General features: G+C 69.7%; 56 protein-coding genes, 2 tRNA genes and 1 riboswitch (2 of these 59 cut by a window edge). Of the genes, 28 read left to right on the top strand and 30 right to left on the bottom strand.

Features of this window, described 5'->3' with window-relative positions; all coding sequences use genetic code 11:
- The 3 genes from ITJ57_RS06900 to ITJ57_RS06890 all read right to left on the bottom strand — a co-directional run.
- Positions 1-14 carry the start of a cold-shock protein gene (locus ITJ57_RS06900; protein ID WP_056007727.1) on the bottom strand. It extends 190 nt beyond the left edge of the window, so 14 of the gene's 204 nt are visible here — the first part of the coding sequence; it begins with the start codon at positions 12-14; its stop codon lies off the left edge, out of view.
- A 285-nt stretch (positions 15-299) separates the two neighbouring features.
- Complete coding sequence (locus ITJ57_RS06895; RefSeq protein WP_194669406.1) at positions 300-872, bottom strand: LytR C-terminal domain-containing protein; 573 nt, start codon at positions 870-872, stop codon at positions 300-302.
- A 21-nt stretch (positions 873-893) separates the two neighbouring features.
- Positions 894-1,196 carry a DUF3263 domain-containing protein gene (locus ITJ57_RS06890; protein WP_194669405.1) on the bottom strand — a complete coding sequence of 101 codons (303 nt, stop codon included), beginning with the start codon at positions 1,194-1,196 and terminating at the stop codon, positions 894-896.
- 223 nt (positions 1,197-1,419) lie between these two features.
- Between ITJ57_RS06890 and msrB the strand changes: the two genes are divergently transcribed.
- Together msrB and ITJ57_RS06880 are read left to right on the top strand one after the other, a co-directional pair.
- A complete protein-coding gene (gene msrB / locus ITJ57_RS06885) occupies positions 1,420-1,839 on the top strand; it encodes a peptide-methionine (R)-S-oxide reductase MsrB (RefSeq protein WP_194669404.1) in 420 nt (139 codons plus the stop codon).
- Complete coding sequence (locus ITJ57_RS06880; RefSeq protein WP_194669403.1) at positions 1,836-2,384, top strand: nitroreductase family protein; 549 nt, start codon at positions 1,836-1,838, stop codon at positions 2,382-2,384. Before msrB ends, ITJ57_RS06880 begins: the two co-directional genes overlap by 4 nt.
- A gap of 10 nt (positions 2,385-2,394) precedes the next feature.
- Here ITJ57_RS06880 and ITJ57_RS06875 read toward each other — a convergent pair whose 3' ends face one another.
- The 3 genes from ITJ57_RS06875 to ITJ57_RS06865 all read right to left on the bottom strand — a co-directional run bounded on the left by ITJ57_RS06875 (position 2,395) and on the right by ITJ57_RS06865 (position 4,487).
- The gene (locus ITJ57_RS06875) at positions 2,395-3,348 is read right to left on the bottom strand and encodes a DMT family transporter (protein WP_370582240.1); all 954 of its coding nucleotides are present in this window, start codon (positions 3,346-3,348) and stop codon (positions 2,395-2,397) included.
- Between the two features lie 57 nt (positions 3,349-3,405).
- Positions 3,406-3,481: transfer RNA gene (locus ITJ57_RS06870), tRNA-Thr, on the bottom strand.
- A gap of 46 nt (positions 3,482-3,527) precedes the next feature.
- The gene (locus tag ITJ57_RS06865) at positions 3,528-4,487 is read right to left on the bottom strand and encodes a thioredoxin domain-containing protein (protein WP_056778565.1); all 960 of its coding nucleotides are present in this window, start codon (positions 4,485-4,487) and stop codon (positions 3,528-3,530) included.
- A 256-nt stretch (positions 4,488-4,743) separates the two neighbouring features.
- Between ITJ57_RS06865 and ITJ57_RS06860 the strand changes: the two genes are divergently transcribed.
- Both ITJ57_RS06860 and ITJ57_RS06855 read left to right on the top strand, forming a co-directional pair.
- Complete coding sequence (locus ITJ57_RS06860) at positions 4,744-5,853, top strand: ABC transporter ATP-binding protein (protein WP_056007742.1); 1,110 nt, start codon at positions 4,744-4,746, stop codon at positions 5,851-5,853.
- Positions 5,854-5,958: 105 nt separating this feature from the next.
- Entirely contained in the window at positions 5,959-7,239 is a 1,281-nt protein-coding gene (locus ITJ57_RS06855; protein ID WP_056007745.1) for a DUF4032 domain-containing protein, read from the top strand.
- 96 nt (positions 7,240-7,335) lie between these two features.
- Here the strand turns inward: ITJ57_RS06855 and rlmB are convergent, their stop codons facing one another.
- Both rlmB and cysS read right to left on the bottom strand, forming a co-directional pair.
- Positions 7,336-8,346 carry a 23S rRNA (guanosine(2251)-2'-O)-methyltransferase RlmB gene (gene rlmB / locus ITJ57_RS06850; protein WP_056007749.1) on the bottom strand — a complete coding sequence of 337 codons (1,011 nt, stop codon included), beginning with the start codon at positions 8,344-8,346 and terminating at the stop codon, positions 7,336-7,338.
- Positions 8,336-9,790, bottom strand: coding sequence for a cysteine--tRNA ligase (gene cysS, locus ITJ57_RS06845; RefSeq protein ID WP_194669402.1), 1,455 nt, complete (start codon positions 9,788-9,790; stop codon positions 8,336-8,338). Before cysS ends, rlmB begins: the two co-directional genes overlap by 11 nt.
- Before the next feature lie 40 nt (positions 9,791-9,830).
- Here cysS and ITJ57_RS06840 point away from each other — a divergent pair, with 40 nt between their 5' ends.
- Positions 9,831-10,949 carry a winged helix DNA-binding domain-containing protein gene (locus ITJ57_RS06840; protein WP_194669401.1) on the top strand — a complete coding sequence of 373 codons (1,119 nt, stop codon included), beginning with the start codon at positions 9,831-9,833 and terminating at the stop codon, positions 10,947-10,949.
- Positions 10,950-10,978: 29 nt separating this feature from the next.
- Here the strand turns inward: ITJ57_RS06840 and ispD are convergent, their stop codons facing one another.
- Both ispD and ITJ57_RS06830 read right to left on the bottom strand, forming a co-directional pair.
- Positions 10,979-12,253, bottom strand: coding sequence for a 2-C-methyl-D-erythritol 4-phosphate cytidylyltransferase (ispD, locus tag ITJ57_RS06835; protein ID WP_194669400.1), 1,275 nt, complete (start codon positions 12,251-12,253; stop codon positions 10,979-10,981).
- A gap of 46 nt (positions 12,254-12,299) precedes the next feature.
- Positions 12,300-12,782, bottom strand: a complete 483-nt coding sequence (locus ITJ57_RS06830) for a CarD family transcriptional regulator (protein WP_194669399.1) — start codon at positions 12,780-12,782, stop codon at positions 12,300-12,302.
- Positions 12,783-12,991: 209 nt separating this feature from the next.
- Between ITJ57_RS06830 and ITJ57_RS06825 the strand changes: the two genes are divergently transcribed.
- Positions 12,992-13,537 (top strand): hypothetical protein, encoded by a 546-nt coding sequence (locus ITJ57_RS06825; RefSeq protein ID WP_194669398.1) that lies wholly within the window; start codon positions 12,992-12,994, stop codon positions 13,535-13,537.
- A gap of 75 nt (positions 13,538-13,612) precedes the next feature.
- On the opposite strand, the gene ITJ57_RS06820 is transcribed toward ITJ57_RS06825, so the two are convergent.
- Positions 13,613-14,296 (bottom strand): response regulator transcription factor, encoded by a 684-nt coding sequence (locus ITJ57_RS06820; protein WP_056007768.1) that lies wholly within the window; start codon positions 14,294-14,296, stop codon positions 13,613-13,615.
- The gene (locus tag ITJ57_RS06815) at positions 14,293-15,459 is read right to left on the bottom strand and encodes a cell wall metabolism sensor histidine kinase WalK (RefSeq protein ID WP_056007771.1); all 1,167 of its coding nucleotides are present in this window, start codon (positions 15,457-15,459) and stop codon (positions 14,293-14,295) included. Before ITJ57_RS06815 ends, ITJ57_RS06820 begins: the two co-directional genes overlap by 4 nt.
- Positions 15,460-15,625: 166 nt before the next feature.
- Here ITJ57_RS06815 and phoU point away from each other — a divergent pair, with 166 nt between their 5' ends.
- Positions 15,626-16,294, top strand: a complete 669-nt coding sequence (phoU, locus tag ITJ57_RS06810) for a phosphate signaling complex protein PhoU (RefSeq protein ID WP_056007773.1) — start codon at positions 15,626-15,628, stop codon at positions 16,292-16,294.
- A 76-nt stretch (positions 16,295-16,370) separates the two neighbouring features.
- On the opposite strand, the gene ITJ57_RS06805 is transcribed toward phoU, so the two are convergent.
- The 3 genes from ITJ57_RS06805 to ITJ57_RS06795 form a co-directional block, all read right to left on the bottom strand.
- Positions 16,371-17,786, bottom strand: a complete 1,416-nt coding sequence (locus ITJ57_RS06805) for a chaplin family protein (protein ID WP_194669397.1) — start codon at positions 17,784-17,786, stop codon at positions 16,371-16,373.
- Between the two features lie 110 nt (positions 17,787-17,896).
- A complete protein-coding gene (locus tag ITJ57_RS06800; RefSeq protein ID WP_194669396.1) occupies positions 17,897-18,775 on the bottom strand; it encodes a hypothetical protein in 879 nt (292 codons plus the stop codon).
- A 162-nt stretch (positions 18,776-18,937) separates the two neighbouring features.
- Complete coding sequence (locus ITJ57_RS06795; protein WP_194669395.1) at positions 18,938-19,687, bottom strand: phosphoglyceromutase; 750 nt, start codon at positions 19,685-19,687, stop codon at positions 18,938-18,940.
- A 72-nt stretch (positions 19,688-19,759) separates the two neighbouring features.
- Between ITJ57_RS06795 and ITJ57_RS06790 the strand changes: the two genes are divergently transcribed.
- A complete protein-coding gene (locus ITJ57_RS06790) occupies positions 19,760-20,584 on the top strand; it encodes a class I SAM-dependent methyltransferase (protein WP_194669394.1) in 825 nt (274 codons plus the stop codon).
- 35 nt (positions 20,585-20,619) lie between these two features.
- Here the strand turns inward: ITJ57_RS06790 and ITJ57_RS06785 are convergent, their stop codons facing one another.
- From ITJ57_RS06785 to ITJ57_RS06770, 4 genes are all read right to left on the bottom strand, one after another.
- A complete protein-coding gene (locus ITJ57_RS06785) occupies positions 20,620-21,741 on the bottom strand; it encodes an FUSC family protein (protein ID WP_370582238.1) in 1,122 nt (373 codons plus the stop codon).
- Positions 21,742-21,749: 8 nt separating this feature from the next.
- A complete protein-coding gene (locus tag ITJ57_RS06780) occupies positions 21,750-22,916 on the bottom strand; it encodes a folate-binding protein YgfZ (protein WP_370582237.1) in 1,167 nt (388 codons plus the stop codon).
- Between the two features lies 1 nt (position 22,917).
- Entirely contained in the window at positions 22,918-23,616 is a 699-nt protein-coding gene (locus ITJ57_RS06775) for an FABP family protein (RefSeq protein ID WP_194669393.1), read from the bottom strand.
- A 132-nt stretch (positions 23,617-23,748) separates the two neighbouring features.
- Positions 23,749-24,039, bottom strand: a complete 291-nt coding sequence (locus tag ITJ57_RS06770; protein WP_194669392.1) for a hypothetical protein — start codon at positions 24,037-24,039, stop codon at positions 23,749-23,751.
- A 109-nt stretch (positions 24,040-24,148) separates the two neighbouring features.
- Between ITJ57_RS06770 and ITJ57_RS06765 the strand changes: the two genes are divergently transcribed.
- The 8 genes from ITJ57_RS06765 (at position 24,149) to pstB (ending at position 33,250) form a co-directional block, all read left to right on the top strand.
- Entirely contained in the window at positions 24,149-24,838 is a 690-nt protein-coding gene (locus tag ITJ57_RS06765) for a response regulator transcription factor (protein ID WP_194669391.1), read from the top strand.
- Entirely contained in the window at positions 24,810-25,715 is a 906-nt protein-coding gene (gene mshD, locus ITJ57_RS06760) for a mycothiol synthase (protein WP_194669390.1), read from the top strand. Before ITJ57_RS06765 ends, mshD begins: the two co-directional genes overlap by 29 nt.
- A gap of 91 nt (positions 25,716-25,806) precedes the next feature.
- On the top strand, positions 25,807-28,002 hold the full coding sequence (locus tag ITJ57_RS06755) for an RNA degradosome polyphosphate kinase (RefSeq protein WP_194669389.1): 2,196 nt from the start codon (positions 25,807-25,809) through the stop codon (positions 28,000-28,002).
- A 52-nt stretch (positions 28,003-28,054) separates the two neighbouring features.
- Positions 28,055-28,993 (top strand): NUDIX domain-containing protein, encoded by a 939-nt coding sequence (locus tag ITJ57_RS06750; protein ID WP_194669388.1) that lies wholly within the window; start codon positions 28,055-28,057, stop codon positions 28,991-28,993.
- Positions 28,994-29,192: 199 nt separating this feature from the next.
- Positions 29,193-30,284 carry a phosphate ABC transporter substrate-binding protein PstS gene (gene pstS / locus ITJ57_RS06745; protein WP_370582236.1) on the top strand — a complete coding sequence of 364 codons (1,092 nt, stop codon included), beginning with the start codon at positions 29,193-29,195 and terminating at the stop codon, positions 30,282-30,284.
- Between the two features lie 121 nt (positions 30,285-30,405).
- Positions 30,406-31,350, top strand: a complete 945-nt coding sequence (gene pstC / locus ITJ57_RS06740; protein WP_194669386.1) for a phosphate ABC transporter permease subunit PstC — start codon at positions 30,406-30,408, stop codon at positions 31,348-31,350.
- The gene (pstA, locus tag ITJ57_RS06735) at positions 31,350-32,450 is read left to right on the top strand and encodes a phosphate ABC transporter permease PstA (protein ID WP_194669385.1); all 1,101 of its coding nucleotides are present in this window, start codon (positions 31,350-31,352) and stop codon (positions 32,448-32,450) included. Before pstC ends, pstA begins: the two co-directional genes overlap by 1 nt.
- 20 nt (positions 32,451-32,470) lie before the next feature.
- Complete coding sequence (gene pstB / locus ITJ57_RS06730; RefSeq protein ID WP_056007815.1) at positions 32,471-33,250, top strand: phosphate ABC transporter ATP-binding protein PstB; 780 nt, start codon at positions 32,471-32,473, stop codon at positions 33,248-33,250.
- Between the two features lie 103 nt (positions 33,251-33,353).
- On the opposite strand, the gene ITJ57_RS06725 is transcribed toward pstB, so the two are convergent.
- From ITJ57_RS06725 to ITJ57_RS06715, 3 genes are all read right to left on the bottom strand, one after another.
- The gene (locus tag ITJ57_RS06725; RefSeq protein ID WP_194669384.1) at positions 33,354-34,208 is read right to left on the bottom strand and encodes an anti-sigma factor domain-containing protein; all 855 of its coding nucleotides are present in this window, start codon (positions 34,206-34,208) and stop codon (positions 33,354-33,356) included.
- The gene (gene sigK, locus ITJ57_RS06720; RefSeq protein ID WP_194669383.1) at positions 34,205-34,876 is read right to left on the bottom strand and encodes an ECF RNA polymerase sigma factor SigK; all 672 of its coding nucleotides are present in this window, start codon (positions 34,874-34,876) and stop codon (positions 34,205-34,207) included. Before sigK ends, ITJ57_RS06725 begins: the two co-directional genes overlap by 4 nt.
- Before the next feature lie 263 nt (positions 34,877-35,139).
- The gene (locus tag ITJ57_RS06715) at positions 35,140-35,769 is read right to left on the bottom strand and encodes a DNA-directed RNA polymerase subunit beta (RefSeq protein WP_194669382.1); all 630 of its coding nucleotides are present in this window, start codon (positions 35,767-35,769) and stop codon (positions 35,140-35,142) included.
- 131 nt (positions 35,770-35,900) lie between these two features.
- Here ITJ57_RS06715 and ITJ57_RS06710 point away from each other — a divergent pair.
- Both ITJ57_RS06710 and ITJ57_RS06705 read left to right on the top strand, forming a co-directional pair.
- A tRNA-Lys gene (locus tag ITJ57_RS06710) sits at positions 35,901-35,976 on the top strand.
- A gap of 59 nt (positions 35,977-36,035) precedes the next feature.
- Entirely contained in the window at positions 36,036-37,001 is a 966-nt protein-coding gene (locus tag ITJ57_RS06705; protein ID WP_194669381.1) for a pyridoxal-phosphate dependent enzyme, read from the top strand.
- Positions 37,002-37,014: 13 nt separating this feature from the next.
- Here ITJ57_RS06705 and ITJ57_RS06700 read toward each other — a convergent pair whose 3' ends face one another.
- Both ITJ57_RS06700 and ITJ57_RS06695 read right to left on the bottom strand, forming a co-directional pair.
- On the bottom strand, positions 37,015-37,818 hold the full coding sequence (locus ITJ57_RS06700) for a hypothetical protein (RefSeq protein WP_194669380.1): 804 nt from the start codon (positions 37,816-37,818) through the stop codon (positions 37,015-37,017).
- Between the two features lie 4 nt (positions 37,819-37,822).
- Positions 37,823-38,434, bottom strand: a complete 612-nt coding sequence (locus ITJ57_RS06695; RefSeq protein ID WP_194669379.1) for a TetR/AcrR family transcriptional regulator — start codon at positions 38,432-38,434, stop codon at positions 37,823-37,825.
- A 106-nt stretch (positions 38,435-38,540) separates the two neighbouring features.
- Between ITJ57_RS06695 and ITJ57_RS06690 the strand changes: the two genes are divergently transcribed.
- Positions 38,541-40,037 carry an MFS transporter gene (locus ITJ57_RS06690; RefSeq protein WP_228506526.1) on the top strand — a complete coding sequence of 499 codons (1,497 nt, stop codon included), beginning with the start codon at positions 38,541-38,543 and terminating at the stop codon, positions 40,035-40,037.
- 81 nt (positions 40,038-40,118) lie between these two features.
- Here ITJ57_RS06690 and ITJ57_RS06685 read toward each other — a convergent pair whose 3' ends face one another.
- The gene (locus tag ITJ57_RS06685; RefSeq protein ID WP_194669377.1) at positions 40,119-40,475 is read right to left on the bottom strand and encodes a DUF2200 domain-containing protein; all 357 of its coding nucleotides are present in this window, start codon (positions 40,473-40,475) and stop codon (positions 40,119-40,121) included.
- 136 nt (positions 40,476-40,611) lie between these two features.
- Here ITJ57_RS06685 and ITJ57_RS06680 point away from each other — a divergent pair, with 136 nt between their 5' ends.
- Complete coding sequence (locus tag ITJ57_RS06680; RefSeq protein WP_194669376.1) at positions 40,612-41,700, top strand: CPBP family intramembrane glutamic endopeptidase; 1,089 nt, start codon at positions 40,612-40,614, stop codon at positions 41,698-41,700.
- On the opposite strand, the gene ITJ57_RS06675 is transcribed toward ITJ57_RS06680, so the two are convergent.
- Positions 41,642-42,157: a YbaK/EbsC family protein gene (locus ITJ57_RS06675; RefSeq protein WP_194669375.1), complete on the bottom strand. Its 516-nt coding sequence runs from the start codon at positions 42,155-42,157 to the stop codon at positions 41,642-41,644. The two genes, ITJ57_RS06680 and ITJ57_RS06675, sit on opposite strands and share 59 nt — an antisense overlap.
- Positions 42,158-42,229: 72 nt before the next feature.
- Positions 42,230-43,042, bottom strand: a complete 813-nt coding sequence (locus ITJ57_RS06670; protein WP_194669374.1) for a DeoR/GlpR family DNA-binding transcription regulator — start codon at positions 43,040-43,042, stop codon at positions 42,230-42,232.
- Positions 43,043-43,125: 83 nt separating this feature from the next.
- On the opposite strand from ITJ57_RS06670, the gene galT reads away from it, so the two are divergent.
- Entirely contained in the window at positions 43,126-44,277 is a 1,152-nt protein-coding gene (galT, locus tag ITJ57_RS06665) for a galactose-1-phosphate uridylyltransferase (protein ID WP_194669373.1), read from the top strand.
- Positions 44,274-45,434, top strand: a complete 1,161-nt coding sequence (gene galK, locus ITJ57_RS06660; RefSeq protein WP_194669372.1) for a galactokinase — start codon at positions 44,274-44,276, stop codon at positions 45,432-45,434. The genes galT and galK overlap by 4 nt, the downstream gene beginning before the upstream one ends.
- A 68-nt stretch (positions 45,435-45,502) precedes the next feature.
- Here the strand turns inward: galK and ITJ57_RS06655 are convergent, their stop codons facing one another.
- Positions 45,503-46,381: a bifunctional methylenetetrahydrofolate dehydrogenase/methenyltetrahydrofolate cyclohydrolase gene (locus ITJ57_RS06655; protein ID WP_194669371.1), complete on the bottom strand. Its 879-nt coding sequence runs from the start codon at positions 46,379-46,381 to the stop codon at positions 45,503-45,505.
- Between the two features lie 11 nt (positions 46,382-46,392).
- Positions 46,393-47,664 carry a serine hydroxymethyltransferase gene (glyA, locus tag ITJ57_RS06650; protein ID WP_194669370.1) on the bottom strand — a complete coding sequence of 424 codons (1,272 nt, stop codon included), beginning with the start codon at positions 47,662-47,664 and terminating at the stop codon, positions 46,393-46,395.
- A 42-nt stretch (positions 47,665-47,706) separates the two neighbouring features.
- Positions 47,707-47,824, bottom strand: a riboswitch (ZMP/ZTP riboswitch).
- 166 nt (positions 47,825-47,990) lie between these two features.
- Between glyA and ITJ57_RS06645 the strand changes: the two genes are divergently transcribed.
- Together ITJ57_RS06645 and ITJ57_RS06640 are read left to right on the top strand one after the other, a co-directional pair.
- The gene (locus ITJ57_RS06645) at positions 47,991-49,508 is read left to right on the top strand and encodes a family 20 glycosylhydrolase (RefSeq protein WP_194669369.1); all 1,518 of its coding nucleotides are present in this window, start codon (positions 47,991-47,993) and stop codon (positions 49,506-49,508) included.
- A gap of 402 nt (positions 49,509-49,910) precedes the next feature.
- Entirely contained in the window at positions 49,911-52,187 is a 2,277-nt protein-coding gene (locus ITJ57_RS06640; RefSeq protein ID WP_194669368.1) for a sigma-70 family RNA polymerase sigma factor, read from the top strand.
- Between the two features lie 16 nt (positions 52,188-52,203).
- Here the strand turns inward: ITJ57_RS06640 and ITJ57_RS06635 are convergent, their stop codons facing one another.
- Positions 52,204-53,430 carry an MFS transporter gene (locus ITJ57_RS06635; protein WP_194669367.1) on the bottom strand — a complete coding sequence of 409 codons (1,227 nt, stop codon included), beginning with the start codon at positions 53,428-53,430 and terminating at the stop codon, positions 52,204-52,206.
- 184 nt (positions 53,431-53,614) lie between these two features.
- On the opposite strand from ITJ57_RS06635, the gene ITJ57_RS06630 reads away from it, so the two are divergent.
- The 4 genes in view from ITJ57_RS06630 to nagA are tightly spaced (at most 40 nt apart) and all read left to right on the top strand, a layout consistent with a single transcriptional unit that may run on beyond the window.
- Positions 53,615-54,007 (top strand): MerR family transcriptional regulator, encoded by a 393-nt coding sequence (locus ITJ57_RS06630; RefSeq protein WP_194669366.1) that lies wholly within the window; start codon positions 53,615-53,617, stop codon positions 54,005-54,007.
- Between the two features lie 27 nt (positions 54,008-54,034).
- A complete protein-coding gene (gene purU / locus ITJ57_RS06625; protein WP_194669365.1) occupies positions 54,035-54,931 on the top strand; it encodes a formyltetrahydrofolate deformylase in 897 nt (298 codons plus the stop codon).
- Between the two features lie 40 nt (positions 54,932-54,971).
- Positions 54,972-55,328: a YrdB family protein gene (locus tag ITJ57_RS06620; RefSeq protein WP_370582234.1), complete on the top strand. Its 357-nt coding sequence runs from the start codon at positions 54,972-54,974 to the stop codon at positions 55,326-55,328.
- A protein-coding gene (nagA, locus tag ITJ57_RS06615; RefSeq protein WP_194669363.1) for an N-acetylglucosamine-6-phosphate deacetylase crosses the window boundary here: on the top strand, positions 55,325-55,572 show its beginning. 907 nt of this gene lie beyond the right edge of the window; 248 of the gene's 1,155 nt are visible here — the first part of the coding sequence; its start codon is at positions 55,325-55,327; its stop codon lies beyond the right edge, outside the window. The genes ITJ57_RS06620 and nagA overlap by 4 nt, the downstream gene beginning before the upstream one ends.

The raw sequence follows: 55,572 nt of genomic DNA, 5'->3' as shown, positions 1-55,572 counted from the left end.
GTTCCGTTCGCCATTTCATACTCCCATTGCTGCGTGCTCACAGGCGTCGGCTGCTGCCGAACCCGGACCTGCCGTCCGGAGTCGGGACCCCGGCGGCCACCCTGCGCCAAAACGGACTCAGGGGCGAGTCGAGACGGGACGGGATGAGCGGCCAATTCCAGATACTAATCCGGGGCGGTGTCCCGGATCACCCCGAAATCGACAATCGTCGCGGAGTATTACGACAACTCAACATGGAGGAAACACCCCGGAAACACAGCCCGGTCCGGGGAGCTTGCGCGGCCCGGTCGACGCTGCGTTCAGGCGGCCGGCTGGTAGTCGGCGCCGACCACGACGACGATACGGAGGACGGGCGCCTCGCCCTCCTCGACCGGGATCGCGTACTGGTCCGTGATCTGGATCGGGATGCCGCCGAGCGCGTTCGCGATGGCGCGTGCCACGCCCTCCTGCGAGGGGTCCTGGTAGTAGACGCCACTCGCCGTGACGTCCTCGGTACTCGCGTCGCTCGTCGGGATCTGTTGGGTGAACCCGGCGGCCGCGATCGCGGCCGCCGCCGAGGCGGCCAGACCCTCGGTCGGCGTCCCGTTCAAGACGAGGATGCTGGCTGCGGGATCGACCACGGGAGGCACCTCGGTCGGCGTCGGCGTGGGCGTCGCCGTCGCACTCGGGCTGGGCGCCCCGCCGAAGAAGTCGATGCGGTCGTTCAACCCGAACAGGGCGAAGGTGCCGATGCCGACGAGGACCAACGTCGCCACGACGGCGACCAGGAAGGCGATCCAGCCACGCCCCTTCGGCGCCGGTGCACGGTGCGCACCGACGCGCTTGAGGTCCGGGACCTCGTCGAAGCGGTCGGGCGGGAAGGATTCAGCCATGGTGTGTTCTCCGTGGGCTGCTCAGCCGTCGGCACGCGGAGCCGAAGCTCCTCGAGCCGAGAGTCGGGCGTCGCGGGTGCGCTGCAGCCGCTTGATCAGCATGGGGTCGTGGGCGAGAGCGGACGGCGAGTCGATGAGCACGCCGAGCAGTTGATAGTAGCGGGTCGGCGAGAGCGCGAAGCGGTCGCGGATGGCGGCCTCCTTCGCCCCGACGTGGCGCATCCAATGGGACTCGAACTCGAGGATCTCGCGTTCGCGCTCAGTGAGGCCTGGGGCGGGGGCCGACGCGTCGCCGCCGTCGGGCGTGTGCGATGCAGGCTGCATGCTCGATCCCCCTCCTGATCGGTACCGTGCCGTGTGTCCGGGAGGGCTCCGCCCGGACGATTCCTCAGTCTATTCAGCGGAGCGGCACCGAGTCGCATCCGCTCCGGCGAGGAGGCACGTTCACCGGGAAGGATCAGCGGCTCCCCAGTGTTGAGTTGCAAGTCGGAGGCCGCAGGTACGACGCGGCCCCGCGCGTAGGATGACCGAGAACGAATGGAGCAGCATGACGTACGACGTGTCGAAGACCGACGAGCAGTGGCGCGAGGAACTCACGCCCGAGCAGTACCAGGTCCTCCGCGGAGCGGCGACCGAGCGAGCCTGGACGGGTGAGCTCCTCGACGAGTCGCGCGCCGGCCTGTACACCTGTGCCGCCTGCAACGCCGAACTCTTCAAGAGCGGGACGAAGTTCGACTCCGGCTGTGGCTGGCCGAGCTTCTACGAGTCCGTGAACCCCGATGCGGTCCAGCTGATCGAAGACCGCACCCTCGGCATGGTCCGCACCGAGGTGCGTTGCGCCTCCTGCGGATCGCACCTGGGGCACGTCTTCGACGACGGCTTCGGGACCCCTACCGGAGACCGCTACTGCATGAACTCCATCGCGCTCAACTTCGCAGCAGCCGGCACCGCTGAGCCGACGGAGTGACGGAGCCCGTCGAGAGCCCGGTCCTCGCAGCCGTCGCCGGACGGCGTTCGTGGTCGAAGGTCACCGACGTCGCCCCGAGCGACGAGGAGCTGCTGGAGATCCTCGCCGCCGCCGGCCGCGTGGCCGATCACGGAGCCCTGCGCCCCTGGCGGGTCATCGCCCTCCGGGGTGACGACCGGGTGAAGCTGGGCCGGGCGCTCGCGAAGGCGGACGGCGACTCGAAGCCCTCGACGAAGCCGCTTCGCGCTCCCCTTTTGCTTGCGGTCGTCGTGAGCGTGAAGAAGTCGAAGGTCGCCGCCTGGGAGCAGGAGGCCGTGGCCTCGGGTGTCGCTCACATGATCAGCCTGCTCCTCGACGACGCCGGATGGGGCGTGTTCTGGCGGACCGGCGGCGCGACGCGCACGAAGGCCGTCCGGAAGGCGCACCGCCTGCAGAAGGGCGAGGAGCTCCTCGGGTGGCTCTACGTCGGCGGCAAGCCGGGGAACGGCCGGACCGGACGCAGGAAGACGATCAACGCCAAGGCGCACTTCAGCCGGATGCCCTGATCCGCTCGGCTCAAGCGCCGGCCCGAGCGGCGGGTCGACGGCGGAACCGAGCCGACGCGATCGCCACCGCTACGAACGCGAGCAGGGTGCCGACGACGGTGGACACGTGGACGCCCCCGTCGTCGGTCGGCAGGAAGACGTCGAGGGCGAGCGCGCTCAGCGTCTGGCCGGCGACCGTCCCGAGCCCGAGGATGAGCACACCGGTGTGCTGCACGAGGAACGCCGCCACGGCGATGAAGACGCAGCCGATCGGTCCGCCGAGGTAGAGCCACCACTCCCCCGGCAACGCTCCTGGCGGTGCGACGAACAGCGCGTGCAGCACCGCGGCCACGACGAGCACGACGGTTCCGACGATGAAGTTGATGAACGTCGCGGCGAGCGTGCTCTGCGCTCGCATCTTCACCCGCCCGTTGACTGCCTGCTGCCAGCCGATCCCGATCCCGGCGAGCAGCGGCAGGACGAGCAGACCGAGCGGGATGCTCCCGCCGAGCTCGCCCGAGACCGCGACGCCGACGGCGACGAGGGCGACGACCGCCCCGAGGACGCGCTGCACGGTGAACCCGACGACGCCCCCGGGCCCGAAGCCGATGCGGTCGAGCACGAGGCCGCTCGCGGTCTGGCCGGCGACGACCGCCACGGTGAACAGGGCCACCCCGAGCGCTGCCGCGGTGAGCCCCTGCGACAGCACGAGGAACGCGCCTGCGCACCCGCCGAGGACCGTCCACCATGGCATCTCGCGACGACGCACCGCCGTCGCGACGGTCGACAGGCCTCTCCGCCCCGTTCGGGAGACGGCCAGCCCGATGCTCAAGATGATCAGCCCACCACCGAAGGAGATCGCGGCAGCGGTGAAGCCGTCGCCGAGCCGCGCGCCGAGCTCGCCGTTCAAGCGCGCCTGGACGGCGATGAACGCGCCACTGACCACGGCGATCAGGAGGGCGAGCGATGCTGGGATGCGGTTCACGAACGGTTCCTTTCACACGGAACCGCCCGCCAGCAGGGCTGACGGGCGGTTCTCCGTTGGAGCCGACGACGGGACTTGAACCCGTAACCTACGCTTTACAAGAGCGTTGCGCTACCAATTGCGCCACGTCGGCCGACAGGGGCGGACCCCGGTCTCGACCATCCTACGATGGCGGCGGATCAGCCGTTGGTCGCGGGCGACTCGCTCGGGCTCGGCGACGGGGTGTCGGTCGAGTAGCTCTCGCTGGACACGGCGAGCACGAACGCGGCGAACTGCTCGGCGTCGGTGAGCGAACCGGTGTACTGCTTGCCGTTCACCAGGATGGTGGGCGTCCCCTCGACCTTCGCGACGTCGGTGCCGGGCAGCGGGCCACTCCGGGCGCGGTCGGTCGAGTCCTTCACCCAGGACTTGTAGGTGCCGTCGTCGATGCAGGCGTTGATCTTCTTCTCACCACCGGAGATGACACCCTTCGCGATGGACTTCAGCTCCTTGTCGGTCAGGCCTTCGGTGTTCTCCTTGGGCTGGTTCTCGAACAGCGCGGTGTTGAAGGAGAAGAAGTCGTTCGGCGAGTACTGCGCGACACAGGCCGCAGCGTTCGAGGCGCGCAGCGAGTACTGCGTCCCGAGCGACAGGTTGCTCAGCGTGGCGAGCGGGTGCACCGTGTAGGTCGCCGCTCCGGCCTCGAGCCATCCCTTGACCTGTTCAGCGTTCGTGGTCTCGAACTGACCGCAGTAGGGGCACAGGAAGTCCTGGTACACGGAGATCTCGACGCCCTCGGCCGTCGGGGTCTCCGTGGCGGCCGGCGTCTCGGCCGGTGCAGGCTCGGCCGCGTCGGTGGCGGTCGGCGTGGGAGTGGGGGCGTCAGCGGGTGCGCCGACCAACTGTAGACCGGCGCCGACGGTGAACCCGTCGTTCTGCGCAGCCGTCGGGACGGGGCCGGCCGGCTTGATCGACGTCACGATGATGATCGCCACGGCGGCGACGATCGCGAGCGCACCGAGCACGATACCGCCCTGCAGCAGCACGCGGTTGCGGCGGTCGCGCCGCTTCTGCTGCTCGCGCAGCACACGTGCCTTCTCGCGGGCCGCGTCGCGGCGTTCGTTCTTCGTCGGTCGGTTCTGCGATCCAGCGCCAGACATTGATCCTCGTTTCGGGGGGATTGCGCTACGTAGACCCAGCAGCGCCAAACAGAGCAATCGTAGACCTGCCGCCTGGGAGAGGCCCAAACCAGGCAGGGAGGACGCTGTGCGTCCGCCGAGAGACCGATCCGCCGGTCACCCTTCCATTCCCACGGGCCCATGGCATACTGGAACGGCGAGTCGGCCATCGTCGGCGGGCTCGCGTCCATTCACAACGGATCGTCCGGCACGTACCTGCCGGTGAAGGAGAACAACCATGGCGTCTGTGACGTTCGACAATGCAACCCGTTTCTACCCGGGCGGCACCCGCCCCGCGGTCGACAAGCTGAACCTCGAGGTCGCCGACGGCGAATTCCTCGTCCTCGTCGGCCCGTCCGGCTGCGGCAAGTCCACCTCGCTCCGCATGCTCGCCGGCCTCGAAGAGGTCAACGACGGCCACATCTTCATCGGCGACCGCGACGTCACCGACGTGCCGCCGAAGGACCGCGACATCGCGATGGTGTTCCAGAACTACGCGCTCTACCCGCACATGACCGTCGCCGAGAACATGGGCTTCGCGCTCAAGATCGCCGGCGTCGGCAAGGAGGAGCGCGCCACCCGCGTCCTCGAAGCCGCGAAGCTCCTCGACCTCGAGGACTACCTGACCCGCAAGCCGAAGGCGCTCTCCGGTGGTCAGCGTCAGCGTGTCGCGATGGGCCGCGCCATCGTCCGTCAGCCGCAGGTCTTCCTCATGGACGAGCCGCTGTCGAACCTCGACGCCAAGCTCCGCGTCCAGACCCGCACCCAGATCGCGTCGCTCCAGCGTCGCCTCGGCGTCACCACGGTCTACGTCACCCACGACCAGACCGAGGCGCTCACCATGGGCGACCGGATCGCGGTCCTGAAGGACGGCATCCTGCAGCAGGTCGGCACGCCTCGCGACCTGTACGAGAAGCCGAACAACGTGTTCGTCGCCGGCTTCATCGGCAGCCCCGCCATGAACCTCTTCGAGGGTGAGATCGCCGACGGCGGCATCAAGCTCGGAGGATTCATCATCCCGGTGGAGCGCGAGATCACCGACGCCGCCCCGTCCAAGAACGTCACGGTCGGCGTGCGCCCGGAGGACATCACCGTCTCCAGCAACTCCGGCTCCGGCATCGAGGTGACCGTCGACCTCGTCGAGGAACTCGGCGCCGACGGCTACCTCTACGGCCACACCGAGGTCTCCGGCAAGCGCACCGACATCGTCGCCCGCGTCGACGGCCGCAACCACGCCCACATCGGCGACACCGTGTTCCTCGCGCCGACGCCGCACCACGTGCACGCGTTCGACTCGGCCTCGGGTGAGCGCCTCGGCAACAAGCCGGTCGTGTCCTCCTCGATCTAGTAGTTCCGCCGACGATGGTCGAGCGGTCGGTCTCCGATCGCTCGGCCATCGTCGTTTTCGTCTGTCCCACCTCAGCTCGATCCCTCCCGAGGAGCGCATCGCACCATGTCCGGCGCATTGAACATCACCGCAGCCACCGTCGACCCGGCGCTGCTCGACCTCCCCTGGGAGCTTCCGCTCGAGAACTGGCCGAACGAGGCCATCGCGTCCCTGCCGAAGGGCATCTCCCGCCATCTGGTGCGGTTCGCGAACCTTTCCGGGTACGTGATCGCCGTCAAGGAGACCACCGCCGAGATGGCGAAGGGTGAGTACGACATGCTGCGCACCCTGCAGCGCCTCGACATCCCCTGCGTCGACCCGCTGGCGGTCATCACCAACCGCTCCGACCGGAAGGGCAGGGAACTCCCGAGCGTCCTGGTCACCCGGCACCTGAAGTTCTCACTCCCCTACCGCGCGCTCTTCCAGGGGACGCTGCGGCCGGACACGGCGACCCGTCTGGTGGACGCCCTCGCCGTCCTGCTCGTCCGCCTGCACATCGTCGGGTTCTTCTGGGGCGACGTCTCGCTGTCGAACACGCTCTTCCGACGCGATGCGGGGGCCTTCGCCGCCTACCTCGTCGATGCCGAGACCGGCAAGCTCTACGAGGGAGGCCTGTCCAACGGGCAGCGTGAGAACGACCTCGAGATCGCGCGGGTGAACATCGCCGGTGAACTGCTCGACCTCGAGGCGGGCGGGCGCGCCGACGTCGAGCTCGACCCCGTGACCGTGAGCAACGGCATCGTCGCGGCCTACCGGTCGCTCTGGAAGGAGCTCACGGGCTCCGAGTCCTTCGACGCCTCCGAGCGCTGGAGGATCACGGAACGCGTGCACCGCCTGAACGAGCTGGGCTTCGACATCGAGGAGCTCGCGATCAAGACGACCGACGAGGGCTCGACCGTCCGCATCCAGCCGAAGGTCGTCGACGCCGGACACCACCAGCGTCGGCTCCTCCGGCTCACGGGCCTCGACGCTGGGGAGAACCAGGCCAGGCGTCTGCTCAACGACCTCGACGCGTACTCGGCGTCGTTCGGGAAGGACGGCTTCGACGAGGAGATGGCCGCACACGAGTGGCTTATCCGAGTGTTCGAGCCCGTCGTGAAGGCCATCCCGCGCGAGCTCCGCGGCAAGCTCGAGCCGGCGGAGATCTTCCACCAGCTCCTCGAGCACCGGTGGTTCCTCGCGCAGAACGAGGGCCGCGACATCCCGCTGGCCGAGGCGGTCGGCTCCTATGTGAACACCGTCCTGCGACACCGTCGCGACGAGGCGACGATGATCGTGCCGCCCACCGAAGCGATCAGCATCCCCGCCGCGATGACCGGCCCGGTCGACTGGCGCGACCTCGTCTGACCGACGCCGCAGCGCTGGACGACCGAAGGCCCTGGGACGGTGTGATCCGTTCCCAGGGCCTTCGGTCGGCGTGTCCGACCGTCGTGATGCTGCCGCTTACTCGGCGCTCCGTCGACGCGCGATCTCGTAGAGCGTCACGCTCGCCGCGATCCCCGCGTTCAGCGACTCCGTCGCAGCCGAGATCGGGATCGAGACGACCGCGTCGCACGTCTCGGTGACGAGGCGCGAGAGCCCCTTGCCCTCGCTGCCGACGACCACGAGGATCGGCTGGTCGGCGAGTTCCAGGCCGGGCAGCGATACGTCGCCGTCGCCGTCGAGGCCGATCACGAAGACGCCGCGCTCCTTGAACGCCTTGAGCGTCTGCGTGAGGTTGGCGGCCATCGCGACCGGTGTGCGTGCTGCCGCGCCGGCCGAGGTCTTCCACGCCGAGGCGGTCAGCCCGACGCTCCGACGCTGCGGGAGGATGACGCCGTGCCCGCCGAACGCGGCCGTCGAGCGGATGATCGCACCCAGGTTGCGCGGGTCGGTGATGCCGTCGAGGGCGATGAACAGCGGGTTCTCGCCCCGCGCGATGACCTGGTCGAGCAGCTCCATGGGGTGCGCGTACTCGTACGGGGGCACCTTGATGGCGAGCCCCTGGTGGACGCCGTCGAACCCGGCCATGCGGTCGAGTTCCGGCCGCATCACCTCGAGGACGGGGATGCCGCGGCGGGTGGCGAGGCTGAGCGCCTCCTTCACCCGATCGTCCATCTCGATGCGCGTCGCGACGTAGAGCGTGGTGGCCGGGATCTTCGCGCGCAGCGCCTCGAGCACGGAGTTGCGGCCCGTCACGACCTCGGACTCGTCGCTCGACTTCTGCTTGGTGCGACCGTTCGTCGACGGTCGTCCGTTCTGGCCGGCCGGCTGCTTGGGCTTGCCGGTGCCGCCGGAGGCCGCGTAGCGCTCCTGCGCGGCCTTCCGCTTGCCGGCGGGGTGCCAGGCGCGGTCCTCGGCCTTGGGGGTCGGCCCACGACCTTCGAGCGCCTTGCGGCCGAGGCCACCGGTGCCCTTGGTGGGACCCTTCTTCGCTTTCTTCGGCCCGGTCGGGCGGGAAGGCTTACTTGCCACTGATACTCCAATGTGCTCCGGACGGGGTGTCTTCGATGGTGATCCCGGCCGCGGTGAGTTCGTCGCGGATCCGGTCGGCCGCTGCGAAGTCCTTGGCGACCCTGGCGTCAGCGCGATCGACGAGCAGGCGCTCGACGAGTGCGGACAGGGATCGGTGAGTGATGGGGTCGGTGCCCGAGGACCACGAGGGGTCGGTCGGGTCGATACCGAGGACGCGGGTCATGTCGAGCACCGCGACACTGCTCTCCCGGGCGACGTCGAGATCGTCGCCGCGGTCGAGGGCGGCATTGCCCACGCGGACGGCTTCGTGCAGTGCCGCCAGGGCGCGGGGGATGTTGAGGTCGTCGTCCATCGCCTCGACGAACGCGGCCGGGAGCGTCGCGCGATCGGGTGCGCGGTCCGCCTCGTCGAGGAGCCCTGCGCGACGGGAACGGTCCAGGAAGCCCTCGATCCGACCGAGCGCCGCCTCCGCCTCGGCGAGTGCGCCGTCGTGGAATTCAAGGGTGGAGCGGTACTGCGCAGCACCCAGGTAGTACCGCACGACCAGTGGCCTCGCCTCGGCGAGGAGGTCGGCTGCGTAGACGGAGTTGCCGAGCGATTTGGACATCTTCTGCCCGCCGGACACCGCGACCAGACCGTTGTGCAACCAGTACCGTGCGAACGGGTCACCGGCGGCACTCGACTGGGCGAGCTCGTTCTCGTGATGGGGGAAGCGCAGATCGAGTCCGCCGCCGTGGATGTCGAACTCCTCGCCGAGGTACTTCGTCGACATCGCCGAGCACTCGATGTGCCAGCCGGGACGGCCTTCTCCCCAGGGCGACATCCAGCTCGCCGAGCGTGGCTCGCCGGGCTTCGTGCCCTTCCACAGCGCGAAGTCCCGCGGATCGCGCTTCCCACGGGGATCGGCGTCGGTCGCGGCCTCCATGTGCTCGGCGCTCTGACGAGTCAGCTCGCCGTACCGGCTCCACGATGCGGTGTCGAAGTAGACGTCGCCGGACTCGTCCGGTGCGGGATACGCATGCCCGGCGTCGACCAGTCGCTCGATGAGCTCCTGCATCTCCGGGATGCTCGCGGTGGCTCGCGGCTCGTAGCTCGGCGGCAGGATGCCGAGCGCGCGGTAGGCGGCGGTGAACTCGAGTTCGTACCGGTAGGCGAGCGCCCACCATTCCTCCCCGGGCAAGGCGAAGCCGCCCTCGGAACCCGCGGCGGCGTTCGCCAGGATCTTGTCGTCGATGTCGGTGACGTTGCGGACGAGCGTGACGCGCAAGCCGGAGGCGGTCAGCCAGCGTCGCAACTGGTCGTAGACGAGCGCGCTGCGCAGGTGGCCGATGTGCGGCGAGGACTGCACCGTGGGTCCGCAGACGTACAGCCCCGCCTCGGCTTCGCGGAGCGGCACGAAGTCCCGGAGGGACTGCGTTTTCGAATCGTAGAGTCGGAGGGCCACGAGACCAGACTAGCCGCCGCCGTCGCGGCATGATGGTCGCATGACGACTGGACGGGACGAGCCACGGGTTCTCGAGGCGCGCCTCGGCGCGCAGCTCCTCCAGGGCGGGTCGCCGCGGTCGCCGGCCGGGGTCGTGTCCCGGCTGCTCGCCCTCCAGGCACAGGACCTGGCCTCCGGACTGTGGGCGATCGGCGTCCGCTCGCCCGGTTCCACCCTCGCCGAGGTGCTGGGCGCCCTCGAAGACGGATCGGTGGTGCGGTCCTGGCCCATGCGGGGAACCCTCCACCTCGTCGCCGCCGAGGATCTCGGCTGGATCCTCGGGCTCGCCGTCCCCCGGGTTCGTTCGACAATCGCCGCACGCCATCGCCAACTGGAACTCGACGCCGAGACCTTCGCGCGATCCCGGGACATCACCGAGGCGATGCTCGGCGGCGGACGACGTGCCGGTCGAGACGAGCTGCTGGCCGCCCACACGGCAGCGGGCATCCCGATCATCGGGCAACGCGGCTCCCACCTGCTCATGGAGCTCGCCATGAGCGGCGTCGTCTGCTGGGGGCCGCCGTCGGGCAAGCAGCAGTCGCTCGTCCTCACGGAGGAGTGGATCCGCTCACCGCGAGCACTCGAACCCGACGAAGCCCTCGGCGAGTTCATGGTCCGGTATCTCGCGGGTCATGGCCCGGCGACCGTGGCCGACGTCACCTGGTGGTCGAAGCTCACGGTCGCCCAGGTGAAACGCGGGCTGGACATCGCCGGTGACCGTGTCGAGGCGCGCGAGCTGGAGGGTGTGCTGCAGTGGTCGACCGTCGAGACCGAGGGCGTGTCGGCCCCTCGACCCATCGGGGCACCGTCGGTCCTGGCCCTGCCCGGATTCGACGAGCTGCTCCTCGGCTACCGGGATCGCGGACTGTCGCTTCCCACCCAGTACGCGGAGCGTGTCGCCCCGGGGGCCAACGGCATCTTCCTCCCGATGATCACCGTCGACGGTCGGATCGTCGGCACGTGGCGACGACGGATCGGGCCGAAGACCGTCACGATCACGCCGGAGCCGTTCGCCCCGCTCGGCCGACGCGCCGAAGCCGGCTTCCGCCGCGCGGCCACGGACTACGGACGGTTTCTCGAGATGCCCGTCGAACTCGTCGACCCGACGGCCTCCGACTGACGCGGTTGCCCGCGAACAGCGACCGGTGGTCAGCGGCGCTCGATCAGCGCCGTCACCACGGCGGCCACACCCTCGCCACGACCCGTGAACCCGAGCGCGTCCGTCGTCGTCGCCGCGATGCTGACCGGCGCGCCCACGAGCGCACCCAGCGCGGACTCCGCCTCGAGGCGGCGGGGCGCGAAGCGAGGGCGGTTCCCGACGAGCTGCACCGCGACGTTCACGACCTCATATCCGGCGGCGCGCAGTCGTTCGACCGCCGCTTCGAGGAAGACCGATCCGCGGGCTCCGGCGAAGCGGGGATCGTCGGTACCGAACATCGAACCGATGTCGCCGAGCCCCGCAGCCGAGAGGAGCGCGTCGACGATCGCGTGGGCGACCGCGTCGCCGTCGCTGTGACCGGCGAGCGCCCGCTCCCCCGGCCAGGAGAGGCCGGCGAGGTGCAGCTCGCCCTCCTCCGCGAAGGCGTGGACGTCGATGCCGATGCCGGTCCGGATCCGGCCGGGCTGCGTCGTCGTCGAACCGGTGTCGGCGTCGCCGGCTCCGGCGTGGGCTTCGGTTGCGGCCGGTTCCGTCAGCAGCCGTTCCGCGCGCTGAGCGTCCCACGGCGTGGTGATCTTGAACGCGGCCTCCGAACCCTCCACCGTCACGACCGGATGCCCGGCGTCCGCGTAGAGGGCCGCATCGTCGGTCGCGGTGGCGAGCCGGTCCGCGGCAACACGGAACGCCGCGACCAGTGCGTCCCTCGGGAACGCCTGTGGCGTCTGGACGGCCCGCAGCTCGGTACGGTCGATCGTCCGCTCGACGACGGCGCTCGCGTCCACCTGCTTGATCGTGTCGGTGACCGGGAGCGCGGGCACGACGCCCCAGCCGGTGCGCGCCGCGGCTTCGATCACCCGCTCGAACTGGGCCGTCGGCGTGAGCGCGCGGGCCGCGTCGTGGACGAGCACGGTGCGGACCCCAGGCCACAGCGCGGCGAGCCCGTTGAGCACCGACTCCTGTCGCGTCTCACCGCCGACGACCACCCGGAGGTGGTCGGAGCCACGACCGGCCGCCCGCCGCCCGATGGTCTCGGCCTCGCCCACGCGGTCTGCCGGCACGACGAGGACGAGCTGCACGGGCTCTCGGAGCCGGAAGACCGGTGCGAGCGCGTGTTCGAGCACGGTGCTGCCGGCGAGGGACACGAACGCCTTCGGTATCCCGGCACCGAGCCGCGTCCCGCTCCCGGCCGCGACGACGATCACGGCGACGGCGGGACCGTCCAGGGACGTCTCTGCAGCAGCACTCGGTTCGTAGATCGCAGCCATGTGCCGAGCCTACTTCTCCCGCGCGATCAGCGAGCAGCGGGCCGGCTCAGGACGCGAGGACCTCGTCGAGGACGGAGGACGCCTGCTCCTCGTCCGTCTGCTCCGCGAGCGCCAGCTCGGAGACGAGGATCTGCCGCGCCTTCGCGAGCATGCGCTTCTCCCCGGCCGAGAGACCGCGGTCCTGGTCGCGCCGCCAGAGGTCGCGGACGACCTCGGACACCTTGATGACGTCTCCCGACGCGAGCTTCTCGAGGTTCGCCTTGTATCGACGGGACCAGTTCGTCGGCTCCTCGGTGAACGGCGCGCGGAGCACGTCGAACACGCGGTCCACGCCCTCCTGTCCGATGACGTCGCGCACGCCGACGAGGTCGACGTTCTCGGCCGGGACCTCGATGACGAGGTCGCCCTGCGTGACACGGAGCTTCAGATAGAGCCTCTCCTCGCCCTTGACGACGCGGGTCTTCACCTCGGTGATGGTCGCGGCACCGTGGTGCGGGTAGACGACGGTCTCGCCAACTTCGAAGATCATGGGTGTCGGTCCCTTCGGCGTCTACCAGAATACCACAGGACCCCTGATCAGAGCCGGGTACGGGGCCCGCGGCAGGGCCGAGGGACGACGCCCCGTCCAGGAGCCCGCAGCGACCGCGTCGCCACGCGGGGGTGGGCTAGACTCGAATCCGGATCCCGGGACACCTGTCACTCGTCTGCGCCCGGGGCCACCACATCTTGGAGGGTTCTGTGAAGGCGCGTCTCATCGCTTCCATCGTCGTCGCCGGTGCTGTCGCACTCGGCATGAGCGGGTGCAACCTGATCGCGCCGCAGGCGACCCTGAAGCAGTACGACGCCTCGGACGGCGTCGGTGTCACCGTCGGCTCGGTCGCGGTCCGCAACGCCATCGTCGTCTCGGACGACGGCGAGACCGGCAACCTCGTCTTCAGCGTCGCGAACCGCGACGACCGCGCGCACACCGTGCTCATCGAGGTCGAGGGCATCGACGAGCAGTTCCAGGTCCTCGCCGAACCGGGTCTCACGAGCTTCGACGGGAGCGGGGCGAACGACCCCCTGCGGATCGAGTCGCTCGGCGTGCAGCCCGGCGGGATCGTCGACGTCTTCTTCCAGTACGGCGAAGAGACCGGTGCCACCGCGAGCGTCCCGGTCCTCACCGGAGAGCTGCTCGAGTACTCGACGCTCGTCCCCACGCCCCAGCCGACGGAGGAACCGACGGTGGAGCCGAGCGATATCCCGACGCCGCTCGCCACGCCCACGACGGAGCCGACCGAGTAGTCGAGCACCGATCACGACCGAACGCCCCGCCTCTCCTGAGAGGCGGGGCGTTCGTCGGTGTGCCGGACGTCGCGGTCAGGCCTCGAACCGGTAGCCGAGCCCGCGGACGGTGACGAGCATCACCGGCTCCGACGGGTTCGCCTCGATGCGCGAACGGATGCGCTTGATGTGGACGTCGAGCGTCTTGGTGTCGCCGTAGTAGTCGCTCCCCCACACGCGGTCGATCAGCTGCCCGCGGGTGAGCACGCGCCCGGCGTTCCGCAGCAGCAGCTCGAGCAGCTCGTACTCCTTCAGCGGCATGGGGATCGGGGCACCGTTGACCTCGACGACATGGCGCTCGGTGTCCATCCGGACCGTACCGGCCTCGAGCAGCACCTCCTCCTGTGCCTGGTCCGCGTCGACACGGCGGCGCAGGACCGCGCGGATCCGTGCGAGCAGCTCGCGGGTGGAATACGGCTTCGTGACGTAGTCGTCGGCTCCCAGTTCGAGACCCACGACGATGTCGACTTCGGAGTCCTTCGCGGTCAGCATGATGATCGGCGTGCTCGACACCGCACGGATCTGCCGACAGACCTCCGTGCCCGGGATGCCGGGCAGCATGAGGTCGAGCAGCACGAGGTCGGCGCCGCGAGCGGTGAACGACTGGACCGCCGACGGACCGTCCTCGGCCACCTCGACCTCGTAGCCCTCCCGCTCGAGCAGATAACTCAACGGTTCACTCAACGATGCTTCGTCTTCGACGAGCAGGATGCGGGTCACAGGGTACTCCTTGCCGTGCCGGTGGAGAGGTCCTCCGGCGGGGTCGTTGCTCTGGGCAGGCGGATGGTGAAGGTCGAACCGCGGCCGAGTTGGGACCAGACCTTGACCTCCCCGCCGTGGTTGTGGACGGTGTGCTTGACGATACTCAGCCCGAGGCCGGTGCCGCCGGTGTGCCGGGACCGCGCCTGGTCGACGCGGAAGAACCGTTCGAACACGCGGTCGCGGTCCTCCTCGGCGATCCCGACACCCTGGTCGGTGACGGCGATCTCGACGACATCGTCGACCGCGCGGACCCCGACCCCCACCTGCGCGCCGGTCGGCGAATAGTGGATCGCGTTCGAGATGAGGTTGTGCACAGCGACGACGAGCATCGCCTCATCGCCGTAGACCTCGAGGTTCTTGCCCCCGCGGACCGACAGGCCGACGCCGGTGGCGTCCGCCGGGACACGGTTCTGGTCGACCGCGGCGGCGATCACGCGATCGAGCCGCACGAGCTCCGGCTGATGGAGCGCGTCGGCCGCCTGCAGCCGGGACAGGTCGATGATCTCCGCCGTCATCCGCGTGAGTCGATGGGACTCGGTCGCGAGTCGACTGGCGAACCGCTTGACCCGTTCCGGGTCGTCGGCCGCGGTGTCGAGCGCCTCCGACAGGAGGCCGATGGCACCGATCGGCGTCTTCAACTCGTGGCTGATGTTCGCGATGAAGTCCCGACGGACCTCGTCCAGGCGGCGCGCCTCCGTGTGGTCCTCCGCGAGCAACAGGATGAAGCGGGAGCCGAGCGGCGCCGCGCGCACCCGGAGGTGTCTCGTGGCCTCCCCGAACCGACCGAGGGCCAGTTCCAGGTCGCTCGTGACGGCGTCGCCGGTGCGGCGGACCTCCAGCGCGAGGTCGATGAGTTCCTGGTTGTCGAGGACGCGGTCGCGGACCAGGCCGAGCGCGAAGGCTCCGGGCGACGCCTTGAGCACGTTGTTCGACGGGTCGACGACGATGCCTGCGCTGTCGAGGGCCTCGAGCACCTGGTCGACCCCATCGGGCACGACCGGGTTCACGACCGTCGCAGCGCGCTCGCCACGGCGGAGGGCGAGGGTGATGAGGGCGACGAAACCGCCCCCGACGATGAGGCCGAGTGCCAACGCGATCAGCACCAACCACATGGTGTCCATGGGTACTACGTTACTCAGTCCGCCGGAGGCCGAACTCGCGAATACCCCGCCACTTCGACGACTGTTCACGCGTGGGGCCCCAACTGTTAACCTTGGTTCGGCATCATCGGCGGAGCGGGCACCTGCCTGCCCACCGCCAGGTCACGGAAGGACGGCACCCAGAGCCATGCGCGAGGTATTCCAGCAGTCACTGCGAGAGGTCCAGGATCGCCTGGTCGAGATCGCCGAGCTCGTCACGATCTCCATCGAGAAGGCGACGCAGTCCTTCGGCAACTCCGACGTCGCCGTGGCCGAAGAGGTCATCGCCAACGACAACCGCATCGACCAGCTCGCCATCGAACTCGACGAACTCGCGATCGACATCCTGGCCCGCCAGCAGCCGGTGGCCCGCGACCTGCGCATCGTCGTCAGTGCCCTGCGGATCAGCGCCTCGCTCGAGCGGATGGGCGACATGGCCGAGCACATCGCCCAGCTGTCGCGCTACCGCTTCCCCGACAAGGCCGTCCCGAAGGGGCTGCGCACGACGTTCGCCGAGATGGGCCGACTCGACGTGTCCATCGCACGCAAGCTCACCGAACTCCTGCGGACGCAGGACCCCCGCATCGCGGACGAGATCCGGAACGACGACGACGACGTGGACGAACTCCACGCCAGCGTCTTCGAGAAGGTGCTCGGCGACACGTGGAAGGGTGAGCCGGTCGCGACCGTCGACGCCACCCTCGCTTCGCGGTACCACGAGCGCTTCGCCGACCACGCGGTGTCCATCGCCAAGAAGGTGCAGTACCTGGCCACCGGCGACTGGATCCCCGAGACCACGACGCCGGTCCACCACTGAGCGCCGACCACCGGACACCCCGACGAGCGGTGCCGACCCGAATCCGGGTCGGCACCGCTCGTCCGTTGGCGCGGGACTAGCCGATCTGACGGCGACGGACGATCGAGCCACCGGCCAGGAGCAGCAGCCCGAGGACGGTCGCCAGTCCGGCGAGCGGCAGGAGTCCAGCCGCGGCGCTGCCCGTGTCGGCCAGGCGCGGCTCGGCCGAACGCGGGGCCGAAGCCGTCACACTCGAGCCGGACTGCGATGCCGTGGCGGCACTGACGACGACGGTCGTCGGGCTACTCGGCGCAGCGGGGACCACCGGGATGGTGGGGTCGGTCGGGTCCGTCGGGTCGGTCGGGTCCGTCGGGTCTGTCGGATCGGTCGGGTCGGTGACCCCGGGACCACCGGTCTCGCTGTCTCCGATCACCGAGATGGCGTTGCCACCCACCGTGACGGGCAGGCCCAGATCGAGGATCACCTGGTTCCCACCGCCCAGGCTGCCATCGCCGACCGTCGTGGACGTGCCGTTGCCCGACGCGGCCGGGGTCGTGGTCGCTCCACCGGTCGACTCGGCGTCACCGATCACACTGACGGCGTTGCCGACCACCGAGACGGGGAGCTCGACGCCGCCGAGGACCTGGTTCCCACCGGCGACACTGTCGTCACCGGCTGTCGTCGACGACCCCGCCGGAGCAGTCGCTCCACCCGGAGCAGCCGCAGTCTGACCCGCCTGCTCGCTGCTCGAGTCACCGATCACGGAGATGGCGTTCCCGCCGACCGTCACCGGTACCGTCACCACCGGTGACACCTGGTTCCCACCGGCGACACTGTCGTCACCGGTCGTCGTCGACGACCCCGCCGGAGCAGTCGCTCCGCCCGGAGCCGCCGCAGGCTGACCCGCCTGCTCGCTGCTCGAGTCACCGATCACGGAGATGGCGTTCCCGCCGACCGTCACCGGGATGGTGACGGGCAGCTGGACCTGGTTCCCACCGGCGACACTGTCGTCACCGGTCGTGGTCTGGCCGCCTGCGGGAGCCGTGGTCGGCTCCCCAGACGGCACCGCCGCACCGCTCGACTGCTCGGCGTCGCCGATGACCGAGATGGCATTGTCCTCCACCGTCACCGGGATGGTGACGGGCAGCTGTACCTGGTTCCCACCGGCGACGCTGTCGTCACCGCTGGTGCTGGTGGCTTCCGGCTCAGGTGCCGGTGCCGGCTCGGGTGCCGGTGCCGGCTCGGGCGCCGGTGCCGGCTCAGGTGCCGGCTCCGGCGCTGGCGCGGGCTCCGCTGGCGCCGGCTCCGGCGCACTGGTCGCCGACGAGTCGCCGACGACGCTCACCGCCGTGTCGACGATCTCGACCGGTGCTTCGAGCACCACGTCGACGAGGTTGCCGCCGAGGATGCTGTCCTCTCCCGAGGTGTCGGCATTGGCCGCCGTGGCTCCGAGGAACGTGAGTCCCGCGACGAACAGGCCGCAGTAGAGGCCTTTCTTGACATACGAATTCATGATTCCTGCTCCTTGCAGAATGACTGGTGTGCTCCCGGTGTCGGGAGACTTCGGACTGATGAACCACCCGATGGGTGGGTCTCCGCCGAACACGGCGGAGTCGTCCGGCGTCAGTCAGGAGCGGTGTCTGCAGGGAACGTGGGTGAGGCTGGGAGGTCGTCGTCTCGTGCGACGGCGCGCCGGTCGGTCCCGGGTGCCGGGATCACGATGTCGGCGGACGGCTCGCCGCTCGCCGGGCCGTTGGCGGCCGCGCCCGGGCCGGACGAGCTGGACCCGCTCGGCGAGACCGCCCAGCGGTCGTCGACGGACGGCAGGGTCGGCAGACCGCCGGGTGTCGCGGGAAGCGCCGTGGCGCTTTGCAGGACGGCGTCGGTCGACGCTTTGAAGGAAGCGCTCTCGTGATCCGAACCGAGGCCTGAAGAGGAGTGGTCTCCGGGCAGCGCTGACGGGGGCCCGAACACCGGGGCCGGAACGATCGCCGACGGTGGAACGACTGACGTGTCGCCGGCCTGCTCAGGCGCGGGCACGGCGGGGTCCGGGCTCACCGGGACCGGAACGGTCGGCACGACGATCGGAACGCTGGGCACCGGGACGGCCGTGACCACGTCACCGAGCCCACTGACCGTGTCCTCGACCGTCTGCACGACGGGTTCGACGATGGTGGCCACCGGCTCCGAGCCGACGGTCTCCTCGACCACCGTGTTCACGACCGGCACAGCCGCCACCGTGTCGTCGACGGCGTCCACTACGGGCTCGACGACCGCGGTGTCCACGACGTCGACCACCGCTCCGACGGCGTCGATCGGTTGGTCGAGTGACTCGACCACCTCGGTGACCGCGCCGAGGAGCGACGGGTCCGTGCCGTCGTCGGCGTGTGCGGCCGAGGGCGACCCGAGGATGGCGACGGCCGTGAACGCCGCAGCGGCGAAACCGCTGAGGGCGAGAGCTCGCCACAGGGGGAAACGCGTGCCGTCGGTCGACTGCTCCATGCGTATCCCCCCAATCGGGTCACAGTGCAGTCACTGTACGCCCAACTCGGAAACCATTCAAGCCCTTTCTCGCGCGATGGAAAACCCCGGCCAGAAGCACATTCGACGTGAAATCCGTCGAGCTGTGCCCCTGGCCGGGGCCCTGGTTTGGTGGGGTTTCCGCTACTTCTTGCCCTGAGCCGCGACGGCGGCGGCACCGGCGGCGGCGGCCTCCGGGTCGAGGTAGCGGGCCGGGGCGACCGGGCGGAAGTCGGCGTCGAGCTCGTAGACGAGCGGGATGCCGGTCGGGATGTTCAGCTCCGCGATCTCGTCGTCCGAGATGTCGTCGAGATGCTTGACGAGGGCGCGGAGCGAGTTCCCGTGCGCCGTGACGAGCACCGTCTTGCCGGCCGCGAGGTCGACCGTGATGTCGGACTCCCAGTACGGCAGCATGCGGTCGATGACGTCCTTCAGGCACTCGGTGCGTGGCAGTTCGCCGTCGATGCCGACGTACCGCGGGTCGTCCGCCTGCGACCACTGGTCGTCATCCGCGATGGGCGGCGGCGGGACGTCGAAGGACCGACGCCAGGTCTGGAACTGCTCCGGACCGTACTCGGCGAGCGTCTGCGCCTTGTCCTTGCCCTGCAGTGCACCGTAGTGACGTTCGTTGAGGCGCCAGCTGCGCTTCACCGGGATCCACATGCGGTCGGCGGTCTCGAGCGCCAGGTTGGCCGTCTGGATCGCGCGGGAGAGGACCGAGGTGTACAGCACGTCCGGGGTGATGCCGGAGTCGGCGAGCAGCTCACCCGCGCGCTTGGCTTCGGTGACACCGAGTTCGCTGAGTCGGACGTCGACCCAACCGGTGAACAGGTTCTTCTGATTCCAGTCGCTGTTGCCGTGGCGAAGCAGGACGAGGGTGTAAGTCTCAGGCATGCCTCCAGCATACCGACGGCGCGTGGCCGCGAGGTGGACCCGGAGGTCTCGTCGGTGAGGGAGAATGGGGCCATGCCCGTCGGATCGATCACTCGCGGGACGACGAACACGAACCGGCTCCGCCGGGTGGACCGCTGGATCGCGACCCGGCCCTCGCTCAGGCGGACGACGAACCCCCTGGTGGTGGATCTCGGCTACGGTGCGAGCGGCATCACGACCCTGGAACTGCACGAGCGGCTGCTCGCCGTCCGACCCGATCTCCGGGTCATCGGTCTCGAGATCGAGCCGGGTCGCGTCCGCACCGCCGATGCCCAGCTGCGACAGGTGCGCGCCGGAGCGACCCGCTTCTCCCCCGCCGCTCGGGTGTCCTTCGCGCTCGGCGGCTTCGAGGTCCCGACCGGCGATGACCGCCCGGTCGTCATCCGCGCGTTCAACGTGCTCCGCCAGTACGACGAGTCCGAGGTCGCCGAGGCCTGGCACCTGATGGCCAAGCGACTCCAGCCGGGCGGGACACTCGTCGAGGGGACCTGCGACGAGATCGGGCGTGTGGCCAGCTGGGTCGCCGTCGACGACGAGGGGCACCCCGAGTCGTTCTCGATCAGTCTGCGGCTCGCCGACCTCGAGCTCCCGTCGATCGTCGCGGAACGACTGCCGAAGGCGCTGATCCACCGCAACGTCCCGGGCGAACGCGTCCATGCGCTCATGACGGACCTGGACCGTGCCTGGCGCGTGCACACCCCTCTGGCGGTCTACGGCCCCGTGCAGCGCTGGTTGGCGACCGTCGGCTCGCTCGTCGACACCGGGTGGCCCGTGACCGCGGGTCGCTCCCGCTGGCGCCTGGGCGAGCTGACGCTGCCGTGGTCGGCCGTCGCCCCTGCTGCGACGCCGGTCGCCTGAGCACCGGTCGACTGAGCATCGGCTCGCGTCTCGATTCAGACCGCGGGAAGCGCCGCCTGGGCGTCCGCCGTCGGCAATCCGGTCGCCGTGAGCAGGTCGACGAGGTACGGACGGAGCACGAGGACGAGCGCCTGCTCCGACACCGAGGCTTGCGGCAGCACGGCGACCGGGTCGAGGTGCTTGGCGATCTCGAGCAGGGATTGCCGCGCGACCGGCTGCTGCGCGATGTCGCCGATCGACTGCGACAGGATGCCGAGCGCGACGGAGGTCCGGGCGAGCAGGTCGGCGAGCTCGGGGCGGCGCGTGGCATCGCGTGACACGTAGTCGATGCGCCGGGCGATGACCCGGAGGTTGCGGGTCGCGAGATCCATCCCGTCGAGCATCGTCCGCTGACGCTCCAGGTCGAACACGGCCTTCCTGAGGAACGGGGAGATGCGCGCGATGGCGAGCCCTGAATCGAGGGTTTCGCGCCATGCGTCGAGTGCCGGCTGGGTGGCCCTCGCCCGGGCCAGCGCACGGTCCGCCTGCTCCAGATCGCCGAGCCGGAGGCCCGCCACGAGTGACGCCAGCGTCCGGACGTGTTCGTCGATGAGCCGCTGGCCGTCCCGGCGGGCGCTCCGGCGCGGGTCGCGCGGGATGAGTGCCGTCGCGAGGAGGGCGAAGACCCCGCCGATCAATCCGTCGAGCGTCCGCACGAACGGTCCGCCGTCGGGCACGGGCAGGAGCATGACGAGCACGGACTGGACAGCGGCAGCGATCGCGAACGACGCCGCCGGCGACAGGAACCGGGCGACGAGCAGCGTGAGCACGAGCGCCACGGCGAGCTGCCAGGTCCCCTGGCCGAAGCCGAGGAGCAGGATCTCGGCCAGCGCGATCCCGACGCTCATTCCGACGGCCGTCTCGAGGACCCGGATCGGGCGGGCGTCGCGGACGAACCCGAGACTCGAGATCGTCACGGTCAAGGCGAGGAGTGGGACGGCGTGCCCGAGCACGTAGTGGGTGAAGGCGTAGGCGGCTATCGCGGTGAGACTGACCTGCAGCACTGCCGGCACGGAGGCGACCAGGCGATGCCAGGCGTCAGCGAGGGCGATGCGCCGCAGAAGCGCCGCCGTCCAACGGTCGCCATCCGCCTGCTCCTCGGACGCGTTCTGCCTCACCACTCCGGTCAGCGCCGGACGGCGCCGAGTCGCGGGAGTCGGGGGACGTTCGCCGTCGCGCCGGCATCGGCCGGGACCACGATCTCCTGCGACGCCGCGACGTCGACACCCTCGGCTTCGACCGTCAGCACGGCGGCCGGATCCGTGGAGCGTTTGACGACGGCCAGGGCTACCGGGCCCAGCTCGTGGTGGATCGCGCTCGAGGTGATGCTCCCGACGGTCTTGCGGACCGGGTCGTCGCCACCGGTGACGAGCACGACATCCGAACCGGCCGGCGGGAGGACCGCGTCGGAGCCGTCGAGGAGGAGCATGACGAGCCGCCGTGGCGGGTGCCCGAGGTTGTGCACCTTCGCGACCGTCTCCTGCCCGCGGTAGCACCCTTTGTTGAGGTGCACTGCGGAGCGGAGCCAGTCGAGCTCGTGTGGGATGCTCCGCTCGTCGACCTCGGCCTGCAGGCGTGGACGCCAGGCGGCGATCCGCAGTGCTTCTGCGGCGAGGGAACCGGCTGCGGAGAACGTGCCCGCGCGGACCTGCTGCACGAGTGTCTCGAGCGTGGCGCGCTCGACGATGGTCTCGGTCCACGTCCAGGTGGCACCAGGGTGCTCGCCCGTCGCGTACTGGTGACCGCCGACGGTGACCTCCGACCACGGGTCGTGCCAGACGAGCGGCAGTCCGTTGGGGGCCGCGGCGTCGATGGCGAGGCCCGCCGCCGCGCCGATCACCGCGTACTGCTCCGTTGCGATGGCCACCTCGACGCGCAGCATGAACCGCATACGGTCGAGCCAGGCGTGGAGCGGAGCGGCATCCTCGGCCTCGGTGATGATCCAGGTGGTCGTCCCATCGTCGAGCAGCTTGGCCGCGTGCTCGATCCGGCCGCTCTGGTCGAGGAAGAGCGTCTCCGTGGAGGTACCGGCGGGCAAGGAGCGGAGGTCCTGGCTCGTGATGGAGTGGAGCCAGCTCAGTCGGTCCGGACCGGTGATCGTCACGACGCCGCGGTTGGAGAGGTCGACGATCGCCGTGCCACGCGAGATCAGGCGCTGCTCGATGTTCGGGCTGCCGTAGTGCGAGGGGACGCCGTGGTCGAACGCGTCCGCCTGTTCGACGGCGCCGGGCAGCGCGAGGAAGGGAGAGCCGGGACGAACGCTCGGAACGGCCGATCCGATGGATGTCGACACGTCAGTCGGCTTTGGCCAGGCGCGCCGAGGCGTGCGTGCGGAGATCCTGGCCGAGTGCGGCGATGTCCCACGCCCACAGCAGGTGGTTCTCGACGAGGCCGTAGAGGCGGGTGGCTGCGGCGTACTCCTTGGCACCCGCGGTGCGCACCACGGCGTCGGTCGCAAGGTCGATGCGCGGGCCGTCGATCTGCCCCAGGTAGAGCTCGCTCACCCCGTTCGGGTGGACGATCGACACCTGCAGCGGGAATGCGCCGGTCGAGGTCCGCAGCGCCTCCACCGATTGGGCCGTACCGAACGGCCTCGGCCCCTGTCCAGGGAGCATGCCCGGACCCGGATCGCCTTCGATGAGGGGTCGTTCCAGACGCCAGTAGCCGGTCTCGGTGACGAGCGGCTCGGGGGCGGCCAGCGGGTCGAGCGGAGCGTCCGTCGCCTCAGCACCGGCGTCGTCGGAGAGGCTGTCGGCGTCGGTCGTCGAGGCACCCTCGGCGTCGGCCGCTGGCTGCTCCGGGAGGAGCCAGGTGTAGGAGTTGTAGTTCAGGTACGGCAGGCCGTCGTGGCTGAAACTGACGCGCTGACCGAACTCGCGGGTGACGGTCTCGTCACCGATCTTGTAGTCGATGACCCCGGTGCCCTCCCAGACGCCGATCAGCCAGGACAGCGGGACCAGTTCGCTCGGCAGGCCGCTCGGGATCTCGATCATCGAGGAGCCCGACTAGCGCTGTCCGCGGTACAGGTTCTTCAGCACCACGACCGCGGTGAACGCGATGGCGAGGCTGGCGAGGACGAGCAAGCCGATGAAGAAGATTTCGAGAGCGAGCAGCATGGGGAAAGTCTACCCCGCAGCCAGTGCGATGAGGCCATACACGGCCCCTCCGAGCGCGAGGATCAGCACCGAGCCGGTCACGCTCGTCGACATGCGGTCGACGAACCCGATCTTCTGACGCGTCAGCAACTGCGCTGAGAACGCGGCGAGGGTGCAGAGGCCGAGCGTGGCGGACAGCCCGAAGAACGTCTCCCCCGGGCTCCAGAGCAGGCCGGACACGACGACGCCGATGAGCGCGAGCGCCCAGATGGAGACGACGCTGATCCAGCGCAGCCGGGGAGAGAGGGTGGTTTCGCTCACGGACCCATTGTCACAGAGCGGGGAGCGGCGGACCACCTCCGGCCGATGGTGCGACGGCGGGCGCAGTCGTTCGCCTAATATGGTTCCAAACTCAGTCGGGAGGATGCGCGTGGCGCAAATTTTGGTCTTGACCTCCATGGTCGGCACCGAGGTCCTCCCATCCCTCGGACTCCTCAGCCACCGCACCCGGCAGATCCCGGCCGACCCGTCGCAGCTCGTGAACGCACCGAGTTCGGACCTGGTGCTGGTCGACGCCCGGCAAGACCTGGCGAGCGCGAAGTCGCTGTGCAAGATCCTCGGCGCGTCGGGGCTGTCCGTCCCCCTGCTGCTGATCCTCACCGAGGGCGGACTCACCGCCGTCAGTGCCGACTGGGGCGTGAACGACGTCATCCTCGAGTCGGCGGGGCCGGCGGAGGTCGACGCGCGGATCCGGCTCGCCATCGGTCGCGCCTCGCAAGAGCACTCGGCGAGCAAGATCCAGGCGTCCGGCGTGGTCATCGACGAGGCCAGCTACTCCGCGAAGGTCCACGGCAAACCGCTCGACCTCACGTTCAAGGAGTTCGAGCTGCTCCGGTTCTTCGCGACCCACCCCTCCCGGGTGTTCACGCGCGAGCAACTGCTCAGCGAGGTCTGGGGCTACGACTACTTCGGTGGCACCCGCACGGTCGACGTGCACGTCCGGCGGCTCCGCGCGAAGCTCGGAGACCTCGAGCAGCTCATCGGCACCGTGCGGAACGTCGGCTACCGCTTCAACGTCTACGAGGACGATCATGCCCCGGCTGACGCTGTCGGTTCGTAACGTCGAGGACGCGCCCACACGCGCCGCGCTCGACCGTCTCGTACGGACCGCGTCCCTCGTCGACGGTCAGCCCCCGTTCAGCGACCAGTCACTCATCGACGTCGCCTCGGGTGCGCGCACCCTGATCCTCGCCGTCGAGCCCCAGGACCCACCGGTCGATCCGGACGACTTCGCCGTCGTCGGCGCAGCCATCGTGGGGCACGGCGAACTGGAGTTCGTGGTCGGACCGGAGTGGCGAGGCCACGGGTACGGTCGCGCGTCGCTTCGCGGCGTCCTCTCGAACTGCCCACCGAACGTCCGGATCTGGGCGCACGGCGACCACCCCGCGTCCCGGGTGCTCGCCGAGGAGTTCGGGTTCTCCTCCATCAGGACGCTCCTGCAGCTGCGCCTGACGAAGGCGCCGGCGAACCGCGCGCGATCGGCGACCGCGGGGCACGCGGACGTCACGATCGAGACCTTCACGCCGGGTGTGGACGAACAGGAGTGGCTCGAGGTCAATGCGCTCGCGTTCGTCGGCCACCCGGAGCAAGGCCGGATGAGCCTCGACGACCTCCGCGCGCGCGAGGCCGAATCGTGGTTCGACGCCGGCGACTTCCTCCTGGCCCGCGGGTCCGACGGCGACCTGCTCGGGTTCATCTGGCTCAAGATCGAGGAGACGGTCGGCGAGGTGTACGCGGTGGGCGTGCACCCGGCCGCCGGTGGTCGTGGACTCGGACGGCTTCTGATGGAGGCCGGGCTGGCGCGGCTGCGCGAACGTGGGGTCGACGCCGTCACGCTCTACGTCGAAGCGGACAACGTGCCGGCGGTCTCGCTGTACCGCTCGCTCGGATTCACCGACCACACGATCGACGTCCAGTACGCGAGAACCGACGCCTGATCCCGCTCCACAGCACGCCTGGACGACCGCATTTACAGAGTGTTCACCGCAGTCGTCGCGACCACCGCCGTCACGGTGTCATGATGAAGACATGCCAGCAGACCCAACCGTGCTCGACGTCGGCCTCGATGGAGACGACGAGGACTTCGATCCCGCGTTCGAACGCAACGATCCTGCGCTGCCCGAACACCGCTACCTCGACCGCGAACTCAGCTGGCTCGCCTTCAACCAGCGTGTCCTCGAGCTTGCGGAGGATCCGGCGCTCCCCGTCCTCGAACGCGCCAATTTCCTCGCGATCTTCGCCTCGAACCTCGACGAGTTCTTCATGGTCCGGGTCGCCGGTCTGAAGCGCCGCATCCTCACCGGCCTGGCCGTCCCGACGAACGTGGGCAACGCCCCGGCCGACGTCCTCTCCGAGATCTCGCAGCAGGCCCACATCCTCCAGGAGCGCCACGCCCGCGCCTGGCACGACCTCGTGCGTCCCGACCTCGCGGAACGCGGCGTCACCGTCGTCACCTGGGACTCGCTCGACGCGGCAGACCGCGACTACCTCAGCGAGTACTTCAGCAACCAGGTCTTCCCCGTCCTCATGCCGCTCGCCGTCGACCCGGCCCACCCCTTCCCCTACATCTCGGGCCTCTCGTTGAACCTCGCGGTGCGAGTGCGGAACACGCGCAGCGGGCGCGAGGAGTTCGCCCGCCTCAAGGTGCCGCAGATGATGCCGCGCTTCGTCCGGGTCGGCCCGGCCGAGCGTCGCTCCGCGGCACTCGACACCGCCCCGAGCGTCCGGTACATCGCCCTCGAAGAGGTCATCGCCAACCACCTGGGCCACCTGTTCCCCGGCATGGAGATCGTCGACCACCACGTGTTCCGCGTCACCCGCAACGAGGACATGGTGATCGAGGAGGACGAGACCGAGAACCTCATCCAGGCCCTCGAGAAGGAGCTGCTGCGTCGTCGGTTCGGCCCGCCGATCCGGCTCGAGATCACCGACGACATGGACGACGTCACCCTCGGCCTGCTCGTCCGCGAGCTCGACATCACGGAGCAGGAGGTCTACCGCCTCCCGTCGCCGCTCGACCTCGGTGGGCTCTTCAGCCTCGCCGGCATCGACCGTCCCGACCTGCAGTACCCGAAGCGGGTGCCGACGACCGCGCTGCAGTTCCAGCCCGACGAGCCGAACGGCAAGCCCGATCTCTTCCGGTCGATCGCCAGGGAGGACGTCCTCGTCCACCACCCCTACGAGTCCTTCGCCACGAGCGTGCAGGCCTTCATCGAACAGGCGGCGGCAGACCCGCACGTCCTGGCGATCAAGCAGACCCTGTACCGGACCTCCGGCGACAGCCCCATCGTCGAAGCACTGATCGACGCCGCGGAAGCCGGCAAGCAGGTCCTCGCCCTGGTCGAGATCAAGGCCCGCTTCGACGAGCAGAACAACATCTCCTGGGCCCGGAAGCTCGAGAAGGCGGGCGTCCACGTCGTCTACGGGCTCGTCGGCTTGAAGACCCACTGCAAGCTCGCCCTCGTCGTCCGTCAGGAGCGGGGCGTGCTGCGCCACTACAGCCACATCGGCACGGGCAACTACAACCCGAAGACGAGCCGGATCTACGAGGACCTCGGCCTGTTCACGGCCGACGACCAGGTGGGCAAGGACCTCACCCGGCTCTTCAACGAGCTGTCCGGCTACGCCATCGAGAAGAAGTTCAAGCGCTTGCTGGTCGCGCCCCGCCACCTCCGCAAGGGATTGCTCAAGCACATCGAGCAGGAGCGGACGAACGCGGAGGAGGGCAAGCCCTCCGGCATCCGCATCAAGGTCAACTCCATGGTGGACGAGGCGATCATCGACGCCCTGTACCGCGCGAGCCAGGCGGGCGTCCCCATCGACCTCTGGGTGCGCGGCATCTGCGCGCTGAAGCCCGGCCAGCCGGGCATGAGCGAGACGATCCGCGTGCGGTCCATCCTCGGGCGGTACCTCGAGCACTCCCGCATCTTCTCGTTCCACAACGACGGCGATCCGCACGTGTTCATCGGCAGTGCCGACATGATGCACCGGAACCTCGACCGCCGGGTCGAGGCACTCGTGCGCCTCACCGATCCGAAGCATCTCGCCGCGACCGCCGCCATGTTCGAGCAGGCCCTCGACGAGCAGACCTCGTCGTGGTGGCTCGACGCCGACGGGGTGTGGACACGCCACGCGGTCGACGCTGATGGCCAGCCGCTCACGGATCTGCAAGACTCCCTCATGCTCGAGACCGCGGCGCGCCGGCGCCCGAGGAGTCGTCGCTGACGATGCGGCACCGCGACCTGCACGAGCACCACCACACGACGAGGTAGAGACCATGACGACGACGGCAATCTATGCAGCCGGTGCGGTGTGCTGGCGTCTCATCGACGGCAAGGTCCACCTCCTCGTCATCCACCGCACGGTGTACGGCGACGTCACGATCCCCAAGGGGAAGGTCGACCCGGGCGAGACCCTCGCGGAGACGGCCGTCCGGGAGATCAAGGAGGAGACGGGACTGAGCGTCCACCTCGGGGTACCCCTCGGCGTCTCCACCTACCCGCTGTCCAGCGGTCGGGAGAAGATCGTCCACTACTGGTCGGCCGAGGTCACGGAGCAGGCCGTCCGCGAGAGCACGTTCATCCCCAACGGGGAAGTCGCCGCCCTGGAGTGGGTCAGCATCAAGCGCGCGCGGAGCTACCTCAGCTACGAGCGCGACGTCGAGATCCTCGAGACGTTCGCAGCGCTCGTCGAAGAGGGAGTGACCGCGACCTTCGCCCTCATCGCCATGCGACATGGCAAAGCCACCTCGCCCTCCGAGTGGCCTGGCGAGGACGCGACCCGGCCACTCGCCGCCCGAGGCGTCAAGCAGGCCGCTGGCAACGTCGCGACCCTGCTCGCCTTCGGTCCCCGCAAGATCGTCACCAGCACGGCCGTGCGCTGCGTCAGCACGGTGAGCCCCATCGCCGCCGCGGCGGGCATCGAGCCCAAACGCTCCGAGCTCATCAGCCAGGACGCATATGAGCGAGGCGAGGCCGACGTCCGCCGCGTCGTCGGTCGCCGCGTCCGGGCCTTGAAGACCGCCATCCTCTGCAGCCACGGCCCGGTCCTCCCCGAGATCCTCCGCGAGATCGCCCTGGCGACCGGCTCGACCCGCGGGTCCTACCTCGGCAGCGCGGCAGCACTCGAGACGGGCGCGTTCTCGATCGTGCACCTCTCGCGGACCAACCCGAGCTCCGGCATCATCGCGATCGAGACGCACGAACCACGGGTCTGAGCGGGCCACGCACCCACAGAGACCGTCACGGCCCCCAGAAGGGGGCCGTTTCGCGTGCATCCCCGGCGTCGCGCAAGCAAGCCGTCGATCTCCGTTCACCCGTTGTTTACCAGCACGGGGGATGCTCGTCATGCCGCATGGTTAGCGTCACTGACGAGCCAGCACCGGCTCGCACCCACACCAATGAATGGACATCCCTGTGAAGTTCTCACGTTTCGGCCGCGTCGCGGTCGTAGCAGCAGTCGCAGCTGTCGCACTGACCTCCTGTGCGGCCAACGAAGGCGGCGCCACCGCCACGAGCGCAGCCGCCAGCGACCTCAAGGGCAGCCTGGCCGGCAGCGGCGCTTCGTCGCAGGGCAGCGCCCAGGAAGCCTGGGTCGCCGCCTTCCAGACGTCCAACCCGGACGTCACCATCAACTACTCCCCCGACGGCTCCGGCGCCGGCCGCAAGGCGTTCATCGCCGGTGGCGTGCAGTTCGCCGGTTCGGACTCGGCCCTCTCCGACGAGGAGCTCTCGAGCACCTTCGCCGCATGTGCAGCCGACAGCAAGGCGATCGACCTCCCGGTCTACATCTCCCCGATCGCGGTCATCTTCAACGTCGAGGGCGTCGACGAGCTGAACCTCGACGCGGCGACCATCGCGAAGATCTTCGCCGGTCAGATCACCAGCTGGGACGACCCGGCGATCGTCGCCCTGAACCCTGAGGCGAAGCTGCCGGCGACGGCCATCACCGCCGTCCACCGTTCGGACGACTCGGGTACGACGAAGAACTTCGCCGACTACCTGAACAAGAACGCACCGGACGTCTGGACCGCAGAGCCGGCCGACACCTTCCCGTTCCAGTCGGGTGAGGGCGCCAAGGGCACCTCGGGTGTCGTCGACACCGTCAAGGGCGGCACCGGCACCATCGGCTACGCCGACGCCTCGAAGGCCGGCGACCTCGGTGTCGCGAAGATCAAGGTCGGCGAGGAGTTCGTCGAGTACAGCGCCGAGGGTGCTGCCGCCGTCGTCGAGGGCTCGCCGCTCGTCGAGGGCCGTGAGGCGAACGACATCGCGATCAAGCTGGACCGCCAGACCACGGACGCGACCCACTACCCGATCGTGCTCGTGAGCTACCTCATCACCTGCCAGGAGTACGCGGACCCGAAGGCCGCCGACCTCGTCAAGGCGTACGCCGGCTACATCGCCAGCGACGCCGGCCAGGAAGAGGCAGCGAAGTCGGCCGGTGCTGCGCCGCTCTCCGCCGACCTCGCCAAGAAGGTCCAGGACGCGATCGCGTCCATCAAGTAGTCCGACGGTCGAGCGTGCCGGGTCCTGCCCGGCACGCTCGACCTGCGTCACCAGCACCCGCAGTACCCGCTCCCCGAGGTTGTCGAGGGGCACCACCATCGCATCGAGAGAACGGGAACCCATGGCTGTCGAGGCCCTAGCTGCGAGACCCAAAGCCAAGCAACGAGTCGGCGACCGCGTCTTCTCCGCGCTCTCCGTCGTCTCCGGATCACTCATCCTCGTCATCCTGGCGGCGGTCGCGATCTTCCTCATCGTCCAGGCGTTCCCGGCCCTCACGGCCGACTCCTCGTCGTTCACCGGCGCACCGACGAGCTTCTGGGCCTACGTCGGCCCGTTCGTCTTCGGCACCATCTGGGCCGCGGTCCTGGCGCTGGCCATCGCCGTGCCGCTCTCCCTCGGGATCGCGCTCTTCATCACCCACTACGCGCCGCGCCGCCTCGCGGTCGCCCTCGGCTACGTGATCGACCTCCTGGCCGCCGTGCCGTCGGTCGTGTACGGCCTCTGGGGCGCGCTCGTCCTCGCCCCGTTCGTCCAGCCCTTCTTCGCCTGGCTGTCCGAGAACCTCGGATGGATCCCGCTCTTCGGCGGCACCGTCTCCGGCACCGGGCGGACGATCCTGACGGTCGCCCTCGTCCTCGCCGTCATGATCATCCCGATCATCACGGCCATCTCCCGCGAGATCTTCCTCCAGACCCCGAAGCTCCACGAGGAAGCCGCCCTGGCCCTCGGCGCCACGCGCTGGGAGATGATCCAGATGGCCGTCCTGCCCTTCGGTCGCCCTGGCATCGTGTCCGCATCCATGCTCGGCCTCGGCCGCGCACTCGGCGAGACCATGGCCGTCGCCCTGGTGCTCTCGCCGGCGGCCGTCTACTCGTTCTTCCTGCTCACCTCGAGCAACCCGAACACCATCGCGGCGAACATCGCCCTCAACTTCCCCGAGTCCTTCGGCATCGACGTGAACAAGCTCATCGCCACCGGCCTGATCCTGTTCATCATCACCTTCGTGGTGAACTTCATCGCCAGACTCATCGTCAACCGTCGTAAAGAATTCTCGGGAGCGAACTGATGACCGCCACGACCGACCGCCGTCAGGCGACCATCGCCACACCGTTCTCCAACTCACTCACCGCGGGCAAGCTGCCGAAGTTCGCGCCGCTCACGATCCTCGGCGGCAGCCTGATCGTCGGCGGACTCATCTTCCTGCTGGTCCAGCAGTCCAGCTCCGACAAGAGCTACAACGTGCCCGGAGCCGTCGTGCTCGGTGCCGCGCTCTACGCGGTGACCGTGTACGTCGCCTCGCTCCTCGTCGAAGGCCGCCGCAAGGCGAAGGACCGCCTGCTCACCACGCTCGTCACGGCGGCGTTCGTGATCGCGCTCCTCCCGCTCATCTCCGTGGCCATCACGGTCATCTCCGCCGGTGCCGCCCGCTTCGACATCAACTACTTCAGCCTGTCGATGCGGAACGTGGTCGGCGAAGGCGGCGGAGCGCTGCACGCCATCACCGGCACGCTGCTCATCACCCTGGCGACGTCGGTCATCTCCATCCCGATCGGCATCCTGACCGCCATCTACCTCGTCGAGTACGGCCGCGGCCGACTGGCCCAGGGCATCACCTTCCTCGTGGACGTGATGACCGGCATCCCCTCGATCGTCGCGGGTCTGTTCGCCTTCGCGCTCCTCGCGATCTTCTTCGGTCCCGGCGTCCGACTCGGCATCGGCGGCGCGATCGCCCTGTCGCTGCTCATGATCCCCGTCGTCGTGCGATCGAGCGAGGAGATGCTGAAGCTCGTCCCCAACGAACTCCGTGAGGCTGCCTACGCCCTCGGTGTGCCGAAGTGGCTGACCATCCTGAAGATCGTGCTCCCCACCTCGATCGCCGGCATCATCACCGGTGTGACGCTCGCCGTCGCCCGCGTGATCGGCGAGACCGCCCCGCTCCTCATCATCGCCGGGTTCACGCAGAGCATGAACTACAACCTCTTCGACGGTCCGATGATGACTCTCCCGGTCTTCGTGTACACCCAGTACGCGAACCAGGGCACCGACGGAGCCTCCTACGTGGACCGCGCCTGGACCGGTGCGCTCGTCCTCATCCTCATCGTCATGGCGCTGAACCTCATCGCCCGCCTCATCGCCAAGATCTTCGCCCCCAAGTTCGGCCGCTAGGCCGCGAGCAAAGGAACCCCGTGTCCAAGAGCATCGAAGTCAACGACCTCAACGTCTTCTACGGCAGCTTCATGGCCGTCGAGGGTGTCTCCCTCCAGATCCAGCCCCGCACGGTCACCGCGTTCATCGGCCCCTCCGGCTGCGGCAAGTCCACGTTCCTCCGGACGCTCAACCGCATGCACGAGGTCATCCCCGGCGCACGCGTCGAGGGCGAGGTCCTGATCGACGGCAACAACCTGTACGGACCGGGCGTCGACCCCGTGCTCGTGCGTCGCCAGGTGGGCATGGTCTTCCAGCGCCCGAACCCGTTCCCGACGATGAGCATCAAGGAGAACGTCCTCGCCGGTGTGAAGCTCAACAACCGGAAGATGTCGAAGTCGGACCAGGATGCGCTCGTCGAGCGCTCCCTGCAGGGCGCCAACCTGTGGAACGAGGTGAAGGACCGCCTCGACAAGCCCGGCTCCGGACTCTCCGGTGGTCAGCAGCAGCGTCTCTGCATCGCTCGCGCCATCGCGGTGTCCCCCGACGTGGTGCTGATGGACGAGCCGTGTTCGGCGCTCGACCCGATCTCCACCCTCGCCATCGAGGACCTCATCGAGGAACTCAAGCAGGAGTACACGATCGTCATCGTCACGCACAACATGCAGCAGGCGAGCCGCGTGAGCGACAAGACGGCGTTCTTCAACATCGCCGGCACCGGCAAGCCGGGCAAGCTCATCGAGTACGACGACACCACCACGATGTTCTCGAAGCCGTCGGTCCAGGCGACCGAGGACTACGTCTCGGGTCGCTTCGGTTGATCCGACGCTGACATGACGAAGGCCCCGCCCCGGGATTCCCGGGCGGGGCCTTCGTCGTCGGCACGGTCGGCGAGCGGTTCCGCGACCTGCCTGGACAGTACAACTAGGCCGTGTCGATGACCATGATCGGGTCGGTGGTCGGCTGCTCGGAGCCACCCTGCGGTTCCACGGTCACGCCGACCTTGTCCCCCGCGCTCATCGCGCCGTCGAGGACCCGCCAGGTGGTGCCGTTCGCTGCCGAGAACGTTCCGGCGGACACCGGCCCCTCTTCACCGATGTACCAGAGTTCGTAGACCTTGTCGGCCGGCAGCGAACCGAGCCCGTCGACGAGGAGGGCGGACTTGCCGAGCTCGCCGGACCACACGAGGGTCGCGGTCGCGTCGTCCATGGACACCTTGGCGCGCTGGACGTCGGAGGCCGCGTTGATCTCCGCGAGGGCGACGGTCTGCGTGAGGGATCCGCCGCCGAAGGTGTTCGCCAGTCCGACGCCACCGAAGATGAGACCGACAGCCGCTGCAGCACCGACGACCATGCCGACGGCACCCCGCCGCCACCGTGAGGCGGCCTTGCGCTCCGCGGCTCCCACGATCGGAGCCGGGGTGGTCGAAGACGAAGTGGTCTCCGGTTCGACGGCGGCCTCCGGGGTCGTCGTCTCCTCGGCCCGCGGGATGGTCGGGATCGCCTCGTCCTGCACGACCGGGGTCGCGACAGGGGCGTCGACGGGCAGCTGCGGCAGGTTCTGGATCGCCGCCATCAGGGAGTTCTTGAGCGCGGCCGACGGCTGCACCGGTGGTGCTGCGAGGTCGAGCATGGCTACGGTCTCCTCGAATTCCGCCGCTTCCTCGCGGACGGACTCGTGTTCGGCGCGCAGGCGGTCGAACCGCTCCTGCTCACGCGGGGTCAGGGTGTGCAGCGCGTTACCGGCTGCCAGGTCTGCTGCATCGTCTCGCTCGGTCATGTACGCACCCCCAACTCGTCTCGAAGTCTGATCATTCCGTCCCGCAACCTGGTCTTGACCGTACCGATCGGTACGCCGAGCAGGTTCGAGATCTCGCTGTGACTGTAACCGCCGTAGTACGCGAGCGTCACCGCTTCGCGCTGCAGCTCGCTCAACCGCACGAACGCGCGCTTGACCCGCTCATGTTCGATGCGGATCTCGACCGTCTCCTGGACGTCGTCGACACGCTCGTCGAAGTCGCGGATACCGATCTTGAGGTCGCGGTCGCGGCCAGCCTGTGAGGCCCGCACACGATCGATCGCACGACGGTGGGCCATGGTGAGCACCCACGTCGTCGCGGTGCCCTTGCCCGCCTCGAACTTGGTGGCGTTCTGCCAGACCTCGAGGAACACCTCCTGGGTGACCTCCTCGGACTGGGCGTGGTCGACGAGCACCCGTTTCACGAGCCCGAGGACCCGCGGAGCGATGTGGTCGTACAGCTCACTGAAGGCGACCTGGTCGCCACCGGCGACGCGGATGAGTAGGGCGTCGAGGACGTTCGCCAAGGACGGCTGCGGCGCAGCGTCGGCTTCCGGTCCCGTGGTCACAAGTCTTAGCTTCTCACGGACACCGACGGTTTGCGCGACGCCCGCCCGAGGACGGGTCTGCGTGTACAGTGCGGTGGTCATGCACGTAGTTCGACGCGGAGCCGGGATCCGATTGGAGCAATCGGCAGGATGGGCCACCCCAGTTCCGGTGTCATCACGGAGCGTTGGGTGTCGGGGACGAGCCCGAGGGAAGAAGCGCCAGGCCGCAGAAACGCCTCTCGGCGCAAGGCCGCTCGGAGCGGCGATTTTTGGAGCCCGGGGTTACTGCGGCCCGGCTCAATCAGTGTAGCAAGCGATCGCCTGTGTGTATTCCCAGGTGCAGGAGCTTGACCCGACGGTGAGGTTCAGTCAAGTGAATCGGTGCGCCAGAGGCGGGCGCAGCCGGCGAGTTCCTCGGCGATGGTGCCGAACCGGGCGGCCTTCGTCGTGAGCCGCGCGGCGTCGGCCGGGTCGACCGCGTCGCGGTCGTCCGCCAGCGAGGAGCATCCGACGGCGTTGATGCGGCAGAAGGACGCCGCCCGCTCGAGCGCGATCGCGAAGTCGCCGGTGTAGAGGCCACGGAGGATCTGGTCGGCGAGGACGATGATCTCCTCCGGACCGGTGGGCTCGGCGGCACCGGCGATGACCGGGTCCACCGTCGTGATGAGTTCGGTCCCCCGCTGGAAGCTGAAGCTCGTGCCGACGGGGTCCTGGCGGATGAGGAGGCGCAACAGGTAGATCCGCCAGAGCGCTCCGGGGAGGCTCCGCGGACTCGCGTGGGACCAGAGTTCGGCGATGGCGTCGATGCCGTGCTCGTCCGTGTAGGTGACGAGGCGGTCGACCACGGCGGGGTCGGGGTCCGCCCGCACCCGGGTGAGCAGCGCGACCGCGGTCTCGTGGGTGATCCTCGACACGGCCTCGGGGTCGAGGCCGCCCTGGATGGCCTCGAGCATCGACGGCGGTAGCTTCGTCGGACGGTGGAATCCCTCGGTCATGCGTCCTCCTCCTGTGCGCCACGCTCCGCGCACCCGACCACGGTACCCGCCTCGAGCGGGCGCAGCTCCCCGAGACGATCACGCGACGCGTCAACGTCGCGCGCCCGGATCTCGTAGAGTAGAACCCGTATGGGCCTGTAGCTCAGTTGGCAGAGCATCGGACTTTTAATCCGCGGGTCGTGGGTTCGAGCCCCACCGGGCCCACCAGTGCACCACCACTCGCATCCGCTCGCGCGCGAGCGAGCGGCCGGAGAGACGGAGACCCCGTGGACGGCGACCGACGGCACACCCCGGATCCGACGTTCGTCGCCGGTCCGACGCAGGTCGACCGGGCCGACCGGCTCGCCGCGGCGATCGGCCTCGACGCGGGCGACCTGCTCATCAAACGAGACGACCTCATCGGGCTCGGTGGCGGCGGGAACAAGGCCAGGAAGCTCCAGATCACCATGGGCGAGGCGCTACGGTCCGGCGCCGAGTGGGTCCTCACGACCGGCGCTCCGCAGAGCAATCATGCGAGGTTGACGGCGGCCGCGGCCGCACGTGTCGGTCTGCGCTGCGCGCTCGTCCTGCAGGGCGACGAACCCGACACCCGGCGCGGCAACGTCCTGTTGGACCGGTTGTTCGGCGCACACCTCGTCTGGTCGGGCGACGCCACCGCGGAATCCGTCGCCGATGCGCTCGAAGCCGAGGGCCGCTTCGGATCCGTCTCCCGGATCCCGTTCGGCGGATCGAACGCCGCCAGTGCGACGGCCTACGTCGACGCCGCCCGAGAACTCCGGGAACAGGTGCCCGACGTCCGCCACGTCGTCGTCGCCATCGGTTCCGGAGGCACGATGGCGGGGCTCGTCGCCGGGCTCGGGGCCGAGGTGGTGCTCGGAGTCGACTGCGGCGCCGTTCCGGACGGCCGGGCGACGGTGGCGGCTCTGCTCGCCGACATGGGATACGGCGAACGGTCTCCTGCCGAGGCGCTGCGGGTCGACCGTACCCAGATCGGCGCGGGGTACGAGCACCTGACCGACGGCACCCGCGCGGCGATGTCGCTCGCCGCGGAACAGGAGGGCCTCCTCCTCGACCCGACCTACACCGGCCGCGCGTTCAGCGGCCTCGTCGACGCCGTGGCGCGCGGTGGCATCCGGCCAGGGGACCGCACGGTCTTCCTGCACACCGGTGGGCTGCCGGGACTCTTCGGTCATCCGGCGTTTTCCGGCACCGACGCATCGCCGTCGGTCTGAGGACCACCGCCCCTCAGCGGGCGAGGAGCTCAGGAAGGCCGATCACCGTCGCCGTGTCGGCGAGGCTCGCCTCGACCGAGACGAAGGCGAGGAGCGTCACCGCGACGCCGAGCCTCGCCGCAGCCTCCAGCTTGTGGTGACCGTCGAGCACGAAATGCACGAGACCCGAGTGCGCCTCGACGCTGTCGGACGGCTGCGTCCGATCGAGGACGGAGACGGCGAGCACGGTCGCCGCTCCCCCGGCGCGGAACGCGGCCTCGTAGACGTCCACGCGGGCACGATCGTTCCGGCTCGGCGGCAGCATCGGCACCAGGAACTCGAACAGGGTCTCGTGATCGCCGATCGTCCGGGTCGAGCCGCGGTAGTACTCGGTCGCCGGGTCCTCCGGCGCACCCAGGTTCGCATCGATCCCGCGGTGCACCACCTGTTCGTGCGAGAAGTAGTCGCGGTCGCCACCCGGAGCGACGAGGACCGGTTCGACGGACAGCAGGAGCGGGAGGTAGCTCCCCTCGGGGAGGAACGTGGACACGAGCTCGCGCAGCGAGGGATTGTCGATCGTGGGCACGTGCGCGTCGAGGTGGTCGTGCAGCGCTGCCTCGGCGAGCACGCGGGCCTCCGCGTCCAGACGACGGAAGAGCAGCGCGCACGTGCCGCACGGGAAGCTCAGCTCGAACGCCGGCACGCCGTCGACGATGAGGTGCCGTCCGTCCGCCTCACGGGGGCCCGAGAACCGCAGTAGGGCGTCCGCCGTCCCGAGCCGGACCGGTGCAGCGTGATCGACCAGCCCGGTACGAGGTCTGATCGGCCCTTCGGTCATCGGGCTACTTCCGGACGGCCGGCATGATGACGCCGTCGATCACCGACACGAGGAAGTCCCGCGTGACCGGTTCGCGCAGCATCAGCACCCGGTAGCTGACCATCGCCTGACTGATGAGCGACAGCGTCTCGACGTCCGCGTCTTCGCGGATCTCGCCGCGGTCGATCGCGCGCCGCAACAGGAACCGGTTGACGGCCATGCGCGGCTCCACGATGGCGGAGTGCACGGAATCGGTGAGCTCGGGGGCGTCGGAGATCATCGACATGACCCCGGCGAAGACCCGCATCTTCCGTTCACCGTCGGCGATGGACGGTGCCTTGATCAGCGCGACGAGGTCGCCGCGGAGCGAGCCGGTGTCGGGCAGCTTCGAGAAGTCCGGGTCGATCTGCTTCATGCAGGCGACGGCGTCGATCACGAGTTCCGACTTGGACGCCCACCGCCGATACAGGGTCGCCTTGCCCGCTTTGGCGCGGGACGCGACCATGTCGACCGTCATGCCGGCGTAGCCCGTCTCGGCCAGGACGTCGAGTGCCGCCTCGAGGATCTCGGCGTCGCGGGAGTGGTCACGCTTGCGTCCGAGCTTCGGGGCGTCGGGCGGAGTCTCGAGCTGCGTCATCGCGGCTCACCTCCCTTTCGTCTCGAGGAACAGCATAGTTCAGGAACTGGAACGTTCTGGAACTTGCCGGTTCCGAAACTGCCCGGTTCCGTATATGCTCCTCAGCATGACCTCGACTCTCACCGCCGGGACCCCGGCCGTCTCCTCACGTCGCTGGTGGACGCTCGTCACCGTCGGCCTCGCCCAACTCATGGTCGTGCTCGACGCCACGGTCGTGAACATCGCGATGCCAGCAGCCCAAGCCGACCTCGGCTTCTCGGACGGCGACCGCCAGTGGATCGTCACCGCCTACTCACTCGCCTTCGGCAGCCTCCTGCTGCTCGGCGGACGCCTCTCCGACCTCATCGGCCGCAAACGGGCGTTCATCATCGGACTCATCGGCTTCGCGGTCGCCTCGGCGCTCGGCGGCGCCGCCGACTCCTTCGGGATGCTCGTCGCCGCGCGGGCACTCCAGGGTGTCTTCGCAGCGCTCCTCGCACCGACCGCACTCGCCATGCTCACCACCACCTTCACAATCCCGAAGGAACGCGCCAGGGCGTTCGGCGTCTTCGGCGCGATCGCGGGTGCGGGCGGCGCGGTCGGACTCCTCCTCGGCGGCTTCCTGACCGAACAGTTCGACTGGCGCTGGAACCTCTCCATCAACGTGTTCATCGCCGTGATCGCGATCGTCGGCGCCGTCGTCTTCATCACTACACCGAAGGCGACCGGTCCGCGTCCGAAGCTCGACGTCCCCGGCACCGTGCTCGTCTCAGGTGCGCTGTTCAGCCTGGTGTACGGCTTCGCGAACGCGGAGACCGACGGCTGGGACTCGCCGCTCAGCTGGGGGTTCCTCACGGCTGCCGGCGTGCTGCTCATCGCCTTCGTCCTCTGGCAGCGACGAGCCGCGCATCCGCTCCTCCCGTTGTCGATCATCCTCGACCGCAACCGCGGTGCCGCGTTCATCTCGGTCATGATCGCCGGAGCCGGGATGTTCGGCATCTTCCTGTTCGTCACGTACTACCTGCAGGCCTCACTCGGCTACTCGCCGCAGCAGACGGGCTTCGCCTTCCTGCCGATGATCGCGATGCTCGTGCTCGCAGCACAGCTCGGGACGAACCTCCTCGTCCCCCGCTTCGGACCGAAGGTGATGGTGCCGTTCGGCATGACCCTCGGCGCGGTCGGGATGCTCCTGCTCACCCGACTCGACCTCGACAGCTCCTACCTGGCCGACGTCATGCCGGCGCTCATGGTGCTCGGCTTCGCGATGGGATCGATCATGCCCGCCTCGATGCAGACGGCGACCCTCGGCGTGGATCGCGCATTCGCCGGTGTCGCCTCGGCGACGGTCAACACGAGCCAGCAGGTGGGTGGCTCGATCGGTGTCGCCCTGCTCAACACCCTTGCGGCGAGCGCCGCGACGGCCTACGTCACGGACAACGCTCCGCCGACCGCCGAGGTGCTCGCCCAGGCGGCGATCCACAGCTACCAAACGACGTACTTCTGGGGTGCCGGCTTCTTCGCGGTCGGTGCGGTGACCGCGGCGCTGCTGTTCCGCCGGCGCAACCAGGGACTCGCCCTGCACCACGCCCCGGAGGCATCGACGGAGCCGGTGCTCGCGCACTGAGCCATCGACGCGACACCACCGGCCGTCGCGCGAACGCGCGGCGGCCGGTGATGCTGCGGCGGGCGAGTGTGTGCCGGCCGGTCAGGCGGGTTCGCGGAGGATCGAGGTCATCTTCTTACCCTTCGCGACCTCGTCCACCAACTTGTCGAGCTGACGGATCCGCTGCATGAGCGGATCCTCGATCTCCTCGACGCGGATGCCGCAGATCACCCCCGTGATGAGCGAGGCGTTGGGGTGCATCGCCGGGGCTTCGGCGAAGAAGGTCTCCATGTCGGTTCCGTCGGCGACCACCCGCTCGATCCCGGCCGCGTCGTAGCCGGTGAGCCACGTGATGACCTGATCGACCTCGGCCTTCGTGTACCCCTTCCGCTCCGCCTTCGCCACGTAGTGCGGGTAGATGCTGCCGAAGCTCGTCGTGAAGACGCGGTGTCCTGCCATAGCGGCCAGTCTCCCACCGGCGGTCGCCTGAGGCCAGACCGCCCGCCCGATCCGTCGCCGGTCGTCCGCCGTCCGTCGCTGGTCGTCCGCCGCTCGGGGGACGCGTCGGGCCGGAGGGCCTGCCTACGCTGGCTGCATGACGGATCCCGGACAGCTCCCGCAGACGCCTTCGCCATCCTTCTCGACGGCACCTCCCGCACAGGCCGACATGGTCGAGCCTCCGCGGCGGACGGCGACATACGACCACGCCCTCCGAGCCGCGCCCGCCTGGTGGCGAGGTGCGCTCGCCCTCCTCCTGCTCGTGGTGGGCTTCCTCATCCTCTCCATCGCGTTCGGGAGCGTCGCCCTGATCATCGACGTCGCCACGGGGGCGTACACGCTCGACGACGTCGCGAAGGGCCTGATGACCTTGACGCCGGTCACGATGCTCGCGAACAACCTGTCGCTCGCAGCGCTCATCCCCGCGTCCATGCTCATCCAGTGGGCGCTCTTCGGCGTCCGACCTCGGTGGCTGTCCTCCGTCGAGGGGCGGTTCCGTTGGCGCTGGTTCGGGCGTCTCGCCCTCATCATCATCCCGGTCTGGGTGGTGTACGTCGGAGGTTCGTTCCTCCTGTCACCATTGGAACCGGTCGTGGTCGACGGCACCATGATCGCCATGCTCGCCGTCGTCGTCCTCACGACACCGCTGCAGTCGGCCGGTGAGGAGTACGGTGCGCGCGGCCTCATCCAGCGCTCCGTGGGTTCCTGGTTCAGTCGCCCGATGGTCGCCTTCGTCGTCGGCACGATCGTCTCCGGCGCGGTCTTCGCCTCGGTGCACTTCGCGGGCGACCCGTGGCTCATCGCCTACTACTTCGTGTTCGGCGCCTCGATGTCCCTCGCGGCCCGGGGCACGGGCGGCCTCGAGGCCCCGGTGCTGATCCACGCGACGAACAACCTCCTCCTACTCGTCCCCACGGCGCTGATGTCGCAGACGGACCAGGTCTTCGAGCGAGGCGACGGGGCCGGCGGACCGTTCATGCTCATCCCGATGGCGTTGTGCGTCGCCGCAGCCGTGGTGAGCACCTGGTGGGGCCGCAGGAACGGCGTCGCCGCGAGCGCCCCGCTGCCACCGACCCGCGTGACGAAGCGGCACGGCACGCCGCCCGCCGCCACGGCGACTCCGGTGACTACGCCGACAGGCCTCCCGACGACGCCGCAGGGTCCGTCGGCGGCTCCACCGCGATGACCTGCCCGCCGGTCACGCGCACGAGCTCCTCGAACGTCGTGGGGAAGACCGTGTGCGCGTGGCCGGCCGCGGCCCAGACCTCCGGATACGCGGCGAGCGCCTCGTCGACGTAGGTGCGGATCGGCTCGGGGTGACCGACCGGCGCCACACCACCGATGACCTGGCCCGTCGCCGCCCTGACGACCTCGGCGTCGGCGCGCTTGAGCCGTCCGCCCAGGCGCTCACCGAGCCAGGCCGTGTCAACCCGGTGCGCGCCGCTCGTCAGGATCAAGGTCGGTTCACCGTCGAGGGTGAACACGAGGGAGTTCGCGATGGCGCCGACCGCGACCCCGAGGGCCTCCGCTGCGAGGGTCGCCGTCCGGGCGGCGTCGTCGAGCCAGGTGACCTCCCCCTGAGCGCCTCGATCCCGGAGCGTGCGCTCGACGATGGACACGGCCGGGTGCGTTCGATCACTCATGCGACCATGGTGCCGCATCGGGTCGTCCATGCGCGAGGGCTCACGACCCCGGAGCCGGAGCCGCTCGGCGCGTCAGTCCCCGAGTGGCACCAGGGTCACCGGCAGCCCGGCCTCCCTGAGGCCCGCCACGGTCTCGGGCGAGGCTCCGTCGTCGGTCAACAGGGCGTCGAAGGCGTCGAGTCCGGCGATCCGGCCGAGCTGTCGCACCCCGAGCTTCGAGGCGTCGGCGACCACGACGACGCGTTCGGCAGCGCGGACCATCCTGGCCTTCACCTCGGCTTCGGGCAGGTTGACGTTGGTGACACCGTGCTCGGCGTCGACCCCGTTGCACCCGATGAAGGCGAAGTCGGCGTGGACCTGACCGAGCACCGACCCGGCGAGGGGATCGACGAGCGAATGCTGGAGTGGCCGCAGTGATCCGCCGGTCACGATCACCGAGAACCTCGGTATCTCCGACTCGAGCTCGAGGGCGATGGTCAGGCCGTTGGTGATCACGACGAGGTCGGAGAGGTCCCGTCGGGCCTTGAGGGCTCGGGCGAGCGCGAGACCGGTGCTGCCGACATCGACGATCACGCTCTGTCCGGAGCGCACCATCGCCGCAGCGGCCTCACCGATGCGCTGCTTCGCGTGGGCCGAGGTGGCGGTCGCGAGCTCGATGGGCGACTCGACGGCTCCACGACCCAGCACCGGCATCGCGCCGCCGTGCACGCGGACGGCGTCGCCCTGATCGACGAGGGTGTCGAGGTCGGTCCGTGCGGTCACCCGGGAGACACCGAAGTCCTCGGAGATGTCGGCCACGCGGACAAACCCGCGCTCGTCGAGCAGCTCGCGGATGCGGTCGCGGCGCAGCGGCGCAGGCAGCTGGATCGGCTCGTCGACGGACATGCTTGAATCTTCGCCGACTTGCCTATACTTTTCAAGACGAAACATTGCATGTTTCCGTTCGACAACCCGTTCAGAGGATCCCCATGCCCCAACTCGACGACAGCTTCGTCATCGACCCGGCGATCGCGAGCAGCACCCAGCGCCTCGCCGACGGCCGCGAACTCATCTACTTCGACGATGTCGACACGACGCTGCCCGCGGAACGGTTGCCGGACACCCGCGACCTCGCGGCACGCCCCCCGACCGCGTCCATGCGCCAGGATCCACTGACCGGCGAATGGATCTCGATCGCCGCGGCACGCCAGAACCGCGTGATGCTGCCGCCCGCCAACCTCGACCCGCTCGCCCCCGCGAGCCCCTCGAACCCCTCCGAGATCCCCGATCAGTACGACGTCGCGGTCTTCGAGAACAAGTCGCCGTCCTTCGGCCCGCTCCTCGAGGACGAGAACGCCCCCGTCGACCTCGCCGACCTCGCGACCATCGGCATCGGGCGGACCCGCACCTCGGTCGGCCGCTGCGAGGTCGTGAGCTTCAGCCCGTCGAGCACCGGCTCCTTCGGCTCCCTCTCCCGCACCCGTGCACGTACGGTGATCGAGGCCTGGGCGCGCCGCACGCACGCGCTGTCACAGATCGACTCGATCCAGCAGGTGTTCCCGTTCGAGAACCGCGGTGAGCAGATCGGCGTCACCCTCCTCCACCCACACGGCCAGATCTACTCCTACCCGTACGTGACGCCGCGCACCCAGCGGCTCATCGCGGCGAGCGAGGCGTACGGCCCCGGCCTCTTCGCCGACATCCTCGCGTCCGAGCAGGCCGACGAGCGCGTCGTCCTGACGGGCGAGCACTGGACGGCCTTCGTCCCCTTCGCCGCCCGCTGGCCCGTCGAGGTGCACCTCATGCCGCACCGGCACGTCCCCGACTTCGCCGCCACCTCCCTCGCGGAGCGCGACGAGCTCGCCGTCCTCTACCTGCGGCTGCTCCGCGGCGTCGACGCCCTCTACGACACCCCGACCCCGTACATCGCCGCCTGGCACCAGGCACCCACGCGCGTCCACCGCGGCGAGCTCCGACTCCACCTGCAGCTCACCTCGCCGCGCCGTGGCGCCGACCGCCTGAAGTACCTGGCCGGCTCCGAAGCCGCCATGGGTGCGTGGATCGGCGACGTGCCTCCCGAGTCCACCGCCACCGCCCTGCGCGCCGCGATCGCCGCCGCCGACGAGGAGAACCCCGTATGACCGACCTCCAGCAGACCGCCACGAGCGGATTCGAGCGCACCTTCGGCCGCGAACCGAACGGCCTCTGGTCGGCGCCCGGCCGAGTGAACATCATCGGCGAGCACACCGACTACAACGACGGCTTCGTGTTCCCGATGGCGATCGACCGCCGCACGGTCGCGGCCGTCCGCCGACGCGACGACGACCGCATCCGGGTGTCCAGCAGCTTCTCGCCCGAGGTCGTCGAGGGCTCCCTGCGCACGCTCGACCCCGACGCGCTGCAGGGCTGGTCGGCCTACCCGCTCGGCGTGGTGTGGGCCCTCGGGCAGTTCGGCGCGCCGCTTGCGGACCTGTCCGGCGTCGACATCTACCTCGACTCCGACGTCCCGGTCGGCGCGGGCCTCTCCTCCTCCGCGGCGATCGAGGCCTCGGTCGCGGTCGCCCTCGACGAGATCTGGCACCTGGACCACGACCGCAAGACGCTCGCGAAGATCTGTCAGCTCGCGGAGAACCGCGCCGTCGGAGCACCGACGGGCATCATGGACCAGTCGGCGTCCCTGCTCGGTCGTCCGGACTGCGGGGTCTTCCTCGACTGCCGCTCGCTCGAGACCGACGTCATCCCCCTCGGCTTCGACGAACACGACCTCGAACTGCTGGTCATCGACACGCGGGTGGAGCACGCCCACGTCTCCGGCGGCTACGCGGCGCGACGGGCGTCCTGCGAGGCCGGAGCGGCGGCCCTCGGCGCCGACTCGCTCCGTGACGTCACGGTCGGCGACCTCGATCGCGCTCGCGAGCTCCTCGACGACGAGACGTTCCGCCGCGTCCGCCACGTCGTCACCGAGAACCAGCGCGTCCTCGACACCGTCCGGACCCTGCGCGAGCACGGTCCGACCGCGATCGGCGAGCTGCTCGTCGCCTCGCACGCCTCCATGCGCGACGACTTCGAGATCTCGGTCCCCGAGCTCGACCTCGCCGTCGAGACGGCCATGGCGGCCGGCGCGATCGGTTCGCGGATGACGGGTGGCGGCTTCGGCGGCGCGGCGATCGCGCTCGTCCCGGTGGCGCTCGCAGCGACCGTGTCCGAGGCGGTATCAGCCGCGTTCGCCGAGGCATCGTTCACGGCCCCGACGATCTTCGCCGTGCGACCCGCGGCCGGCGCGACCCGCGAGGTCTGAGGCCCGACGACAACGGCCCGGTCCCATCAGCGCGAGCTGACGGGACCGGGCCGTTCCGATGCGGAGCGCTACTCGGCGGGCGTCGCCATGCGGACCACGTTCGCGAGCAGACCCACGCGCGTCATCGGTCCGACACCGCCGGGGTTCGGACTCATCCACGAAGCGACCTCCGCGACATCCGGTGCGACGTCGCCGACGACGCGGGACTTGCCCGTCTCCGGGTCGGTCTCGCGGCTCACGCCGACGTCGAGGACGATGACGCCCGGTTTGACGGCGTCGCGCGTGACGATGCCGGGGACACCGGCCGCGGCGACGATGACGTCGGCCGTGCGCAGGATGTCGTCGAGGCCGACCGTGCCGGTGTGGGTCAGCGTCACGGTGGCGTTGACGTCACGGCGCGTCAGCAGCGGGCCGATGGCCCGACCGACGGTGACCCCGCGGCCCACGACGACGACGTGCTTCCCGGCCCAACTGATGCCGTGGCGCTCGACCAGCTCGACGACGCCCTTCGGCGTGCACGGCAGCGGGGTGTGGATCGGCCGGTTGACGTTGAGGACGAGCCGCCCGAGGTTGGTCGGGTGGAGCCCGTCGGCGTCCTTCTCCGGATCGATGCGCTCGAGGATCGCATCGGTGTCGATGTGCTTCGGCAACGGCAGCTGCACGATGTAGCCCGTGCAGCTCTCGTCGGCGTTGAGCTCGTCGATGACGGCCTCGAGCTCCTCCTGCGACACCGTCTCCGGCAGGTCGCGTCGGATGGACTCCATGCCCACCTCGGCGCAGTCGCGGTGCTTCCCGGCGACGTACCACTGCGAACCCGGGTCGGAACCGACGAGGACGGTTCCGAGACCCACCGAGATGCCGCGCTCCTTGAGCGCAGCCACCTCGATCGCGATCTCGGACTTGATGACGGAGGCCGTGGCCTTGCCGTCGAGGATCTGTGCGGTCATGCTCCCGTGCCCTACTGCTGCAGGCCGGCGTAGAGCGGGAAGCGCTCGGCGAGTGCCGTGACGCGCTTGCGGAGCGCACCGGACTCGGCACCGTTGCGGAGCGCGAGCGCGATGATGTCGGCGACCTCGGCGAACTCGGCGTCGCCGAAGCCACGCGTCGCGAGCGCCGGCGTACCGATCCGGAGCCCCGAGGTGACCATCGGCGGACGCGGGTCGAACGGCACCGAGTTGCGGTTGACCGTGATGCCGACCTCGTGGAGGAGGTCCTCCGCCTGCTGCCCGTCGAGCTCCGAGGTCCGGAGGTCGGCGAGCACCATGTGCACGTCGGTGCCGCCGGTGAGGACGTCGATGCCGGCGGCCTTCGACGCGTCGGTGGTGAGTGCCTCGGCGAGGAGCTTGGCACCACGGAGCGTCCGCTCCTGACGGTCCTTGAACTCGGCCGTCGCGGCGAGCTTGAACGCCGTCGCCTTCGCGGCGATGACGTGCATGAGCGGCCCACCCTGCTGGCCGGGGAACACGTTCGAGTTGAGCTTTTTGGCGAGTTCCATGTCGCGGCTGACGATGAAGCCGGAGCGCGGTCCGCCGATCGTCTTGTGCACGGTCGAGGAGACGACGTCGGCGAACGGCACGGGCGAGGGGTGTACGCCTGCGGCGACGAGTCCGGCGAAGTGCGCCATGTCCACCCAGAGCTTCGCGCCGACCTCGTCAGCGATCGCACGGAAGGCGGCGAAGTCGAGCTGACGCGGGTAGGCGGACCACCCGGCGATGATGACCTGCGGCTTGTGCTCGAGCGCCTTGTCGCGCACGACGTCCATGTCGACAAGGAAGGTCTCGGGGTCGACGCCGTACGAGACGGCGTTGTAGAGCTTGCCCGAGAAGTTGAGCTTCATGCCGTGGGTGAGGTGGCCGCCGTGGGCCAGCTCGAGCCCGAGGATGGTGTCGCCCGGGGTGGCGATGGCCGAGAGGACCGCGGCGTTCGCGGTCGCTCCCGAGTGGGGCTGGACGTTCGCGTACGCGGCACCGAAGAGGCTCTTGGCGCGCTCGATCGCGAGCGACTCGGCGATGTCGACGAACTCGCATCCGCCGTAGTACCGGCGGCCGGGGTAGCCCTCCGCATACTTGTTCGTCAGCACGCTGCCCTGCGACTGCAGGACGGAGACGGGCACGAAGTTCTCGCTCGCGATCATCTCGAGGGTGTTGCGCTGGCGGCCGAGCTCCTGCTCGAGGACCGCGGCGATCTCGGGATCGACCTCGGACAGTGGCGCGTTGAAGGTGTCGGACAAGACTGGCTCCCTTTTGTGACAGGACGGATGTCGGTGATGTGCCGTTTCGGCCCAGGCGTGCGGCCGAATCCGCCCTTGTCTTCAAGGTGCAGGGTCGCTCCCCGATGGTGAACCATCTGAGGCGGAGCGGGCTCCGTCTATACGCCAGTTGCGACTGCTAGCAGCATAGCAACGGGACGGCTGTCGCGCACCGTTCCGACCCTGGTCGCGACGCCGCTCCGGCACCCTCCGACCGGGCTGTGACAGGATGGTCCGACTTGTGTTCACCGTCCGAACAAACCCGCTCGGACGGACGCGCACGACGGTCAGCCAGCGAAGGAACCTGCATGAGTCTGCTCCCCCGCCCCCGCTCGCAGCGCTCGGATCCGTCCGCCTCCGCCTTCCTGCTCGGGTCGGAGACGACCGTGGTCACCGCCCCCGAAGCCGCGGTTCCGGCGCGTCTGCTGGCGGAGGCGCTGCGAACCTCGATGGGGTACGCGATCCCGGTCGAGACGGTCGCGGCGGGCGAGCGCGGTGCGGGTCACGTCGCGGCCGGCGGACGTCCTGCGATCACCCTCGGCATCGACGAGCGGCTCGATCCGACCGCGGGCGCCTATCGACTGACGGTGACGGCGGAGGGCGTCGACCTGGTCGGTTCCGACGTCGCCGGGGTCCTCCATGCCACCCAGACCCTCCGCCAGCTGCTCCCGCCCGCGAACTGGGCGCCGACGGTCAGTGGACAGGCGTGGGAGGTGGCCGCCGTCGCCATCGACGACGCGCCACGATTCGCCTACCGCGGCGTGATGCTCGACGTCGCACGGCACTTCTTCTCGGTCGCGCAGGTGCAGCGGTTCATCGACCAGCTGGCGAGCCTCAAGCTCAACCACCTGCACCTGCACCTGAGCGACGACCAGGGCTGGCGACTCGAGATCGCCGGCTGGCCGGAACTGACCGGCATCGGGGCGGCGACGGCCGTTGGCGGTGGCGAGGGCGGCTTCTACACCGCCGCGGACTACCGCGCCATCGTCGACTACGCCGCCGACCGCTCGATCACGATCGTCCCGGAGATCGACGTGCCCGGCCACACGAACGCGGCCCTCGCGGCCTACCCCGAGCTCAATGCGGACGGGGTCGCGCGCGAGCCCTACACCGGCACCGAGGTCGGCTTCTCGAGTCTCGACATCCGCTCCGAAACCACCTACGCGTTCCTCGAGGACGTCTTCGGCCAGCTCGCATCCCTCACGCCGGGACCGTACCTCCACCTCGGCGGCGACGAGGCGCTCGCGACCCCGGAGGCCGACTTCCGGTACTTCGCCCGACGGGTGTCCGACCTGGTCGCCGCCACCGGGAAGACCGCCGTCGCCTGGCATGAGTTCGGTGCATCCGGTGAGCTCGCGCCGGGCACCGTCGGCCAATACTGGAACTACGTCGCACCCGAACCGGGTCACGACGAGCAGCTGCGGTCGTTCGTGCAACAGGGCGGGCGGGTGATCATGTCGCCCTCCGACGCCGCCTACCTCGACATGCAGTACCCCGACGACGACTCGGTGGGGCTCACCTGGGCGGACGGCCCGACGAGCGTCGAACGGTCGTCGGCGTGGGAACCGACCGACGTCGTCACCGGTGTCGGCGAGGAGGACATCCTCGGTGTCGAGGCGCCACTCTGGACCGAGACCGTCGGGGACGTCCAGACGCTGGAGTTCCTCGTGTTCCCGCGCATCGCTTCGATCGCCGAGATCGGCTGGTCAGAGCGTCGTGTCGCCGACTGGTCCGACTTCCGGGATCGTCTGGCCGAGGTCGGCCGCGGCTGGTCGGCCGCGGGGATCGCCTTCCACCGCTCCCCCGAGGTCGACTGGCTCAGCTGAGCGGATCCGAGGAGCGGAAGGTAGCCAGGAGTGGCGCTCGCCCCCGAGCGCCACTCCCGGCCGATCGACGGGTTCGCACGATGGCGCCCCCTCCCGTCGAGATCTGCAGCGGTTCGGGTCCGCCGCCCGATGCGCACCGGCCGCGGTCCGCATCGTGGTCGTCCGAGGACGACCCGGCCGAATCCCCGAGGTCGGGAACCCTGCCGTTCACCCTGAGAGAGCGGCTCCGCACCACTTCATGACGCGGGTTCCCGACCCGATCCGTGGATCAGGATCATCCGGGACGGTCGCACCGCCGCTGCCCCATGCGAAGATGAGGATTCCGCGTCATGATCCCGCCCCACCCGACTCTCTCGGGCGGGCATGGTGCCCGGCAGTGCGCAGCATGCAGACGGAGGCATCATGAGCGTGGACGTGTCCCAGGCGGCGCCGCTGGCCGAACGCTCGGACGCGGAGCTGATCGACGGCACCCGTGCGGGCTCGCAGGACGCCTACGGTGAGCTGTGGCGCAGGCACGCGAACGCCGGACGGACGGTCGCCCGGTCGATCACCTCGAGCCTCGACCCCGACGACCTCGTCTCGGAGTCGTTCGCGCGCATCTATCAGGCGGTCCGTCGCGGGAAGGGTCCGACGGGTGCCTTCCGCCCGTACCTGTTCACCACCATCCGGAACACCGCGGCGGCATGGGGTCGCTCGCGCCGGGAGACCTCGCTCGACACGCTCGACTCGTTCGAAGACCCCGACACGAATGAGGCGTCGTCGATGGAGGCCCTCGACCGCAGTCTGAGTGCCCGGGCGTTCCGCAGCCTGCCCACGCGCTGGCAGGAGGTCCTCTGGTACACGGAGATCGAGGGGATGACGCCCGCCGAGGTGGCTCCGTTGCTGGGCATGAAGCCCAACTCGGTGTCCGCGCTGGCCTACCGGGCACGTGAGGGGCTGCGCGAAGCCTGGATCCAAGCGCACCTGCAGGCCGTCGACGACGACTCCGAGCACGCCTTCACCATCAGCCGACTCGGTGCCTATGCGCGCGGCAACCTGGCCTCCCGCGACACGGCGAAGGTCGAAGCGCACCTCGACGCGTGCCAGCGGTGCACGATCGTGGCCGCGGAGGCGAAGGAGGTCGGGTCCCGGATGGCACTCGTCCTCCTCCCACTGGTCGCCGGCGCTGCCGGAGCGACCGGCTATCTGGCCTGGTTGCAGACGGACGGACCGGCGTCCACGGCGGTCGTCGCGATGCCGGCCGGCGTCACCGGTGGAGCGGTCCTGACCGCACACCTCAGTGGCCATACCGCGACCGGCGCCGCAGCGGGCGGATCCGGCGGGGCCGGGGTCACCACCGTGGGTGCAGCGGGAGGCGTCGGGGCGGTAGCGGCTGCCGGAACGGCAGGCCTCTCGGGTGGACTCGTCGCAGCGATCGGGGTGGTGGTCGTCGCCGCCGTCACGGCCGCGGCCCTCGTCCTCGGCCCGCTCGTGTTCCCGTCCGCCGAGCCCGGCACCTCGGTGGCCGCCGGCGAGACCGTGGATCCGCCCGCTGCGGCAGCCCCGAACGCGCCAACGTCCACCGGCCCGACCACGCCGACGTCCCCGCTTCCCAGCCCCCAGCCGACGCCGGACCAGGACGGGACGCCGGACCCGGTCGCGACACCGGTGACGCCGCCGGCGACCACGCCACCGACCGCCCCGCCGGCCGGCTCCGACGACCCGACGACGCCCGCCGATCCGACCGATCCCGCCGACCCCGTCGACCCCGTCGATCCGGTGGACCCCGTCGAGCCCGCGCAGCCGACGATGGCCGCGGACTCCGGCGGAGGATTCCTCTGGCCCTCGTTCACCGGTACCGGAGCGCCCGGCGCCACCATCGACATCCTGGAGGGTGACGCGGTCATCACCTCGACGACCGTCGCGGCCTCGGAGACGCAACGGGCCACTGAGAGCGGCTGGTCGACCGCGCCGGTCGACCTCGGCCGCACGGGGACCTTCGTCCTGACCGTCCGACAGACCCTCGGTGGCGTCGTGAGTCTCGGGGCCGAGCCGGTCACGGTGACCGTGGCCGGTCCCGACGTCACCGGTCTCCTCGACCTGCGCCTGCTGCGCGTCCTCGAACTGGGGGCGTCACTCGTCGTCGTCGGCGCTCCGAACGGCACCATCGGCTACACCGTGGACGGCGGCGACGAGCAACGCGTCACGCTCGACGCCGCGGGTCGGGCAGTGCTCTCCGGAGACGCGGTCGCGATCGGGCTCCACGAGCTGAGCGTCTGGGGCGTTGACCCGGCCGATGCGTCCCGCCGGGGGCCGTCGACCTCGGTCGACTACCTCTCGCTCGCCGGACTCCTGACGGCCGACCTCGCCCTCGCCCTCGACGCCACCCCACTGGACGCCGCCCAGCTCGCGGCCGTGGCCGCATCCGCCGCCGATCCCGCACCGCTGCCGGCCGTGATCCCGGCAGCGACGGATCCGAACCTCCCCGCAGCGCCCGACTCGGACCCCGCCGCGCAGACCGCGGCGGACCCGACCGCGGCGGACCCCGCGACCGCGGAGCCTGCGGACGACGCGGTCCAGGAGTCTCCCGGGGGATCGGCGAACCCGGAGGCCGCTCCGGTCGAATCGGACGTCGCCGTCGAAGCACCGTCGGAAGACCTCCCGGCGGCACCGGCGACGGACGCGTCGACCACGCCCTGAAGCCTCCGGCGGGCGATCAGGCGGTGACGTGCTTGCGGGTGCGGAGTACGTCCGCGGCCAGGAGCGAGGTCGCGACCCCTGCCAGCACGACGTAGACCCAGGGCAGCACCCCGAGCCCGACCTCGGCGAGGAGCAGTGCCCCGAGCGCTGATCCCCCACCGATGCCGGTGTTGAAGGCGGTGGTGTAGAACGCGTTCGCCGTGTCCCGGATCTTGGGGCTCGCGGCGTGCAGCAGGCGGGTCTGCATCAGTGGGGGCAGCATCCCGAACGCCGTACCCCACAGGAAGAACGCGACGAGCGCGCCGGGCAGCCAGTCCGTCGACAGGGTGAGGGCGCTCACCATGACGGCCGACACGGTCAGCGCGACGAAGAGTCCCGTCGTCGCCCGCTTCGCGAAGACGCTGCCGGTGAGGATCAGGCCGATCGCGCCCGCGACGCCGTACACGAGGAGGAGCACGCTCAGCTGACCGGCCGGGACACCCACCTCGCCGATGAGGAAGGGGGCGACATAGGTGTAGAACGCGTAGTGGCCGGCCATGATCACGCCGACGGCGATGCACACGATCGCGACGGGGACGACGCTCGGATCGCGACCGGTGGCGCCGGCGGACGCGGCATGCGACTCCTCCCGGCCGACGGGCGGCAGTTTCCACCAGACCACGAGGGCACCGAGGAGCATCGCCACGGCCAGGACGCCGAACGCGAGCCGCCAGCCGAGGGCGTGTCCGAGCGCGGTGCTGAGCGGAACGCCGAGGACGAAGGCGAGCGTGCCGCCGGCGATCGTCACGGACACGGCCCTGGCGAGCTGCTCCTTGGGCACGAGGTGGCCGGCGTAGGCGCCGACGACCGCCCAGAAGACCCCGTGTGCCAGTCCGCCGAGGACACGCGTCGCCACGAGGAGCTCGTAGTTCGGTGCCAGGGCTCCGAGGCCGGTGCTGACACCGAGCACGGCGATGACGGCGACGAGCAGCGCGTGTCGGGGGACGCGCTTGGTCAGATGGATGAGGGCGGCACTCGACAGCACGACCGTGAATGCGAACACGCTGACGAGGAGTCCGATCTGGGACTCCGTGACGCCGAGCGACGCGCTCATCTCGGGGAGGAGCCCGGTCGGGATCATCTCGCCGGTGACCGAGAGGAAGGTCCCGGCCGCGAGCGCGATCAATCCCACCCACGGGAACGGAGGCGAGGTCGGCTTGATCGGTTCGGCGGGGCGCGCCGAGGAGGGAGGAGAGGAGGTCATCGGATCGCTCCAACGATGGCGTTCACCCGTCGGCCGACACGGCGGACGAGTTCGTCTACGCGCTGATGTGCGCGCCCAGGGCCGACCGACATCCGGCGACCGCGGACGAGTCTACCCGAGGCCGGGAATGCGGCGGCCTCGGTCCGACGTTGCACGTGAGGTGAAGGTGACAGAGAGGCCGCACATGCGCATCGCAGAACTCGCTGAACGGACGGGCGTCCCGGCATCCAGGCTCCACTCCTACGAGCAAGAGGGCCTCCTGGCCCCGGTGCGGGCCCCGCACGCGATCGACGAGTACGAGCCGGCCGCAGTCGACCACGTGATCACGGTCGACAACCTGGTCGACGCTGGGCTCACGACCCGGCTCGTCCGCGTGGTCCTCGATCTCGACGACACCCGTGCCACGCGCGCCGTGCCCGACTGCTCGCGGGCGACCGCCGAATCCCTCCGGACACAGATCGCGACGATCGACGATCGCATCGACTGCCTGCAGCGCAGCCGCGAGACCGTCCGGTCCTACCTGCGGCAGTCCTCGCACGCCGACCTCGTCGACGAGCGGTCCGTCCCGGCGGCCTGAGCCTCCCCCGGCCGGTACCCTGGGTCGGTGACGAACTCGACCGACCCCACCGCCGCGCCTGCAGCTCCGCACGAGCGCTCCGTCCACTGGGTCCTCTCCATCATCTGTGAGGACCGCCCGGGCATCGTGCACGCCATCAGTGGCGCGATCGTCGAGGCCGACGGGAACATCACCGAGAGCCAGCAGTTCTCGAGCGACGACACCGGTCGGTTCTTCATGCGCCTGCAGGTCGAGGCCGCCGTCACCAGGGAACGGTTCGAAGCGGCCATCTCGCCGGTCGTCGAGCGATACGCGCTCGACTGGCGACTCGACGTGGTCGGCCGACCGCTGCGGACCCTCGTCCTGGCGTCCACGGCCGCGCACTGCGTCAACGACCTGCTCTTCCGCCAGCGCGCCGGCCAGCTCGCCGTCGAGATCCCGCTCGTGCTCAGCAACCACGGCTCGCTCCGCGACCTCGCGTCGTTCTACGGTGTGCCGTTCGAGTCGTTGCCCGTCACCGACGCCGCCTCCAAGGCCGCGTTCGAGGCCAGAGTCGTCGCCGCGGTCGAGGAGCACGACATCGAGCTCGTCGTCCTCGCCAGGTACATGCAGATCCTCTCCCCCGAGCTCTGCGAGCGTCTCGCCGGCCGGGCCATCAACATCCACCACTCATTCCTCCCCGGGTTCAAGGGTGCGAACCCGTACAAGCAGGCGCATGCGCGCGGGGTCAAGCTCATCGGGGCGACGGCACACTTCGTCACGAGCGACCTCGACGAGGGTCCGATCATCGAGCAGAACGTCGTCCGCGTGGACCACTCGCGCTCGCCGTCGGAGCTCGTCGCGATCGGGCAGGACGAGGAGAGCCGCACCCTGACGCAGGCGGTGAAGTGGTTCGCCGAGGACCGCGTCCTGCTCGACGGCGCTCGGACCATCATCTTCCGCTGAGGCGGGCCGGGGCCCGCACCATGCGCCGTAGAATCGTGTGGTGTCTGAACGAACTCCCGCCGATGTGAAGATCGGCCCCACCGAGATCCTGCGGTTCTTCCTCGACCTCTTCGCCTTCTTCTCGCTCGGGTTCTGGGGCGTCGCGGTCTGGCCGTTCCCGCTCAACGTCGTCGTCGGCATCGCCGCACCGGTCGTCGCGATCGTCCTGTGGGCGCTGTTCCTGTCGCCCCGCGCGGTCATCCGGATCGACCTCTACGGCCAGGCCGTCGTCGAGCTCCTCATCTTCGCCGCGGCGGCCCTCGCGTGGCTGCACCTCGGGCAGCCGATCATCGCGGCGGTCTTCGCCGTGATCGCGGTCGCCAGCGGCGTCATCCGCGGACGGAAGCAGCTCGCATGACCGACCTCCTGATCCACTCGGCCACCAAGATCGACGTCGACGGCCAGATCGACGCCTTCTGGCTGCACGCGGTCGACGGGGTCATCCGCGCGACCGGATCCGGCGACGACTGGCGGTCGCTGTCCCTCGACGCCGATGCCCTCGTGCACGATGCCGACGGACACCACCTGACGCCCGGGTTCATCGACCTCCACGTGCACGGTGGTGGCGGGGCGTCGTTCGACGATGGTCGCGACGCCATCGA

Source organism: Plantibacter sp. VKM Ac-2880 (assembly GCF_015351235.1).
Lineage (GTDB): Bacteria > Actinomycetota > Actinomycetes > Actinomycetales > Microbacteriaceae > Plantibacter.
This window is presented reverse-complemented; position numbering and strand designations above follow the sequence as displayed.

Coding starts and splice junctions, on each gene's coding strand:
- ITJ57_RS06700 (WP_194669380.1), bottom strand. CDS start 37,818: ATGACCGAAGGGCCGATCAGACCTCGTACCGGGCTGGTCGATCACGCT.
- galT (WP_194669373.1), top strand. CDS start 43,126: ATGCCCCAACTCGACGACAGCTTCGTCATCGACCCGGCGATCGCGAGC.
- ITJ57_RS06815 (WP_056007771.1), bottom strand. CDS start 15,459: ATGGACACCATGTGGTTGGTGCTGATCGCGTTGGCACTCGGCCTCATC.
- ITJ57_RS06685 (WP_194669377.1), bottom strand. CDS start 40,475: ATGGCAGGACACCGCGTCTTCACGACGAGCTTCGGCAGCATCTACCCG.
- ITJ57_RS06795 (WP_194669395.1), bottom strand. CDS start 19,687: ATGCCTGAGACTTACACCCTCGTCCTGCTTCGCCACGGCAACAGCGAC.
- ITJ57_RS06655 (WP_194669371.1), bottom strand. CDS start 46,381: ATGACCGCACAGATCCTCGACGGCAAGGCCACGGCCTCCGTCATCAAG.
- ITJ57_RS06715 (WP_194669382.1), bottom strand. CDS start 35,769: ATGACCGAGGGATTCCACCGTCCGACGAAGCTACCGCCGTCGATGCTC.
- ITJ57_RS06645 (WP_194669369.1), top strand. CDS start 47,991: ATGAGTCTGCTCCCCCGCCCCCGCTCGCAGCGCTCGGATCCGTCCGCC.
- ITJ57_RS06750 (WP_194669388.1), top strand. CDS start 28,055: ATGACGACGACGGCAATCTATGCAGCCGGTGCGGTGTGCTGGCGTCTC.
- ispD (WP_194669400.1), bottom strand. CDS start 12,253: ATGGCTGCGATCTACGAACCGAGTGCTGCTGCAGAGACGTCCCTGGAC.
- ITJ57_RS06755 (WP_194669389.1), top strand. CDS start 25,807: ATGCCAGCAGACCCAACCGTGCTCGACGTCGGCCTCGATGGAGACGAC.
- ITJ57_RS06640 (WP_194669368.1), top strand. CDS start 49,911: ATGAGCGTGGACGTGTCCCAGGCGGCGCCGCTGGCCGAACGCTCGGAC.
- ITJ57_RS06830 (WP_194669399.1), bottom strand. CDS start 12,782: ATGATCTTCGAAGTTGGCGAGACCGTCGTCTACCCGCACCACGGTGCC.
- pstC (WP_194669386.1), top strand. CDS start 30,406: ATGGCTGTCGAGGCCCTAGCTGCGAGACCCAAAGCCAAGCAACGAGTC.
- ITJ57_RS06895 (WP_194669406.1), bottom strand. CDS start 872: ATGGCTGAATCCTTCCCGCCCGACCGCTTCGACGAGGTCCCGGACCTC.
- ITJ57_RS06775 (WP_194669393.1), bottom strand. CDS start 23,616: ATGATCGAGATCCCGAGCGGCCTGCCGAGCGAACTGGTCCCGCTGTCC.
- sigK (WP_194669383.1), bottom strand. CDS start 34,876: ATGACCACCGCACTGTACACGCAGACCCGTCCTCGGGCGGGCGTCGCG.
- ITJ57_RS06805 (WP_194669397.1), bottom strand. CDS start 17,786: ATGAATTCGTATGTCAAGAAAGGCCTCTACTGCGGCCTGTTCGTCGCG.
- ITJ57_RS06695 (WP_194669379.1), bottom strand. CDS start 38,434: ATGACGCAGCTCGAGACTCCGCCCGACGCCCCGAAGCTCGGACGCAAG.
- phoU (WP_056007773.1), top strand. CDS start 15,626: ATGCGCGAGGTATTCCAGCAGTCACTGCGAGAGGTCCAGGATCGCCTG.
- msrB (WP_194669404.1), top strand. CDS start 1,420: ATGACGTACGACGTGTCGAAGACCGACGAGCAGTGGCGCGAGGAACTC.
- mshD (WP_194669390.1), top strand. CDS start 24,810: ATGCCCCGGCTGACGCTGTCGGTTCGTAACGTCGAGGACGCGCCCACA.
- ITJ57_RS06840 (WP_194669401.1), top strand. CDS start 9,831: ATGACGACTGGACGGGACGAGCCACGGGTTCTCGAGGCGCGCCTCGGC.
- ITJ57_RS06670 (WP_194669374.1), bottom strand. CDS start 43,042: ATGTCCGTCGACGAGCCGATCCAGCTGCCTGCGCCGCTGCGCCGCGAC.
- ITJ57_RS06790 (WP_194669394.1), top strand. CDS start 19,760: ATGCCCGTCGGATCGATCACTCGCGGGACGACGAACACGAACCGGCTC.
- ITJ57_RS06855 (WP_056007745.1), top strand. CDS start 5,959: ATGTCCGGCGCATTGAACATCACCGCAGCCACCGTCGACCCGGCGCTG.
- ITJ57_RS06865 (WP_056778565.1), bottom strand. CDS start 4,487: ATGTCTGGCGCTGGATCGCAGAACCGACCGACGAAGAACGAACGCCGC.
- ITJ57_RS06630 (WP_194669366.1), top strand. CDS start 53,615: ATGCGCATCGCAGAACTCGCTGAACGGACGGGCGTCCCGGCATCCAGG.
- ITJ57_RS06680 (WP_194669376.1), top strand. CDS start 40,612: ATGACGGATCCCGGACAGCTCCCGCAGACGCCTTCGCCATCCTTCTCG.
- ITJ57_RS06675 (WP_194669375.1), bottom strand. CDS start 42,157: ATGAGTGATCGAACGCACCCGGCCGTGTCCATCGTCGAGCGCACGCTC.
- ITJ57_RS06860 (WP_056007742.1), top strand. CDS start 4,744: ATGGCGTCTGTGACGTTCGACAATGCAACCCGTTTCTACCCGGGCGGC.
- ITJ57_RS06725 (WP_194669384.1), bottom strand. CDS start 34,208: ATGACCGAGCGAGACGATGCAGCAGACCTGGCAGCCGGTAACGCGCTG.
- pstA (WP_194669385.1), top strand. CDS start 31,350: ATGACCGCCACGACCGACCGCCGTCAGGCGACCATCGCCACACCGTTC.
- ITJ57_RS06800 (WP_194669396.1), bottom strand. CDS start 18,775: ATGGAGCAGTCGACCGACGGCACGCGTTTCCCCCTGTGGCGAGCTCTC.
- ITJ57_RS06635 (WP_194669367.1), bottom strand. CDS start 53,430: ATGACCTCCTCTCCTCCCTCCTCGGCGCGCCCCGCCGAACCGATCAAG.
- galK (WP_194669372.1), top strand. CDS start 44,274: ATGACCGACCTCCAGCAGACCGCCACGAGCGGATTCGAGCGCACCTTC.
- ITJ57_RS06690 (WP_228506526.1), top strand. CDS start 38,541: ATGACCTCGACTCTCACCGCCGGGACCCCGGCCGTCTCCTCACGTCGC.
- ITJ57_RS06890 (WP_194669405.1), bottom strand. CDS start 1,196: ATGCAGCCTGCATCGCACACGCCCGACGGCGGCGACGCGTCGGCCCCC.